This window comes from Mixta hanseatica (assembly GCF_023517775.1).
GTDB lineage: Bacteria > Pseudomonadota > Gammaproteobacteria > Enterobacterales > Enterobacteriaceae > Mixta > Mixta hanseatica.
The window spans coordinates 3259980-3315710 of sequence record NZ_CP082904.1; the positions used below are offsets into that span (position 1 = coordinate 3259980).

The window sequence follows — 55731 nt, forward strand, 5'->3', positions numbered from 1 at the left end:
GCTGCGCCCCAGCTTCGCCTGCTCTTTCAGGTAGGCGGCCAGCGCCGCGTTAGCAGCATCCAGACAGGGACCGGCCACCACGCCGTCATAAAGATGCAGCCTGGCTTCCACGCTGTAGGGGAATATTTCAGCCCCCTGCACCGTCACGCGGTCCGCCACCGGGCGCACGCTTTCGTCATTCAGCGCGCTGTCCACGACAGTCAGCAGGTCAGCCGGTGCCGTGCCGTCCCCTTCCCGGCTCAGTACGGTAATTAACACCTCCGCCGGTGCCGGGCTGGTTGCCGATACGTCCGCCACCCGCCCGTCCGCACTCTTGGCGTAAAACTCATAGGCCGCTTTCGGTCCGGCCACGCTCAGCCCTTCAAACGCATCCGGTACGCGCAGGCGCAGGTCATCGTCCGTTTCCATCTCCGCTTCAACCGGCGGGATGGCCTCCGGGTCCGCCGGGGTAATGGTCAGGCGCTTCAGGTTGTAATTCGCTGCCAGCTGGTCCAGATCGCTGCCGAGCGCGTAGGCCACCATCACTGCCTGCGCGGCTTCGTTGATGCGCTGGCGCAACAGGATTTCCCGGTAGGCATTTTCCTGCAGCAGCTTAACCACCGGTTCAGACTCCAGCGCCAGCGTGCGGCGCACCGCCTCCTGCTCATCGGCCGGATGCAGCGCGATAAACGCCGCCCTGCGCTCCGCCAGCAGCGTTTCAAAGTCCGGCACCTCCACCACTTCCGGCGCGGGCAGTTGTGAAAGGTCAATTACCGCCACGGTTTCCTCCCATTGAGACGTTCATGGCCAGCGGCGAACCGTCCGCACGCTGCCCGGTTAACTCCACCTGCAGGGAGCCGTCATAGTTGCGGCTTATTTGCAGGGCACTGAGCCTGATACGCGGCTCCCAGCGGCTCAGCGCGGCGTAGATGGCGGCCATCAGCTGCAGGTTCAGCGCATCGTTCTGCGGCTGGTCCATCAGGGCAAACAGCATCGAGCCGTATTCACGCCGGGCAATACGGCTGCCCTGCGGGGTCATCAGGATGTCCCGGACCGACTGGCGAATATGATCGGTGTCCGTCAGCGCCCTGCCGGTCTGCCGGTTCATGCCGAGATACATCACTGCGGACCGCCTGACGTATCGCCGCCGGACTTCACGCCGCCGTGTTTATGCGCATCCAGCACCACGCCGTTAGAACTCATTGCCCCGCCGCGCTGCGTCACGCCGCCGTTAATGGTCATTTCAGCGTTGATTTGTGCCTGGTCAGCGTTGAGCGCAAAGCGCTTCGTGTTCAGCTCCATATTTTCAGCCCCTTCGATCACCACGTTCTGCACGCCCTTAATCAGCCAGCGGTGTTTGGCCGGGTCATACTCAAACCAGCCGCCGTCCGGGTATTCGGTTACGCTGCCCTCCGCTGAATCGGACGGCGGCGGGAAGGTATCGGAATAAATGGCGGGCAGCGCAAAGGCGGTTTCCAGATGGCCGCCGAGGCTCAGCAGCACAACCTGCTCGCCCACGGTGGGTGCCCACCATGTGCGGGTGTTACCGGCGCGCAGGGTCAGCCAGCTAATCCAGTTGGTTTCAAGGTCGCCCGTTTTCACCCGGCACAGCCAGTTGTCCCGGTCCACGTCCGAGACAATGCCGGTGCGGATCAGGTTGGTGATAAGGCGCATGATTTCGGTGAGTTGTGCGTTCATGCCAGGAGATTGCCACAAACGAAGATTGACAGGCAGTGGTGGGCATTGTGTGAGATGTGGTACAAAGGTTTACTGAACTAACTCATTAGGCTAATTTTTTATTTGCTATGAGTTAAGTTTGAATGACATGCTGACTTGTGTCGGAAGCGAAGGTAATGACTCCAACTTATTGATAGTGTTTTATGTTCAGATAATGCCCGATGACTTTGTCATGCAGCTCCACCGATTTTGAGAACGACAGCGACTTCCGTCCCAGCCGTGCCAGGTGCTGCCTCAGATTCAGGTTATGCCGCTCAATTCGCTGCGTATATCGCTTGCTGATTACGTGCAGCTTTCCCTTCAGGCGGGATTCATACAGCGGCCAGCCATCCGTCATCCATATCACCACGTCAAAGGGTGACAGCAGGCTCATAAGACGCCCCAGCGTCGCCATAGTGCGTTCACCGAATACGTGCGCAACAACCGTCTTCCGGAGCCTGTCATACGCGTAAAACAGCCAGCGCTGGCGCGATTTAGCCCCGACATAGCCCCACTGTTCGTCCATTTCCGCGCAGACGATGACGTCACTGCCCGGCTGTATGCGCGAGGTTACCGACTGCGGCCTGAGTTTTTTAAGTGACGTAAAATCGTGTTGAGGCCAACGCCCATAATGCGGGCAGTTGCCCGGCATCCAACGCCATTCATGGCCATATCAATGATTTTCTGGTGCGTACCGGGTTGAGAAGCGGTGTAAGTGAACTGCAGTTGCCATGTTTTACGGCAGTGAGAGCAGAGATAGCGCTGATGTCCGGCGGTGCTTTTGCCGTTACGCACCACCCCGTCAGTAGCTGAACAGGAGGGACAGCTGATAGAAACAGAAGCCACTGGAGCACCTCAAAAACACCATCATACACTAAATCAGTAAGTTGGCAGCATCACCGGAAGCGAAAATTACTTGTATCGTGGTATATTTTTAACAGGGCGAATTTCTAAATAATTTTAGAAGTGAGGAGTTCTTCTAAACTCTTAGCAGCTAACATATTAGGACTAGCGTACCATTATAAATACCATTAAATCAAAGCTTTAGCTATTTTTGGCACAAACACCCCGGTAAATATAACAAAAAATTAGCGACCATGGCACCGGAAACCAAATGCTGAATTATGGCCGCAAAAAAAATACTAGTCACATCAAAATCAAGCAAAATATTCCGGGTGCAAATTCTTTAAGTACTGAAAAAAATTATTAATATCGTTCGGAATTTGCCCATCAGTCTCCCATTGAGTACATATGTCAGTTATAGATATTTTACACTGCCCTTTAGCAAGACTAGCATTTGTACCAGCACTTTTATCCATGGGATTGAAGTGTAAATCAGCTATAAAACATCTTACTTTAACAATTCCATCATTAGGCTTAACTGCTGTGAAATCAAAAAAATTAGAGTTGGTGGCAGGCACCATCGAATATGCAACAGGAGATAATTTGAAGCATTTATTACACTCATCTATTCTATCTTTGATTTTCGAATAATTTTGGTAATTCCCTGAAGATAGATAAGTATACCAATCTTTAAGGAAGGTCATAGCTCCGGGCTTTTGATGATAGATTAACAATCCAGCATATTGCTCTCTTTTTAGGTAACGTGTTATTAATTGTAACAATCCTTCAAATACTGAATTTAAATTATAGCCTCTTTTTGCTTCAGCCAACCATGTGAAACGGTTTTGGCCATCGCGGATAGTTAAATCAACAGTTCCATTTGAATTGGTTTGTTCAGTTGCATCATATCCTTTCATTCTCAAAGATAATGCTATCAAATTTGTAATCTTATCTTCATCATCACAATAATACTTGTTAGAAGACCTTTCTAAATCAGTCATTATGAAATCTATATCATCATATAACTTATTAATAAATTGCTCTTCATTAAATGGCGTTATAATACTTGTCAATGAAGCTAATAAATCGGGAGATAGATTAAGTTGAGTCATTCTTTCTCCCAATCCAAAATACAGTAAAATGATATATTTCTCACATCAAAATCGTCAATTTCACACCCTGAAGATAAACTTATTGGGGGTTTACCAAAAGTTAATGCATTATAGTAAGACTCTGCCTCAATAGCTACTGGGTCTGTGTCATCTTCATTATAATAACAATAAATTAAATCGAGAAAATTTGATCCTCCACCACAAAAATAAGAAACAACTTCAAATACCTCGTGATCATTTTCTGATCCTGAAGCTAAACGGATGCGATTAATATGATAGTAAGTTATATTTCTATTCTGATCGACATAATCTATGAAATTATTATATTTTATTATTATAGGTAGCTCAGGGAAAGCATCCCTGAGCTCATAAACTTTCTCGCGTTGAGATTTAATTCGCAACGACATTTTAATTTCACTTAGATTCGTTAATGACATGATTAATTATACTATTTAACGAGGCAGTATCTGCTGGGTTTTCAATAAAAAACTCAGGGCATATGGCGTCATCTAGCCATTGTTTTTTATTTGGTTCTAAACCAACCTCTGTCCTAACAATACCACTTGCATTTTGGCTATCTAAACGAACGGCTATAGCCCTGCATTCGAAGCTATCATTATTATTACTTTTATCATTTACTTCAAGCTCTCTTGCATTGTATGCAGGATTAGTCCGACATGTGAACTTAACATCAGATCCAGTATTAGTACCATTATAAACAATATGTACCGCTCTTCCATAAGTGCTATCAGCATGTAATTTCGAGATGGCCTTATAAAAATTTAGCGATGTCTTATTTAAATTAACTTGAGCCTGTTCAAAAATATAATTTAATGCATTCTTAACACCTAACATGGCTTTAGCCAAATGCCTTTTAGGGATTGTTTTAGGAACGCGAAACTCAATGCGACTATAATCATTAGGGATAAACGCTATTGTAAAAAACTGATACGAAAGCGTATGCGTTAAGGCAGTTCCTAGCATACGCGGCGCTTCATTATATATATAGGAAAAAATGAATGCTATTCCATCTCCCATAATTTTTGTTTGAGTAAGATAAGTACCGGGATAAACAGTAGACGTATTTACTTCACCGACATATTTCTTTTTAGGGTAAATATCCGCCAAGTTTTTTTCTGTAGGAGCACTTACCACAAGATGATCCAGAGCCCGCTTTTGAGGATCTGTTGGTGTAATTGAGTCTATTGAGTAGAAATGTGAAGCAGAAATGATTACTCTATTAACAAGAGAATCAAGGTTGTCTAAGTTTGCATTTGGTCTATCTTCAGATGGATTGAGAATACTATCCTCTATGACATCCAGGCACGCGCTCCAACCCTTACCGGAAACTGGGAAGCCGTATACAGGGCCTAACTGCGTTGTATAAGAAAACTGGTCAGTTTCTTGTAATCCTTTCAACAAGTTAGAAAGTCGTTCTCTATCAACATCGCTAACAACTGTTGTTTGCTGATTTAAATTTGCTTGTGCAGTCATAAGAATCAAATCCATAACGAAAATGCCAAACAGGCAAAACTTGATAAATTAAACTACTTACGCAAATATTCTGCAACAGAAAACAGTTTTTTAGCTGCTCACATTGGTTAACACACGCAAATAAGTTTACCCAGCAAGCCAGCGCAGCAACGCCTCCTGTACCGTGGTTTCCACCTCGCCGTTTATGCCCAGCAGGGGACGTGCGGCGTATTTCACTTCAGGGCCGCCCCGGCTCACCCGATCGCGCAGTCCGTAGTGATGCACGCGGGCAATACGCTGCGCCTGCCGGGTAAAGCTGACTTCCGCCTGGCTGGCATTTGCCGTCGCCTTCAGAAACTTCGCCGTTTTCAGCTTCGTGAACATCCTGCGCTTAACCCGCCCCTGTTTTGTCCGGGCGGACATCCGGCGCGGCTCCCATGCTGTCCCGTCCGGGGCCCTTTGCGCGGTGATGTTCTGCTGCTGAATGCGCCGCACGTCCCGCGCCACCTCACGCAGCATCCGGGTGCGCGCTGCCGGTTCCAGATTTGCCAGCAGCGCGGCCAGCCAGTCATCCACCTTCTGCATTTCATCCATCAGCGACCCGTCCAGAATTCTTCCGGCTCGTCCGGCTCCGGTACGGCTTCAATCTGCATCTGCCCGTTAACCTCACGCGCCAGCACCCGCTCCGTCAGCTTCAGGTTCAGGCTGAGGTCACAGGCACCGTTGCCCAGAATATCCACCTCAAAGGTAAACAGCTTTTCCCGCTCATCAGGGTTCTGCAGCGCATCGGGCTGATTATCCCGCAGCCAGTAGAGAATGGGCGCCATAAGCAGGTTCTGGTCGCCGGTAAAATCCGTTACCACCACGTTCAGGGTGTAGCGGTACTCCCATGAGATGGACGCGGCAGCAGTGGCAACCAGCGAACCGTTATCCACAAACAGGTGCAGCCGGTCCGGGTTCTCCCGCACGTAGGGCACCGCCTTATTCAGGGCGTGGCGTAAGGACTGCGGTTTGTTCATCGTCTTTTTCCTGATAGTTCACTATGGTGTCCACTTTGTCCGCGCAGTTCGCCCAAGCGGCTTCCGTCTCATCCAGCAGGCGCATCAGATCGCCGTTACTGCGCGGGGCGGCTTCCGGCAGGTGGCAGCGCGTTATTCTGGGACAGCCAGTCACGGTAAGACTGACCTCCTGTGATGGCCGGTCGCTGGCGCAGCCGGACAGCAACAGCAGGCAAAGGGGCAGCAGCCCAGCGGCGATACGCTTCATTTTCACGGGTCAGGTCCTCGATATGGCGCTGGCGCGTCTGCAGCAGCGCACGGGTTTCTTCGGCTGCCGCATAAAGCCGGGTCTGCTCCCGGCTGTTGGTCTGCGTCAGGATATTCAGGGCAATCAGCTGGCTGTTTTTCTGGTTCAGTTTCGCTTCCAGCGCAGTCAGCGCATTTTTCTGGTTGCGGCTTTGCTGCTCAGCCCTGTCCAGCCGCCACGTCTGAACGCATATCGCCGCAACGGCCATCAGCAGCACGGCCACCAGTGCGCGCATCACGCCGCCCCCTTCAGGCACCAGGCCATTTCCCGCCCACGGCGGTTATCCAGCCCCTGATTAAATACACCGTTCACGTAAACCCAGCGCGGCAGCTGACGGCAGGCAGCCGCCCAGCGGCGCTGATTCAGCAACTTCACCAGCGTGGAGCCGCAGGCGTTGCCGGTGCCCACGTTGAACGCAAACGACACCACCGCGTCATAGACGTGCTGCGGCAGCTGCGTGACGATGCACCGGCCCAGTGCCGCCTCCGTGCGCAGCACGTTGGTAATCAGGCTTTCCGCCGCCTGCCGCTCCGTGATGGCTTTGCCCGGCACCACACCGTGGGTGTTGCCGATCCCGTCCGTCCATTTTCCGGCGCTGCACTGGTACGGCTGCAGCCTGCAGCCCTCAAAACCGGCAATCAGCTTCAGCCCCTCCACCGAGGTGTTCAGCTGCTGAAAGCCCGGCAGCGTGGCGGCAATCGCCAGCACCACGCCCACCGTACAGCGCCTAACGGTTTGCAGATTCATAGTCGCTCCGGCTGATGCGTCCGCTTTCCAGCAGCTGGTAGGTTTTGCGCTTGTAGTACCAGCTGATAAGCGTCATCAGTACGCCCAGCGCCAGCCCCACAATCGTGGAAATATCTTTCAGCGACATCTCACCCAGCCAGGCCATCGCCACCGCGATGCACCAGGTGATAAACGCGCTGATGCGTTCTGTTGTCATGGTTTCAGTCCCAAAGCTGCACGGTCTGCGCGGTGGCTGCAGGCGTAACGTCCGGCAGCTCCACTTCCAGTCCGTGGGGTAAAAGGGGCCCGTGTGACGCCAGCCCCGGATTCGCCTGCAGCACCTGCTCTGTCAGCCCCTGCGTGCGCCCGTAGTGACGCCAGCAAAGCGCATCCACCGAGTCATACTGCTGCGCACGCACTTTCATCAGATAAGCTCCACGATGCTGTGCGGCCGGTCCTGCACGCGACTGATGGCCCAGCGCGCATCCCGCCACAGATCGCCCGTGGCATCCTCCAGCGCCTCCCCGCGCTTTACACCTGCCGCCGTGGCGTCATAGTCCTGATAACGCTCGTTCAGCACCGCCCGCGTCCAGCACCACACCGCGTTTCGGTAGTGGTGAATGCGCTGGCTCTGCCCGGCCAGCTTTTCTGCCGGTACGTCTGCCAGTGCCGCATAGCCCAGCTGCTGCTGACGGGCGCGGTAGTCGTACAGCTCCGCATTCACTTCAGAAATGGCGGTCAGCACCACCTGACGCAGACGGGGCGCGGTTACGGTGCCGTCCGTTCGCATGGCGCTGCGAAAATCCGCCAGGTTAAGGTCCGGCCAGAACGGCGTGTTTTCGATAATTTCCGGCGTGTCCGGTGCCTGCTCCGGCGCTACAAAGTTCATTGCCGTGGTTCTCCTGAATTAGTTGGGCGGTGGACGGGGTTTTGATAAGGCCATGCCTGTCGCCACCCCGTGCCGCCCCGCGCGTGGGCACGTCCGGTTATCAGCTGGCGTTGCGCAGTCGGCGCTCCAGCTGTTCAATGTCTTTTTTCACTCCGCAGCGCTCGTCCAGCTGCAGGGCGGTTTTTAAGTGGTTAAGGGCAGTAGCGGGATCGCTTTCACGCAGCAGCCAGCCCAGCGACTTGTGCAGGCGGGCGCGGGACTGGTCCGGCATATCCAACGTGCCCACGGCGTCCAGCGTCTGCAGCAGCAGCCCGGCATCAAACGGAGTGTCAGCCAGCAGCGCCGCCTTTGCCGCGTCGGCCATTTCCTCTGCCAGCAGCGTCTGCACGTTGCGGTTAAAGCCCTGCGGCATCACCCAGCCGTGCTTCAGCGCATGGCGGCCAATCAGCAGCGCCCCGGCATAGTCCCCGGCATCGATGCGCCAGAGCATCACGTACATCAGCACGTCATCCTGCTGTGCGCCGTTGGCGGCCAGCACGCCATCCACCCAGTGGGCGTATTTGGGCAGCACTTCCTGCTTGATTTCGGCTTTCTTGACCGTGGACTGGACGCCCTTGAGGCGGCGGCGGTCCTCACCCAGCTGCATCAGCATCAGGTCATAGCCTTTTGCATGGCGAACGCTGCCGCCCTGACGGGCGGCCTGTTCGGCCTGAATGCGCAGGCGGTGCTGCCGTGCGGGACTCAGGCTCATGCGTTACGCTCCAGCATCAGCGGGCGCGCTGAAGTCGCCGAGGGTGATGTTTTCAACCAGCGCCGCGCAGCGGTAATCCTCCACCACATACGCTTCGTTAACCGACTCAAAGTTTTCGATGCGATCGCGCTTCGGATTGTCGATAACCGAGCGGCGGCGGGTTTCCTCCTGCCAGTAGATTGACAGGTTATCCAGACGGGTAATCAGCACGGCATTTGCCGGGAAGAACGGCGCGCGCACGGCCTGCAGTCCTCCCATGCGTTTCTGGCTGATAATCAGGTCGGCGGCCAGTGCCTCCGTGTTCGGCTGCTGCTGGTTAACCAGCGGGAAATACTTATCGGACAGCAGCTCACGCCCGCAGACCACCACCAGTCCGTCATCGTCCTGGAAAATTGGGTCAATCAGTTCGTTCACCGCATCCATCACCAGCGCGTCCAGGTTGGCGTAGGTGCCGCCCTTGCCCACTTTCACCGGGTCCGCCGTGGTCACGCCGTCCTGGGTGCTGCTGCCCATGACGTTATCCGGCGCATCCTCACGGATTTTCTGCAGCCAGCCCTTGTTAACGTCCTGCAGCAGCGGGTTTGCGGCACGGTCAGAGGTTTTGGCGCGCTTCACGCCGTTAAAGCCGATCATGATGCGGTCCAGCGCCTGGCGCTTCACGATGGCGTCACGGATACGCACCTGGAAGTCCTGAAACTTGGCCCACAGATCCAGCTTCGCGTAGGTCAGCACGGTGTCGAAGTTGGTCTGCTCACATTTGTATTCCACGCCCGCCATCAGCGTGGGGTCGGTCGGCTCACGCTCTTTGGTGGTGGTATCGGTGGTGCCTGCAATGGTGCTGCCGATGCCGAGGCCCAGCAACTGGCCGGACTGCTCCGCCACGCCCATCACGTTAATCAGGGTCAGGAACGCGGTGGACTGCTGGATCTGGTCTTCCAGCGTCTGCGCCACGGACGGCACCACGCTGAACTTACTGGAGAGTTCTTCAATCTCCACGCCGTTCAGGCGGGCCAGCTGCTGCAGGTAGGCGTTAAAGGCAAAGCGGGTATTCTTTTTCATTGGATCTGTTGCTCCATCAGCAATTGGTCAGGGTGCCTGCCGGTGCGTCGCCGCCCGGTGCGCGCTGGCGATAGTCGTTGCGGCTGTCCTGACGGCTCAGCTGTTCCTGCAACGCATCAAAAGCGGCTTTGTATTCATTCAGTTCGGCTTCCAGCTCGCCGGTGCGTGCTGCCTGCTCCTGCAGGGCGGCATCGGTGCGGGCGCTGAAATCCTGGTGTTCGGTGGCGATCAGCTCCACCGCCTGATGCACATCCGAAAAGCGGGCATCGTCGGACTGCTGCTTTTTACGGAACAGCGCGGTGACGCTGGCGAACAGACCTGGCTTTTCATCCGGCACCTCTTCCAGCTCGATGACGGTTTCAACGGCGGCAGTAAACAGGTTGTCCGGATGCTTTTTGCGGTTCGCCAGCGGGTTCTGCGCGGCGCTGGCGCTGAAGGCCAGCATTTCGGTGCCGAGGCTCGCCGGGTCGTCGGTCACCGCCAGGCCAATCAGGTAGGCTTTGCCGGTGTCAGCAAACTTCGGCGCGACTTCCATTGAGGTAAACAGCTTCTGCATTTTCCCGGTCATGGTGACCAGCTCGTCGGTAGGGGAAATGGTGGCAAACAGCCCCAGCTTGCCGTCCAGCAGGCCACCCTGGATTTCTTCCGTGTCCAGCGCATCCACCACGCCAAAGCGGCGGAACGGGCTGTCAGGCGTGTAACCCTTGATGTGTTCCATGTTGATCACGGCGGTGTAAACCTTCGGGTCATAGTTCGCCGCCATCTCTTCCAGCCAGTCGCGCTGGATTTCGCGTCCGTCCGTGGTGGCACCTTCCACCCCGATCCGGAAACGCTTTGCTTTCACTGCCATAGGTCAGGCTCCGTTGAGGAAAAACTCGTGAGGCCCTATGTTTGCGGCGGAAGGGGGTCTGAAACAACGCGGGAACATTGTGTGAAAAACCACACAAAGCACGGCGGCAGAAAAGCGCACGGCAGGGCCGTATTTTGTGCCCATGACCACGATAATGACGCCCGACGACCTCGATCCCCGCAGGCAGGCCATGCTCCTGTACTTTCAGGGATACCGTATCGCCCGCATTGCTGAAATGCTGGGAGAGAAGCCTGCGACCGTTCACAGCTGGAAGAAGCGCGACAAGTGGGGCGGCTATGGCCCGCTTGACCAGATGCAGCTCACCACCGCTGCGCGTTACTGCCAGCTCATCATGAAAGAGCAAAAAGAAGGGAAAGACTTCAAGGAAATTGACCTGCTGGCGCGCCAGTCCGAGCGCCATGCCCGCATCGGCAAATTCAGCAACGGCGGGAACGAAGCGGACCTTAACCCGAAGGTGGCGAACCGCAACAGCGGACCGCGTAAACCGCCGGAGAAGAATGTGTTTTCAGACGAACAGATCGAGAAGCTACAGGAGATTTTTCACGGCTCGATGTTCGGCTATCAGCGCCAGTGGTGGGACGCGGGAAACAAGCACCGTATCCGCAATGTGCTGAAGTCGCGCCAGATTGGCGCCACCTTCTACTTTGCCCGCGAAGCGCTGATGGATGCGCTGACCACCGGGCGTAACCAGATTTTCCTGTCGGCCAGTAAGGCGCAGGCACACGTCTTTAAGCAGTACATCATTGAGTTTGCCAAAGAAGTGGACGTGGAACTGAAAGGCGACCCGATGACGCTGAGTAACGGCGCGTGCCTGTACTTTCTTGGCACCAACGCCCGCACCGCGCAGAGCTACCACGGCAACCTGTATCTGGATGAATATTTCTGGATACCGAAATTCCAGGAGCTGCGCAAGGTGGCGTCCGGCATGGCGCTGCACAAGAAATGGCGACAGACCTACTTTTCCACGCCGTCCAGCCTGACCCACAGCGCCTATCCGTTCTGGTCCGGCGCCCTGTTCAACCGGGGCCGCGCCAAAGCGGATCGCGTGGACATCGACCTGACACACCCCAACCTGTCGCCGGGCCGCTTCTGCGATGACGGCCAGTTCCGCCAGATTGTCACGGTGGAAGATGCGGTGCGCGGCGGCTGTAACCTGTTTGACCTTGACCAGCTGCGCCTGGAGTACAGCCCGCCGGAATACCAGAACCTGCTGATGTGTGAGTTTGTGGACGACCTGGCGTCCGTGTTCCCGCTCACGCTGCTGCAGGCGTGCATGGTGGACAGCTGGGAGGTCTGGACCGATTTTGAGGCGCTGGCCCTGCGCCCGTTCGGCTTCCGGGAGGTCTGGATAGGCTACGACCCGGCCAAAGGCACGCAGAACGGCGACAGCGCCGGGTGCGTGGTGATCGCCCCGCCTGCCGTACCGGGCGGCAAGTTTCGCATTCTGGAGCGCCACCAGTGGCGTGGCATGGACTTCCGCGCCCAGGCGGAAGCCATCAGAAAGCTGACGCAGCAGTACAACGTGACCTATATCGGCATCGACTCGACCGGCGTCGGCCTGGGCGTGTATGAAAACGTGAAGATGTTTTTCCCGGCGGTGAAGGAGTTCGTCTACAACCCGAACGTGAAAAACGCCCTGGTGCTGAAGGCGTACGACATTATCAGCCATCAGCGGCTGGAGTTTGACGCCGGGCACCTCGACATCGCGCAGTCATTCATGGCGATCCGCAAAGCCGTCACGGCCAGCGGCAACCGCCCCACCTATGAAGCCAGCCGCAGCGAGGAAGCCAGCCACGCGGACCTTGCCTGGGCAACCATGCACGCGCTGGCAAACGAACCCCTGCAGGGCGAAGCGGCCCACACCCGCAACATTATGGAGATCTGTTAAATGAGCAAACGAAAAAGCCGCGCCCGCACGCAGCCGGTAAGCCAGCCGGAAAACATGACCGGCGCACCGGCGGCGGAAGCGTTCACGTTTGGCGACCCGGTGCCGGTTCTCGATCGCCGTGAACTGCTGGACTACGTGGAATGCGTGGTGATGGACCGCTGGTATGAACCACCGGTAAGTTTTGACGGCCTGGCGCGCACGTTCCGCGCCGCCGTGCATCACAGCTCACCGATTAACGTGAAGCGTAACATTCTGACCAGCACCTTTATCCCGCATCCGCTACTCAGTCAGCAGGCTTTCAGCCGCTTCGTGCAGGATTATCTGGTGTTTGGTAATGCCTATCTGGAGAAGCGTACCAATCGTCTCGGCGGTCTGTTGTCGCTGGAGCCTGCGCTGGCAAAATATACCCGGCGCGGCATTGATTTAGACACCTACTGGTTTGTGCAATATGGCCTGACCACGCAGCCCTACCAGTTCACGCCGGGCAGCGTTTTTCACCTGATGGAGCCGGATTTAAACCAGGAGATTTACGGCCTGCCGGAATACCTGTCTGCGATCCCCTCTACCCTGCTGAACGAGTCGGCCACCCTGTTCCGCCGGAAATATTACCTTAACGGCAGCCATGCGGGCTTCATCATGTACGTAACCGATCCGGCGCAGAGCCAAGAGGACGTGGACAGTATGCGCAAGGCGATGCGAAGCGCGAAAGGGCCAGGCAATTTCCGTAACCTGTTTATGTACTCGCCGAGCGGAAAGAAGGATGGCATCCAGATTATCCCGCTATCAGAAGTCGCGGCAAAGGATGAGTTTCTGAATATCAAGAACGTGTCACGTGATGACATGATGGCCGCGCACCGCGTACCGCCGCAGATGATGGGAATTATCCCGAACAACACCGGCGGATTTGGCGACGTGGAGAAGGCCAGCCGCGTGTTTGTGCGTAACGAACTTATACCTCTGCAGAAGAGACTGGAAGAGTTAAATGAGTGGCTTGATGATGAAGTGATAAAATTCCGGGAGTATGACCTTTAGCATAAAAAGAGGCCAGAGGCCTCTTTTTCCCGTTTCATTCAAGATCAACGTCAAATTTCTCAACTCTTAACTTATTTATGGCGCTTTCATAAGAAATTATAGTTAAAGCCCACTTTGCTTTATAAGCGATGATCTCGTGTCTATTGTCAGCTCCACCAAATTTCCCAAATTGTAACGCAGCTTCTACTACTCCATGAACGCCTTGCCCTTTAGAGGCTTTAAAAGTTGAATAAAAATCTTCGATGCTTGCTTTAGAAAGTATCTCAATGTCTTTGTCTGACCAGCCATTGGTTTGACTCAGCCTTATCAAAATATCCAATAATGATTCGGTTTTTACTTTTGGCGAAGAAGAATAAAAATCATTGAATGCATCTATTAACTCCCCATCCTTTAAGGCCCTAATCAATTCTCGGCTGTGTATATTGAACAGCTCTCGCTCATCTTTTCTTCCCTCGATATATTTCTTTATAAGAATTGAGGCTTCATTATTTCTATTTAGACATCTCATTAATTCAATGAGTCCATCAAGGTTTCCCGGCGATATGTTCCGGTAATTGCTTTCAAAACTTTGCATTAACCCATCAACAACTTCACTTTCATTATTCTCAAATGAATCATGATAAAGAGACCATGCCTGAAAAAAAGCATCTTTCGATAGCCCTGTTAAAACTTTATCATTTTTTTCCTTCACAGCCAATTCGAAACTTTCCGTAATTACATAACCATGCTTAACAAGATTTAAGAGACCTTCATCAACATTGTCCGTAGTTTTATAACCATATTCTGAAATTACTTTTTTCCATGCTAATTTCTTAGGGTCTTTTTCTTCTTTATTTATGAAACCATATAAATAGAATTCATTTGATGCAATGAATTCTAAAGGAGGTACTAACTCGTCGTTATTGAAGCTGTAATAACACCAAGTAAAAAGCACTACTGAATTGATTGCATCTTTTATGAGCGATGGATGAGTCTTTTCAAAAAAATGTTCTATTGAATTAACGCTCTTCTCAATTTTTTTTAATACTCTTATATTGATAATCCCTAGTCTTTCTGTATATTCAGTGAAAATGTGATGATACTTACCAGAGCCATCATAAGCAATCTTAGCGCTTTCAGATGGAGAGGGATTAAATGTTAGGTCAATATCTAATACTTTTTCTTTATAGGTGTTAAACTCATGCGTTTCTTGAGTACCGTCATTTAGCAAAAGAACCACTTTACATTTTTTATGCTCCTTAAGTAACGAAACCAATCCCATTACGTCTTTTAAATCAAGATTTTTCCCTTTTCGCTCTAGATCATCAATGCATACGATGGTTTCCCTGAAATTAATAAAGGCCAAACTTTCTAATACAGGAGTAACATTCTTTGCAAGTGGAGTATTTTTGAAAATCCCGCCTGCTAATTTACCATATCCACTTAATACACTGGCAGTATTTTCTTTAAGGGTTGACAATGAAGGCTCTCTACCAATCATTTTAATCGGTATAGTATTTTCAAATAAAGAGTACTTTAATGTTTCAAGATTGTTAATTCCAAATAATGAAACGTAGCAATATTTATTCAGCTTAATTGCGTTGTCTTCTTTGGCTTTGTTTAAAAATCTGTTCCAGCTGTATGTCTTTCCTATACCCCACGCCCCTTTTATAGCCATAACATCGGGGCTATCAGATTTCAAAAAATTTCTTATTTGTTCTTCTATGACCATTGTAGACATGAAATATTCCTTACCTGTCAATTTGCATACAGTACATTTTGCATTCGACTTGATTTTTTGTCACTACAACCATCAGCGCGCGCTCGTACCCCCGCCACGCCTGCCCGCTTTATGTAGCGATTTTCATGCACCTGCATGACATAAGCAAAAGCCCGCCAGTTCTGGCGGGCCTCAGCAAAAACGATCCTCAAACGATCATGCGTTTTCATGCAGCATAGTCATGCACTACTCTCGCAAGGCAGAGGTTGAAAGATTTCCTGTGTTGCCAGGTTAACCCGCTGCTCTTTATTGATCATTATTTCAATGAGCATGCAGGTTCCTTAACTGGTCACATCCATCGATCGGCTGTATTCGTGAATACGAATTTTCGCCATTAACTCGTCGGTCAATTCAGACACCCATTGGATAGCTAACCGCTTTTCTTCGTCGCTGCACTCACTAGCCGCTACAAGCTTGATGAAAAAATCAATGCGCTGAAGCTTCAACGACTCCAAAAGATAATCCTGCATTTTTCCTCCTGTCACTATCCCGGACACCAAAAAACTGTACATACATACACTGTATATAAATACAGTATAATACAGATTTTCAAATGTAAATGCCTTTTTTATCCGTCAATTAGATTGTTCTGACACGGATCAAGGACAGGAAAATTGCTGAAACAGTGATATCAATACCATTGCCGCCATTTGTCATCCTCCTGCAGTCGGCAGTTCCGGTAAAAAATCCGCAGCCCTGCGCCAGACGGTATGCTGCCGCCACGTAAAAGCAGGTCAATTTCTTTTTCACTCCCGTCAAATCCCCTGATTTTCAGCTCTGCTTCCAGTTGCAGCCGCTGAGTGTCAGTAATTTCCTGTTTGTAGTCCTTTCTCCGCTTCGGTTTCACCTGCTGCATCCTTGCCCGCAGTTCACGCAGTTCTTTCTTGCTCATGGTCAGGAAGTCCGGGCACGGCTCCGGCCCTTCTCTACCGGGCAGTTCGCCCCCTGTAATGTTTAAATTTTCTACAGGGGGACAGTTATTGCCACGAGTCCAAGGGGCGCAAGCGCCCTGGTCGGCTGAAGCCTCCTGAAGGTCAACGGCTTTACGAACCATTTTCCACTTGACCGCGTGCGTGCAGATTTTGCCTTCAATAAGTGGTGACCAGATACCATAAATGCGGATGCCGTGATCGCCGTAGGCGCTCGGCTCCTCGTTACGCTCATAGGCCGTTCGGATAAGGTGATGTTTACGGGGAACCAGCACGCCGCCCTGTTTCATAATGTAGGTGGCAAAGCAGCCCACATCAGCAGCGGCCAGCACCGCGTCCAGACTGGCATTTTCAAGCACCGGCGTGCCCGGCTTTTTATCACCGGCCATGCGGTTCGTCTGACTTGCCAGCAGACGCAGCTCCCGGTAAGCCTGACGCCCCGGAATACCAAAGAAACGGAACTGCTGCACGCGGTGCAGCGATGCCCATGCGTTTACATTTTCCGCATTGTCACGCAGTGATTTACCGGTTTCTTTGCTGATTTCGCCAGCCAGTCCGCGACCGTCAATATTCTTACTCACGTATTTAGAGATATAACTGGTCGGCGTACCCTCACGCGGATCAATAAGCACTGCTTTGAAGCGCGGCTCGGTATTGTTGCCCAGCTCTTCGCGGTCTTCGCGGATGGCAAACTTCCGCAGCATTGCCGTAATTGAGCGGCGTTCTTTCTTGCGCATAAAGCACAGCAGATGCCAGTGAACGGTGCCGTCATGGTGCGGTTCAGCAACGCGGACGCCGTACCAGCGCAGCCCGGCTTTGTGCATGGCCTTGCGGAATGCAGCAAACGTATTCACCAGATAATCACTGCTCTGCCGGACCGTTTCACTGGTCCACTTCGGATTGGGCCTGCCGTTGCTCAGGGTGGCGTGGAAGCGTGACGGGCAGGTGATGGTATAAAACACGGCGCAGTCACCGCGCATCTCTGCGATAAGCTCCAGCCCCTTAACGCAGGCCATCATTTCATTACGGCGGTGTGCCGGGTTACTGCTGCTGGCATTCACCACGTCTTCCATATCCAGCGTGTCACCGCTCTCATTGACCAGCTCATGCGAACGGAAAAACTCGAGCGATTTGCGGCGCTGCTCGCGTTTGTGGATCACGGCTTCATAGCTGACATACGGGGAGGCTTTTTTGTTGACCAGACAAACGGCGCGCAGCTGTTCCTCCCGCCACTCACAGCGCATCTGCCACAGCTTGCGATACCACCAGTCCGCGCACAGCATACGGGCCAGCGACGGCGGAATAAGGTCATATGGAACGGGCTTACGGCGGCGCCTTTTGCGGCGCAGCTGGTCCCAGGCGGGCGGGATGACGTCCAGCCGCATGGCTTCAGCGGCCACCCTTTCCCATGCCTGCCTGATTTGTTCCGGCTTAACCTCATCGGCAACAAACAGATCGCCGCTGGCCGCATCCAGACACATGCTCATGTGTGCCGCAACCAGCGTGGACAGGCGCTTGACCTGATGCTGGTTCATTTCAGGCAGCGCCAGCAGCCCTTCCAGACCATCATGACTTGCCATAAACCGGAACGAGGCAGACACCTGACTGTCACGCACGCGGGACAGCCTTTCCAGGCATGGCATGATGGTTTCATTCAGATAACGGGAATAGGCTTTGGGCTTGTCCAGGCGCTGGAAATATTTAATGCGCTCCATCAGCGGCTTGCTGATGTGGGCAGGTTCGGCGTTTACATTAGCCAGAATAACCAGATCGGGGTTAAAGCGCTGCTGTTCGTGGGCCATTCTGGCGCGGCTGACCAGATTATCCTGCGCCATTTCACGTAAGACGGGATCGCGGGACTCGTTATAAAAAAAGCGATTCCATGCCTCATCACTCTGTGCTTCGCGGCGCAGCTGTTCGTGCTTTCCGTCAGCGGCGTAAAGAGTGATAAGGGTTGAAAGCGCTGATGCCGGTACAGGCTCAGTTGTTTCAAGGCGCGGGTTAACCGCTTCCCGTGGAGCATTCCACGGGTAAGCGTATTCTTTCTGCATCAGAGACCGCCCCGGTAGTGGCGACTTTTCAGCTCTGCGATTTCCTGACAGGTGACACAACACTGCACGCCCTGAATTGCGCGGCGGCGCGCTTCCGGGATCGCGGCATCACATTCTTCGCAAAAAAACTGGCTGGCCTGTACCGACCGACCGGTTACCAGAGCCACCTGCCGTGCCAGTTCTTCCTGCACGCGTTCCTGTACGCGGTCCATTGAGTCGCTCATTAGTGCAGCTCCTGTGATTCGCTTTCATAACGTGCAGCTTCCTGGCGGATAAGCTCTGCCGCTTCAATGCCGTTCAGCTCCTTCTGATGAATATGCAGGGCAAGCGCAACAAGACGCTCAGAAACGCGCAGCGCACGCTCTTTGCGTTCCTCGTTGCGTGCCTTATTGAGCAGTGCCACCATTGCGTCTGTATCAGCTTCAAAACTACGGGTTTCAATATTTCGCATATTTCTTTCTCCAGAATTTGGGCAAAAGAATGCCCGGCGGGTTTACGCCATTTAATTTCGTTGGATTAATTAATTAGGTAACGTCAGTTTTTTGGGAAATAAACTCACGACTGCACGTATATGATTCATTGCACTTATCAGCGCGTATTTTTCATCACTCGTCAGTTCATCAAATTCAACGTCATGACGTTCTGACCGGATATTTGCCAAAAAGAAAATTGCGCCTAATGCCCTTTTGTTCTGCTCGTACTGCGTATCGCGCTTGTCTCGCATATCAGCTATAAAACGCTTCAGCTCATTACCGCAGCTATCACCCCACAACTTCGTGCGGATAGCCGCAATGTGATTCAGGCCGTTAACACGCTGACCCGCGCTTAACTGAACAGCAATGTCTTCACCTTCAATTGCCATTTTTTCTTTCTCCCGTTTCCGGTTAAACCTGCCAGCAGTTCCGCCTGATTATTTGACGGGTGCCAGCGCCTGCCGTCCTGCCCCATTATCCAGCCATGACCATAAGAGGATGACGGGCTTTGCTGCTTCAGCAGAGGGGCCACTGAAAATGCCATGCTTACCTCAGCTGATACCGATCGAGGCGCCAAGACCGCTGATAGCGTCCACGGTGCTGGCAAGCGTCGGGTTCGAATGAATGCGCGTCTGTACGGCCATTGCGGCCAGCGTCAGATAGCGAATGCCGCTGTTTACGTTCTGAATTAAGTTACGGCAGCAGGACGTTGTGATTTTGTCCTGAACAACTGCAGTGGCGGCCAGCTGCCCTACTTCTGCCGTGGCCTTGAGGACATACGAGGATAACTTTTCCTGCGCCACCTCATTCACTGGTACACAAGGCAGGCACTGCAGTTGCGCCAGCATTCCGTCAACCAGCGTGGCATCTTCAGTCAGGTCAGTAAGGATAAGCATTTCCCGAACCGTAAGCTGATGCACCTGTTCCGGGTTCAGCTTGTTCCTGATGGTTTGAGGGTTAAGGCCCGCTTTTTTAGCCAGCTGGATAATGTTGTGCTTTGCCGCAAATGCCCGGCAGGCTTCATCAAAGTGGCTATGTGTGGAAACACGAAAATCAAACATGCAACTTCCTTCCAAAGTTCTCATAATCGAACTTACTGACCAACAATGACGCGGAAGTTGGAATGACCCAAGGACTCACGTACCTGGTCAGTCTTGTACATCAGATAGCGCAGGCTCACGCGGCCTTTGTTTTTATCTTTTTTAACCATGTACTTAGCAAGCTGACCATGGTGGATTTTCTGGTAGACAGAGCCACGGGAAATGCCTTCCCATTCTGCAAACTCCGCAGGAGTAGCTAGCTCCTTTGGTACACGAATTGAAATATCGATGCTCATAGTGCAGTATCTCTCGATTAAGATTTGGTTTACGTCGTTTTATCTTGTTTTATTTGGTTCAATTTTTGATACATCGAGATATTACGATCCAATATTTGATACGCCAATAGGATTGAAAAATGATACATGTGAAAGCGGGCGAGAATACTGGGGGTAGAGAGGCCATTCATAGGCTAATGGCTGCCTATGATTTTAAGTCCAGGCAACAGCTTTGTGATCATTTAGGTGCTTCAAAAAGCACTATGGCAAACAGGTACTTAAGGGATAGTTTCCCAGCAGAATGGGTAATTCAGTGCGCTCTTGAAACCGGGGTTTCATTGCTTTGGCTGACCACTGGACAAGGAGAACCAAGTGCAAATATTGGTTCAAAAAAACATATCAATTTAGTGAACTCTAACAAAGTTAAACACCTTTCTGACCTTGTTTCTCCCGAAATAGACAGGGCAACTCTCACTGGTGGCTCTTTGGTTGATACGGGAAAAGCAATTGTTGATAACAGCCTGCTTCCCTCAGATAGCAGCAATCTGCTACTGGTAAATACCGATGGAGACTCTTACTTAGTTGACCGTAGCCAAACGCCACCGGTAAACGGAATGTGGCTGATTGATATTGATGGGATTAAAAGCATCGTTAAGCTTACTCGCCTCCCGGGGAACAGATTGGTCGTACATCAAGATGACTCTTCATTTGAATGCGCTCTGGATGACCTTGAGATACTTGGCAGAGCCTTAAAAATCATTAAGAGCCTTTGATATGACGATAAGGAAGCAGCCGAACGGAAAATGGTTGTGTGAGTGCTACCCGAACGGGCGCGACGGTAAGCGCGTGCGCAAACAATTTGCGACAAAAGGCGAGGCCATAGCATTCGAAAATTTCACCATGGACGAGGTGAACAAAAAGCCGTGGCTGGGTGAAAAGGAAGATCGGCGGCGTTTGTCAGAATTGATTGAGCAGTGGCACTCCCTTTACGGCCAGACGCTCGCAGACCCTAAGCGCCTAATGGCAAAACTGAATATTATCTGCAATGGGCTGGGCGATCCCGTCGCCTCTGAGTTAACCGCCGGTGACTTTACCAAATATCGTGAAGCACGATTAAAAGGTGAGGTACGTAACGAAGACGGCGCGCTAATGTCGCCAGTAAAGCCCCGCACGGTAAACTTGGAACAGCGTAACTTATCATCCGTTTTTGGCACCCTAAAAAAGCTGGGCCACTGGTCAGCGCCTAACCCGCTCGCCGGGCTACCAACATTCAAAATCGCAGAGGGGGAACTGGCGTTCCTGGCCCCGGACGAAATCAAACGCCTGCTTGATGCCTGCGCTGATTCTCAAAGCCCCAGCCTGTTGATGATCGCAAAAGTATGCCTAGCCACCGGCGCACGATGGAGTGAAGCCGAAAACCTGCAAGGCCACCAGTTATCTAAATACCGGATCACCTATACCAAAACCAAAGGCAAGAAAAACCGAACCGTACCGATATCTCAGGATCTGTACGACGAACTCCCCAAAAACAGAGGGAAGCTATTCACGCCATGCAGAAAAGCTTTTGAGCGTGCAGTAAAAAGAGCCGGTATCGACTTGCCTGAGGGCCAATGCACGCACGTGCTGCGCCATACATTCGCCAGTCACTTTATGATGAACGGCGGAAACATACTGGTACTGCGCGATATTCTGGGACATGCCGATATAAAAATGACGATGGTTTACGCACATTTTGCGCCCGACCACCTGGAAGATGCCGTGACCAAAAACCCGCTTCACAATCTCAATTGGAACCGCTAATTTATGGCGGCACTTTGGCGGCAGAACATTAAAAACGCATAAAACGGACAAATATCAAATAACACTAACGATCTGTTTTTAAACGCAAATCACTGTTTTCATTATAGTAAAAATGGTATGTAGGAATTTCGGACGCGGGTTCAACTCCCGCCAGCTCCACCAAATGTTGATCCGGATACGTCCGGTGAAGTACGGAAAGCCCGCATGGCATAAGCCTTCGCGGGCTTTTTTGTATCTGTAACAGTCCGTATCGTTCCGGCTAAATCCAGTGATTATTGGTATACGTATTGGTATACGGTAAGATGTATCCTAAAAACGTATACCAATTCACGCAGGAAAGCCCCGTATGGCAAGGACTACGCGCCCTCTTACCAATACAGAAGTTCTCCGTTCTAAGGCCATTGATAAAGATTTGACGCTACATGATGGCGACGGACTTTTTATGGTGGTTAAAACCACCGGAAAGAAGCTCTGGCGTTTTCGTTATCAGCGGCCAGCGACAAAGCAGCGCACCATGATGGGCCTGGGTGCTTTCCCTGCTCTCTCGCTGGCAGATGCCAGACGCCTGCGTGCTGATTACCTCTCCTTACTCGCTAATGGTATTGACCCCCAAACGCAGGCCGAACAGGTAACAGAACAACAGCAGATCGCGTTAGACAGCATTTTCTCAACCGTGGCCGCTAACTGGTTTGCTTTGAAGCAAGCCAGCGTTACGCCGGATTACGCGAAGGATATCTGGCGTTCTCTGGAGAAAGATGTTTTTCCTGCTATTGGTGGGATTCCTGTTCAGGAAATCAAAGCACGCAAGCTGGTTGAGGCGTTAGAACCCATTAAGGCCCGTGGCGCTCTTGAAACCGTTCGTCGTCTGGTTCAGCGTATCAATGAGATTATGATTTATGCGGTTAATACCGGGCTGATTGATGCTAACCCTGCATCTGGTATCGGAATGGCGTTTGAGAAGCCCAAAAAGCAGCATATGCCGACACTACGGCCGGAAGAGCTGCCAAAATTGATGCAATCACTTGGAATGTCGAATCTTACTATACCAACGCGGTGCCTCATTGAGTGGCAGCTACTGACACTTGCCCGACCTTCTGAAGCTGCCGGCTCTAGGTGGATAGAAATTGATTTAGATGCAAAATTATGGACTATACCTGCGGAGCGTATGAAAGCTAAACGTGAACATATTGTTCCCCTTTCAAGTCAGGCTATTGAATTGTTAATGACGTTATCTCCTATTAGCCGTCACCGAGAGTATATATTCCCCAGCAGGAATGACCCAAAAAAACCTATGAATAGCCAAACTGCGAATGCAGCCTTAAAAAGGATTGGTTATAGTAAAAGGTTAGTAGCTCATGGATTACGCTCTATCGCCAGCACAGCGATGAATGAAATGGGATTCAATGCCGATGTTATTGAAGCAGCCTTATCGCACGTTGATAAAAACGAAGTAAGGAGAGCATACAACCGCTCTCTTTACTTGGAAAAAAGGGCTGAGCTTATGCAGTGGTGGGGGGATTTTATTTACCACTCTAAATAAGAAATTAAAAAAAACTAAGAGATGCGTGCCTCACCCCATGCATCTATTTTATCACACCCTTCATATATTCCAGTATGTGTGCCAGCCTCAATATCATTTAGACTATTTCGTAAAGCACGATACTTTTCATTTTCATAATAATCCTCAGCAGATAAATGGCAAAATATATTATATGGCTTATCTTTTTTGGGCTTTTCTTTTAGATAGTGCCCTTCAAAGTCAGGGAGGTGTGCAACAGTTATGACATTCCCATAGGAAAGATCGGCCGCCTCCCTGATCTTTTTGTTGATTGTCCACATAGCATTAATCTTCCCACCATCTATAAATTTATTATCTAGATCATGGATTGCAACGGCTTTACTTCCAAACTGATTTAATATTTTTATAAATGTTGGGATATTAGCTTTACCTCTGCAATTAATAACGCAGTATTCATGCTCTTTGCTATTAGTATGTATAATGTGATTGTAAGCCAAAAACTCAGTATCACCTTCAACCAAAATTGACTTCTCATAAAAGAAGAACTCATTGACAGTTGGACAACACCTATTCAATGTTTTTAAATTTTCTTTCTCGTTATCAGTAAATGCCACCTTCTCTGTTTGATAATATCTTACACTCTTTTTGACGTTAGAAACTTTGATTAGAGTTGTATGAGCCCTCGTGAGATCTATAAAAACAGGTGAGTGAGTAGTACATATCACTTGCCACCCCTCTAACCCAGCAAGAGTATAAATAGCATCTCGTACAGAACGTACGACAGAAGGATGCATGTTTATTTCTGGTTCATCAACGAGTAGTATTTTCGCTTTTTGATTATTTATTATTTTTCGACCTTTTTTTAAAAGCCCTGCATTGCATAAAGTTTTAATGGCTGCCCATAAGAATGCTCGCTGCACACCAGAACCTTGGTGTGAAAGTGGAGAGCTACAGCCGTTTGTATCAAATATGAAGCGGCTGCCTTCCTTGATAGCTTTTTCAGGTTCAAATTTACCAACTCCTGTCTCAAACCTTACCTTCACACCCTTAAACATAGCATCTACGTTTTCTTCGATTCCAGAACTTATATCTTGTATGCTTTCTAGCAGTTCACCTTCAATCTCTTTTGCTAAAGATTGGATTTCCGATATAATTCCAGCTGCTTTTGATTTATCAGATTTTATTTTTTCAACAGCATTACTTGCTATCAAATCTTTAACTATTGCCTCTAAAGTCACATGAGAGTCATTGGGATTAATTCTTATGGGCGTCGGCAACCTGCTTGAAAGTATTGAGTTCCATCCCCCAGCCCCACCATCTTTCCAGTCATTAGTTTCATTACTAAAGCTGAGTTTCCTTCCGTCATTGTCAGCATTATCCCAAATTATTTTAAATTTAGAGCATTTTTTAAAACCATCAAGTTCTTCATGAAACCACTCTTGCCCTATCTGCTTAATATCGTGATCATTTACATCGGTAAACAACCCAGTTATTTCAATTGGTAAAGAATCATCGCGATTATGAAAATCATCTAAACTTCGACTTCCTGTGCCTAGAGTACAATATGCTTCATATGCATCTAAGACTGTAGATTTACAGCTGTTATTTTTCCCAATCAACACAACGACATTATCTATCAGTATTCTTATTTCCTCGTTGACACCTTTGAAATTTTTAATGTACAGCGCTGCAAGTTTCATAAAAACTCCCTTTTAGGATTTTTCCTAAAAACATAAGAGCACTTAATTAATCACAACCTAAAAGAAAATAAAAGATGGTTTTTTAAACAGTAGGCCGCATTCGATAGCAAATGAATTATTAGCTTTAAAATAATCATTGCAAAAAACATTTATGATGAATAATACCTTTGCGCGCACTCATACCCCCGCCTCGCCTGCCCGCTTTATGCATCGTTTTTTATGCAACTGCATGGACTGGGCAAAGCCGCGCCGGGCTTAGGCTGACAGGATATCTGGGGCGCTGCATTCTGCATGCAAATCCATGCACCTTATGCATGCATCGTTCTTTACAAACCGGGCTGGCCAGAAAAAGGCGTTGAGAGGACGAAAGGCGGAAACAATAAAGCCGCTGATTTCAGCGGCCGATGTGATTAATGGAGGGTGCGGAAGGATGAACCGTAGCGCCCGATAGTCTGGCGTTCTTTAATCAGCTCCGGGATAACTGCGGGGGCCGGTTCGGGCTGCGGCGGCGCGGTTATCACTTTCGTAATGCTCTCATTCGTTTTGAAGGTGCAGGAGCAGTCAAGGTTTGTGCACTGGTGATAACGTTCCTTCACCTGTTCAGACATATACCGGCTTGAACGGGTATGGGCCGGGCTTTTGCAGTACGGACAGTGCATCATTTGGCATTGCCCTCTTTCAGACGTTCGCGTTTTTCCTTCAGCGTTACAGCCAGTCTTTGCCTGGCCGCCGGACTCTGATACAGCTTCATATCCACGCCAGTCAGCGCCGGACGCCACAGGCCGATATTTTCTAGTACGGGGGCTTCAGTCAGCGCCTTCTCAGGCAGCGCGGCCGCCGCACGGGTCAGCGCATCACCAATCAGCTCCGCCACGACCTGCATATCGCTGCGCGTGTCGTCGTCACGGGGATTGACCTTCTCACGCTGAAGGCGCAGGCGGATGGCCCAAAGAAGTGAAGGGCTGATATTGCGCAGCGCCGAATGCCATGTAGCATCGGCAAACTCATTAAAGGCTGCCCGGTGTGAATTGATGTACGACAGGCCGGTATTGCATCCGCTAATCATTGTAAACTGCTTATCAATCTCCAGCTCGTCAATTAGCCCGGTGAACTCGTCCGCCAGTTCACGGCTGGCAATGCGCTGGCTGTGTTCCGCCTTCAGCTCGTCGGTCAGGTTGCCGCGCAGGGTGCGAAAACGCATACGCCAGTTCGTTTCGGCTTCCTTACCTGCCTCAATGGCCGCTTCACGCTCTTTCATGCAGCGGGTAATGTCGGCGCAGATGGCGTTGTACTCTTTCATCTTTTCAAGGTGTGCGGTTCGGGCCTGCTCAAAGGCTGCCAGGGTGCCGCTCTTTTCCGGGGTGCTCATAGCTTTTCTCTCTCTGTAAAGGTTGTCGCTATTCTGTCGTTCACCACCGGACAAATCATTTCATTGCTGTCTGCCTGTCGCTCAGCAAACACGGTTACTTTTCGACCTCCCCCCCCTCTGCTGAGCTTTTAGTTTTATATAAAACTGTTCACTACTCTTCACCTCAAGAAAAAAGATAATAAATACAGTAAGTAAAGGGGTGAACACTTCAGAATTAACTGTTCACCGGGTGTTCACCACTGTTCACCCTCTTTTAAATCAGCCTTTTTCTGGCGAGCATTTTTTTAGAGTTTTTAGCTATTAATGAATCTGAATTTCCCGTCAATTTTTTATAAATGACAATCTCTGACAATCGTTGATAAACAGGGTGCAACAGGATAGAACAAAAAGCGATTTTGCTCATTTATCACACAGCATCGGCTTGTTTACACAGGCAAAAATATTCTCACAATAGGGGGTTACCAGCACAACACAACCGGAACCGGCCAGCGCCGCCCGGATACAAAATGAGGTAACACCATGCTTTCCACCGCTCCACAATCCGCCCCGGCGACGCCGTCCGTGAACGACCTGCAGTACCCCCGTGACCGCTTTATGCGCCTGCCGGAAGTTATCAGCATCTGTGGTCTGTCCCGATCCACCATTTACGACCTGATTTGCCGTGAGCAGTTTCCGTCACAGATTTCTCTTGGCGGCAAGAATGTCGCCTGGCTGGCGTCGGAAATTGACGACTGGATGCAGGCCCGCATCGCGCAACGTGCCGGAGGTGCGGCATGATTAAACTCAACTTCAGCACCCGCAGCTACCCACTGAGCCAGGAAGAAGCTGTATACGTGGCCGAAAGCCTGCTCTCTGCCGTTGGCGGCAAAAATGCCACGCTGCCCGCATTTAACAGTGGCCGTCACGGTCATATTTCCGTGCTTACCGAACAGTCGAAGCCTGCAAAGGGAAGTAAGGGTGAGCAAAGCGAGAACTTCCGATCAAATCCGCCGCAATCCGATCACGTCCTGACCGATTGCTGAGGAAAAAGCCCCGATGTGTGAAAAAAGGCTTTTTTCTGGCGAGCCGCCGGTATACAGTTTCTCCGCTGCCGCAAAATCGGCAGCCGGGCGTAGGAACCCGAGCTTAACCTTGGCGACACAGCACGCGCCACGCGTGTTTTTTTACGTCGTTGCCTCAGTGCGCCATTTTTTAGCGCAGCGGTTCTTATGCCGTTGCGCCTGTAAAACAATGGTGGCTCAGGCGGGGCAGCCTTCGGGCTGGCCGGTTCCCAAGGTTGCCGGTATTCCTACCCCCGTCTGGGCTACCACCCCCGAGTGTAGGAACTCTGGTGGTAGCTTTCTTAAGCTAACCCTGGAGAAAGCCATCATGGCCGCAACCCTCATTTCTGCACGCATACAGTTCACTTTTCTTTTTGCCGCCGTGCGCCGTGCTGATACCGCCGCCCGTCCCTGCATGCTGCGTACCACCGCCGAAACCGAATCCGCTGCCCGCCGTCTGCTGGCCCGCGATTATGTACTGTCCTTTGCCGGTCGCCTGCCGCTCTGTGAGGTGGCCGCATGAATACCCTGTCCGCCCGACTTAACAACCACGACAGCTACCCCATTCCGCACGCCGATTTCCTGCGCCTTCAGCATGCCCACAGCGTGGGCGTGACCGTGCTCGATATGCTGGACGTTATTGAATGCTCCGGCAACCGTAAGAACGGCCCCGACGGTAATGCGCTGGCATCCGTGGTGGCGCTGCTTACCGACCAGCTGGGGAAAGTGGTCAGCACCTGTGAATCCGTCATGCTTAACGATATGGAGGTCTCCCGTGACAACTAATCAATCCTGCCTGCCCGTTGAGGTGCGCACCGCCGTTTACCGCCGCGCCGTTGCCCAGGGCTACCTTTCCGCCTGCGAACATTACGGTCTCGACGTATCCGCCTCGCTGGACGAGGTGCAGATGACAATCGCGCTGGAGCTTGAGGGCTATTACGTGCGCAAGTACGGCCCGGAAAACGGCATGGACATGGCCTGCACCATGCTCAGCGAAATGGTACAGCCCGACGTGCTGGTCGCCGCGCCGCGGCTGACGCGCATGGGGGAAACCATGATGGATGAACTGCTGTGCGGCCGCCTGGCCGCGTCCAAAGCCACGCTGCATTAAGGAGACCGCATGAAACATATCGTCACCGATACCGTGCGCGCCGCCGCCGGTCACTGGCCCCAGCTGCTGCCCGCGCTGGGTATCAGCATCAACGCCGCCGGACAGCACTCACCGTGTCCGGTCTGCGGCGGCAAAGACCGCTTCCGCTTTGACAATCAGGCCGGGCGCGGGACGTGGGTCTGTAACCAGTGTGGCGCGGGCGACGGTCTGGCGCTGGTTGAAAAGGCGCTGGATGTGAACACAAAGGAAGCGGCCTGCCGGGTGGCCGACCTGATTGGCACGCTGCCGGTTAAGCCGGTTCAGGCACCCACGGAGAAAACGGACGAGGAGAAATCGCAGGTACGCCTCAAGGCGTCAGAGGAAGCTGCCCGACTTGTCGCCGGGGCGAAAGCGCAGGCCGGTAATGCTTACCTGACCGGCAAGGGGCTGGCTGACGTCAGCGCCCTGACGCTGACCACCGCAAAGCGCATCAGCGACACCACCTACCTGCCCGGCGACCTGCTCGTGCCGCTGACCGGTATTTCCGGCGATACGGTCAACGCCCAGCTGATTAACGCTGACGGCACCAAACGCATGCTGGCGGGCGGTCAGGTGAAAGAGGCTTTCCACCGCCTGGGCGAACACGGCGACATCCTCTGGCTGACCGAAGGCTATGCCACCGGCCTGACCGTGCACCGGCTTACCGGCCAGGCGGTTTACGTCGCCCTGAGCGCCAACAACCTGCCCGCGCTGGCGGAGCGCCTGCACGCGGAATACCCGGAGGCGCTGATACTGATTGCCGCCGATAATGACGAGAACGGCACCGGCCAGCTGCGCGCCGAATCGGCCGCGAAGCGCTGCAACGGCAAACCGGCCCTGCCCCCCGAGACCGGCGACTGGAACGACGTGTTTCAGGCGGAGGGCGAAATAGCTGCTCAGGCCATGCTGACCGCCTTCACGCAGCCAAAAGCGCTCAGTCCGTTTGAGTCAGTCAGCGAGGCCGACCTGAAGGCCATGAGCGCCAGCCAGAAGGCGGAGCTGCTGGCCGCGCACTACCTCAACACGCTGGCCGTGCCGGTTGTCGGTGAAGACCTGTGCCGCTACGAGGGTGGCGCATGGCAGGTGCTGCCGTACCGGGTACTGAGTCGCGAAATCGCCGCGTTGTTTCAGAAGGTGCGCGCGCCGTTCTCAGCCACCGGTATCGGCGGCATCGTGGACACGCTCAAGCTGATGGTGCCGCAGATGGGCGCACCGGCCCGGCGGCTGATTGGCTTTCGTAACGGCGTGTTCGATACCGTGACCGGCACCTTCGGCCCGCATAAAAAAGAAAACTGGCTCCGCACCATTAACAGCGTCAACTACACGACGCCAAAGGCGGGCGAGAACCTGGCGGACGACGCCCCGTACTTCTGGCAGTGGCTGACGCGGGCGGCAGGGCGTAATGAGGTGAAGCAGGAGCGTATCCTCGCAGCGTTATTTATGGTGCTGGCAAACCGCTATGACTGGCAGCTGTTCCTTGAGGTCACCGGCCCCGGCGGAAGCGGGAAAAGCGTGATGGCCTCGATTGCCCGCCTGCTGGCCGGAGAGGACAACACCACGGCCGCCACCATCGACACGCTGGAATCGTCACGGGAACGCGCAAGCGTGGTCGGCTATTCGCTGATTATTCTGCCGGATCAGGAGAAGTGGAGCGGCGACGGCGCGGGCATCAAGGCGATTACCGGCGGCGACGCCGTGGCAATTGACCCGAAGTACCGTGACGCCTATTCAACCCACATCCCGGCGGTGATACTGGCGGTGAACAATAACCCGATGCGCTTCAGCGACCGCAGCGGCGGCGTGTCGCGTCGCCGGGTTATCCTGCCGTTCCCGGAAGTGATACCGGCAAACGAACGTGACCCGCAGCTGCTGGAAAAGATTGCCGGTGAGCTGGCGGTTATTGTACGCCACCTGATGCAGCGCTTCACCCGCCCTGACAACGCCCGCGAGCTGTTACAGGCTCAGCAGTCGTCAGAGGAGGCGCTGGAAATCAAGCGCAGCGCCGACCCGCTGGTTGATTTCTGTGGCTACCTGACACCGCTGAGTACGCCGACCGGGCTGTTTATCGGCAACGCTAATATCCGGCCGGTGAATCCGCGCCGCTACCTCTATCACGCCTACCTTTCATTTATGGAGGCCAGAGGCCATCAGCACCCCATGAGCCTGACGGCGTTCGGCCAGGCTGTGCCGCAGACGCTGAAGGAGTATGAAATAGAGCTGCTGAAGCGCAAAACGAAGAACGGTATCCAGACCAGCCTGGAGCTGAGTGAAGAGTGCGAGGCCGACTGGCTGCCGCGCTGCGATGCATAAATAATCCAATGAATACTAAACCGGCCCCGGCCGGTTTTTTGCATTAAATTGAAAGAGTTAGTCAAAATTATATGAAGATATTTGGTCATTGATTAACTTATAAAGTTAAGTAATGATTTTATTGAAATAAAGTCACAATGCAGTTAAGTTAGTATTGTTAATGAAGTTGCAAATTCGCTGATTCACAAGCTAAAATCTTTGAGGGCTTTTAATATAATCAGGGGTTGTTATGAGCGTAAAGTCACAGCATGTAGTTAGTAATTCTAAAGGCGGATGGGATGTCAAAAAGAGTGGTGCCGATCGGGCCTCTAAGCATTTCGACACTCAGGCAGAAGCCATAAAATGGGCCACAGAACTAGCTAAAAATCAAAAATCCGAACTTTATGTACATGGTAGAGATGGAAAGATAAGGGAAAAAAATAGTTACGGCAAAGATCGTTTCCCACCTAAAGGATAAACTTAAATAAAATGGATAACTTTGAAAAAAACGTCTTTGTAAATTGCCCATTTGATGATGATTATAGGCAAACACTACTTTCAATCGTATTTACAATTAAATATCTCGGGTATATCCCGCGTCTTTCACTTGAAAGAGCTGATTCTTCTGAGTCAAGAATTTCAAAAATTGTTGAAATCATTTTAGAATCAAAATTTGGGATACATGATCTTTCAAGAATAATTTCATCTGAGAAAGATGAACATTTTAGGATGAACATGCCTTTCGAATTAGGAATTGATTATGGCTCTAAGATCTTAAAAGGAAATAAGTGGTCAAAGAAACAGTTACTAATTCTGGAAAAGGAACGTTATCGTTTTCAAAAGGCATTATCTGACCTATCAGGTTCAGACATCAAAAACCATGATAATGAACCTTCCAAAGCTATAATAGTTGTTCGTGATTGGTTTGTTGTAACAGAGAATATTGCGGCAGATAGTGGTAACAAGATATGGGCAGGATTTAATGAGTTCAATGCTTATCTATATGATAAAGCCGTTGAAGAAGAAGGGCATGGTTCAGTTGATGACCTTCAAATAATTGAGGTCATCAGGTATATTGATCTTTGGTTAACCACTCAAAGATAGTAGACTAAATAACCTAGACATCACGAGCGGCTTAGTAGCTTGACGTATAACTTCATTTTATCCTCTACTCAAACTAACCGGAAAATTGCGTATTGGGCCAATTTCCTGCTCGTAATAAAAATTAGCTTTGGCAAGATAAGATATAATACGGGCAACTGATCAATAGTCTGGATTCTATTGCAATTATTCTAATAATATGAATCTAAATTATAACAAGCCGATAAAAGATTTTCATGTGGGCTTTTTAATTTTTGAGAGAAAATAAAGATGGACTATGAATTGGGAAAGTTTTTAACAGCTAATGCTAGTGCTCTTTTCGCATTGGTTGGTGCGCTGGGAGGGGGTATACTATCGTTCTGTAGTGCTTTAATATTAAAAAAAAGAGAATTCAATCTCACTATTTCTGGGAAGCTACTAGATAGACGTATTGTGTCACACGAAAACGTAATTTCTCTTGCGATTAAATTACGCGTTATGATTGCTTTAGGCGGCGAATCCACGTCTGGAGAAGCTCGACGCGCCCCCCAAATTATGACTTCCCGCAACGTTTTTGAGGACTGGCTTACTCACTTTACACAGTTGGGCCTTACCGGCACCACTTGGCTCTCTAATGATGCAAAAAAGGAAATTAATTTTGTTCAAGACTACTTTGTAACATTGCATATGTACCTTGATAGCGTTCCCTCAGATAAGTTTTTAGGTTTGGGCGAATTAATTCGGCAAGACTTTATTAGCTTGTCATCTTCACTAGAAAAGAAGGCCTTTGCTTTCTTTCAAAGCGGTGTTCGTAAGCTACAACCAGATAGTCTTGATGAATGGCATAAATATCAGCTTTCGGAAACACAAGCACGCCTGAGATCGACAGCCTTGGTTAAGAATTATTCGGCATTCCTGCAAGCACGGGATGAAGAATAATAGCTAAATATTTAATAGATTACTTGTCCGTTTTTCACTCATGGCTGTATAAATAGCCAGTAGAAGGCTGCTTAGTAATAAGAATGGACGTAACAAAAAATTTTGCAGTTTAATTGACGTAGCCAGGTTGCACTGCGATGTATGCGCTAAATGACAAAACCAAACCGGCCAGAGTCGGATTCCTTACGCCTAAAGGTGAATAGTGTTCACTCAGGGTGAAGAGTGGTGAATAGTGCCCACTTGAGTAATCACCAATCAACTCACTGATAATAAAGAATTAAAATCAAAGGTGAACAGGGTGAACACTTTTCCGTAAAATCTTTTTTTTTCTAAGAATCCTCAAAGAATTAGTTTAACAATTTCTCTTTCATACCAAAGCATCACGTCACCATCTTTGATAACTTCAACCTGCTATAGTGAACGGCAACCTGTGCAACTATCGATGCATGGTCGCTAACTATTAACCTGTTGAAAGAGCACAGACGAAACGGCATTGGTATACGCTTAGGTATATCAACCAAAGTTGAACTCAAATAAATTATATAAAAACATGAGGTTATCTTTAAAATTCAGATTCCGCCAGCAAAGATGGTTCCAGAGCCATCCGTAAAAGTCCTGGAAGCCCGCATGGCGTAAGCCCTGCGGGCTTTTTTGTGTCCTCAATTTGTCCCGCGAAGTCTGATGCCAACTAATTAAATCCGAACCTTTTAGGCGCTGTAGTGGTTTACTGGATTTGGCGACGTAGAGAAGGCCAGCCGGGTTTTTGTGAGGAATGAACTTATTCCTCTGCAGAAGCGACTGGAAGAATTGAACCGCTGGCTGGGTGAAGAAGTGATCCACTTTGCTCCATACAACCTGGAAACGGAAAAAGAGTGTTTATCCCGGCGCCTGCACAAGCAGGCGTTTTTCATGCATCAAGCCAGCGACCTGCCTTGGCTGATTCAATCAGTAAAGCTATTGTCAGTGGCGTATGCGGCTCTCCTTCATTCAAAGGAAAATACCTGCTGAATTCGATCTCCTGTGGGTCTATATTGAACATATCAACATAAGATTCCATAAGTTCATAGGCATCCTCTGGCAACATCCTGAAATCGCCATTCAGATCGGTTTGCGGTTTCAGTTGATAGCGGCGAAACGTCAGTAAACTTCTGCCGTTGTACTTCTCCACAAGCTCAAAAACTGCCTTTCCAATTTCATCGCTACTGCTCACCATATCTTATCCTCCGGGCTCACGATGCGATTGTAACGATTGGTAGCTTCCCAGCCAATTAAGGCTATATCGCTCGCCAGTATGACCCATCCCAAGACCGGCACAGCACGCCCAGCAATGGCAGCAAGCTTATTTGTCATTCTTACCTTAACTTTCATAGGGCCGCCCACCAGTGTTGGTACCCGGAAGGGAAGTTGTGTCTGCTTAAGCATTTTACGCGCTAGTTTAGAAGCGTGGGAAGTATCCGGCGTGGCTCCTCTAAACTTCCCTCTTACCGGCACGTTATTCTGTCCTACATAAACTGCTGCGGCGCCAATAACATCTTTCGCACCAGTGAAATGTTCAGCAGTAACATCAATCATGATCCAGAAGAAAAGCTCACCGGCTGACAAATTAGTCAATCCGCCATAGAAGTAAGTTCCGCCAAGTTGCTCTGTAGTATCCACTCTCAATCCCTCGAATTAAGCCCAGCGGTAACCATAGCAACGCGTTTGACGCTGAAGCAAGGGTAATGCGTACTATTCTGGTACGTCGTCTCAAGGTATTGCCTACGGCCCAGAAAGGAATCACTAAGCCTGCTGGCGTGCGCTCGTAGCCCCGCCACGCCTGCCCGCTTTATGCAGTGGTTTTTATGCACCTGCATGACATACGAAAAAGCCCGCCATTACTGGCGGGGCGGACGGTAAATACCCTCTGAGAGGACATGCGATTTCATGCAGCATATGTAAGTATCCCGCATAATCGTGCCATTCATATTTAGAGATCATCCGGCATAATCAATCTGCCAACGAAGGAGATCGCTATGCGTAAAGCTCGTTTTACTGAGCATCAGAACATCGCTGTGATTAAGTCGGTTGAAGCCGGACGAACTGTTAGAGATGTCTGCCGGGAGGCCGGTATTTCTGAAGCCACCTGGGACAACTGGAAGTCCAGATACGGTGGCATGGAGGCTACTGATATTAAAAAGATCAAGGATCTTGAGGACGAGCACCGACGTCTCAAACAGATGAACCTGAGCAGAACGGTTTACCATTACCGCCCGGATACCACACGTGACGAACCCGTTATTGTCGCGTTGCAGGTAGTGGCCGGGCGATACCCACGATACGGTTTTCCGAAACTTTTTCAGGTTCTGCGACGGCAGGGGTACCCGTGGAATCACAAAAGGCTCCACCGTATTTACTGTCTGCTGAAGCTGAATTTTCGTCGTAAGGGCAAACAACGGTTGCCGTTGCGTAATCCTTCGCCACTGGCCACGCCGGAAGCGCTGAACCAGAGCTGGTCTGCTGATTTTATGCATGATGCACTGGTCTGTGGCCGTCGTTTTCGCACGTTCAATGTCGTTGATGACTTTAACCGTGAGGCGTTGTCGATTGAAATCGATCTGAATCTGCCAGCTCTGCGAGTGGTCCGTGTACTCGACAGGATCGCGGCAAACCGTGGCTATCCGGTCATGCTGCGCATGGATAATGGTCCGGAATTTATCTCTCTGGCACTGGCTTAATGGGCTGAGAAACATGCAGTAAAACTGGAGTTTATCCAGCCGGGTAAGCCGACGCAGAACGCTTTCATTGAGCGCTTTAACCGGACATACCGTACAGAAATGCTCGATTTTTATCTGTTCAGAACGCTGAATGAAGTGCGGGAAATCACGGAAAAATGGTTGTCAGAATATAACAGTGAACGCCCGCATGAATCACTGAACAATATGACACCGGAGGAATACCGCCTACAACATCACAAGGTCGGTATCTCCAAAAGTGCATGGAACTAAAACGGGTCTATTTACATATCAACTAAAAGGTAGCCGCTCAACCAGTGGAAAATTGTTATTTTCTATTAATTGTCCTTCCTCTTTCGCTTTAAAGCTTTTCAAGAATCAGACACGCCTCGCGATTTAGCGTAATAAACTCCTGCCAGCTATAATGCTGCTGGTAGTTAAGCTGATACTGCTTCTCAACCTGGCAAATCAGCGGACGCGTTTCATAAACTGCGCACAGCTTTGTCTCCATCTGATAGTGCCGACAAATACCATCACCTCGATCAAGGAACTGTGTTTCACTGGCGCGATCGACGTGACGGCAGCAGGCTCCGCACTGGTTGCAGGGAAATTCTGGCGTGAGCGTCATAGCTTGCTTAACCAACTACGCACGGAGCGGGTATTCCCGGCCTCAAACGGCAACGCGATATTCCGGCGCTCGACCTCGTCTCGCAGCAACAAGCCGCGCTTAATTTCATTATTTATTACGTTCAGATGCAGGGTAAAGCGCGCCAGCTCTGAAGTATCTATCGCGAACTCCAGCGCCGAAAGCTTCAGTAGGTAATGATCGAGTTCTGCATTAACCTGTTGATAGTACTCAAGCGCTTTTTGGTACTTATCTTTAAAGGTATCCAGAAACGCCCAGACCTTTTTCATCAACGCGCTGTGTTCGAGAAAATAATTCATTACCAGCGTCAGAATACCGGTCGCCAGCGCACTGCAAAAAGCGGCCAATTCCGGGCCAAAGGGAAAGACGAGAATTTTTGCTAATGCTTCGTTAATCACCACACCCGCTGCGACAGCCACCCCAGCGGCCACCAGCTTACTGACTGCTTTCGCTAACTGCCCCGGCGCTAAACCCTCTGGATTAAAGATCATCAATTTGAAGGCCTGAACCAGGTTGTTCCACATCTCGCGAATCAGCTTCACCATCATTTTCTTAGTGGTAAAGAAGAGATTAAAGAGCGTAGTGGTAATGCTGGACAGCATGCCGCCAATCGCACCGTCTTTAAAAGAAGTCAGGAAGGTACTAAATTTAAACTGCACGCGTAGCCAGACGGCGCGTAATGCTTCAGTAGCATCCTGAAGAAAATCTCCGGCATTAAATGCACGATGATGTTTCTCGTACATCACTGGAATACGTTCACGGAATTCAAACCAGGTTTCCGCCAAAATCAGCCCAAGCATTTGTCGTGTTCCCATGCGGAAGGCATTGTTCAGCGTGGCGCTGGCGACATTCATCGCAAACTTGCTGCTGGTGTAATATTCTTGGTTGATAGTGCCGTTGTATTTTGCCCGCGCCTGCTTATCGGCTTCTTTCATGCGTTTAAAATCGGCGGCAGCTTTATTTTCCAGCTTATTCAGCTGCTTCTGTTCTTGCTCGGAGAGCGCTGGCTGGCTGCGTAATCGGGCAATTTCCTGCGTCGTGGCGGCATGCTGTTCTTGCAGTGTTTGCACGAAGGCTTCCATTGTTTTTGCCTTCTTGGCCTTATTCAGCGACTCGTTCGTGAAAGTAAGATTTGATGAGTCATTAGCCAGATCGGCACCATTACACTCGGCAAGAACGCGTCCGGGATCGTTGTGAATCTCATGGGCAGAAATAATGTGGTCGAGATTCTTTTTATCGTTGGCCGCAAAATGTTTACCAGTATAGGTATCAGTTAGCGTACCGGCTTCATGCGCCTTTTTTCCTTCCCGGTTGGTGGCTTTGTAGTTTTTGTGACTGTGGTAATGATGTGAATCATACGCTTCGCGCTGCTCATAGCGTTGACGCTCGGCATCAGTGGCATACACCCCCTGACGTACATTGTGAATGGTATTCACATCGCCGCCGTGCTTATCCTCCAGTGTAGTGGTTTACTGAATTTGGCCACCTGAACAGAGGTGATATGCTCACCTCAGAACATTACAGGTGCCTCAATGAAAAAAAGAAATTTCAGCGCAGAGTTTAAACGCGAATCCGCTCAACTGGTCCTTGATCAGAACTACACCGTTGCAGCTGCGGCCAGTGCTATGGATGTGGGTCTTTCTACCATGACGCGATGGGTAAAGCAGTTGCGGGATGAACGACAGGGCAAAATACCTAAAGCTTCCCCTGTAACCCCGGAACAGATTGAAATACGTGAGCTGAAGAAAAAGCTACAACGCATTGAAATGGAAAACGACATATTAAAAAAGGCTACCGCGCTCTTGATGTCAGACTCCCTGAACAGTTCTCGTTAATCGGGAAACTCAGAGCGCAGTATCCTGTGGTCACACTTTGCCACGTGTTCGGGGTTCATCGCAGCAGCTACAAATACTGGGAAAAAAGCCCCGAAAAGCCAGACGGCAGGCGAGCTGTGTTACGCAGTCAGGTTCTGGAGCTGCATAACATCAGCCATGGTTCTGCTGGCGCAAGAAGTATCGCGATTATGGCAACCCTGAGAGGCTTCAAAATGGGACGCTGGCTTGCCGGAAGGCTCATGAAAGAACTGGGTCTGGTGAGTTGTCAGCAGCCTACCCACCGATATAAACGTGGTGGTCCTGAACACATCGTTATCCCGAATCGCCTTGAGCGACAGTTCGCAGTGACAGAACCGAATCAGGTGTGGTGCGGCGATGTGACGTATATCTGGACAGGCAAGCGTTGGGCTTACCTTGCTGTTGTTCTCGATCTGTTCGCAAGGAAACCGGTAGGTTGGGCAATGTCATTCTCACCGGACAGCAAGCTGACCATCAAAGCGCTGGAAATGGCGTGGGAAGCTCGCGGTAAACCAGCCGGAGTGATGTTCCACAGTGACCAGGGTAGCCACTATACAAGCAGGCAGTTCCGGCAACTACTGTGGCGTTGCCGGATCAGGCAAAGTATGAGCCGACGTGGAAACTGTTGGGACAACAGCCCGATGGAACGCTTCTTCCGGAGTCTGAAAAACGAGTGGGTGCCAGTGACAGGTTATATAAACTTTAGCGAAGCTGCTCATGCGATCACAGACTATATCGTCGGGTATTACAGCTCGCTAAGGCCGCATGATTATAACGGTGGGTTGCCCCCAAACGAATCGGAAAAGCGATACTGGAAAAACTCTAAATCGGTGGCCAGTTTTAGTTGACCACTACAGGTCGATAAGCATCATGATCTCTTCCGACTCATCAATCTCAGTGGTGATATTTTTTTGATGACGTTCGACGATGACCGCGTGCATCGCTTTCAGCGGCTCAAAGTAGTGCTGAACAAAGACGGCATGCATACGGGTGATCGAGTCATAAATGCTGTTTATATACTGCTGCACCTTCGTCAGATGCGCTTCAGCCGCATTCATTTTCTCTACCGCCGCGGTCACTTCACGGGAACTTTGATAGGCGTTGTTGAGTGCTTTTTCCGCATGGTTATCGTAGGCCCAACCCGCAATCGCAATCAGCGGAGCCACTACCGCACCGCCGAGCACCATCGCGCCGCCAGCCATCCCCCAGCCGCCTGCTGCCAGAGAACCGCCGCCAATCGCCGCCATTGTAGCGTTATAAGCCGCCGCACCGGACAGTGCTGCAATAGGCGTACCAGTAGAGGCGGCCGCAAAAGCCATCACACCGCTGTATACGGCAAAGCCAGCTGCGGCACCAGAAATGCCAGCGCCGACTACCGTAGTCAGGTATTCCGTCGCAGAAATAGCCAAGCTCTGAATTTTATTAATGCTGTGCTTTGGTACCGTCAGCTTGAGATCCTTATGCCCATCCTTTGCCATACGATCAAGAAGATCAACAGCGATCGTGTTAAACTCATTGAAATTTTGACCGATTTTCAGCTCCACTTCGCCCAATTCTGCCAGCTTTTTCGACGTTTTCTTGTTGGCCGCCTCAAAACTCTCTTTATGTTTATTAAAGCGACGCTGCGCGCGATCCAATACGTCGTCAGCTTCCGATTTTTTTTGGTAGCCGTCATACGCTTTTTTGCCACCAAATGCCGTTGCCGCTGCCGCGACGCCCAGAATAATGAAAGGTAATGCCATAGATGATTATCTCCTGTGCAATAAGTTGTTGTTACCAGCTATCCATCTCATTCCGTAACAGGAACTGAGTTGCAATCGCCAGCGATATAGTTATGCAGCATGTTGATGACGCTTGTTTTTAACCATTCTGGTTCCAGGATTTCAATATTGGGTAACCAGAATAAAATTAATGGAATAATTTGATTCTGGTGCGCGGCCTGGCAGAGCAACGTCACTCCATCGTCCCCTTCACAAAATAATTCTTGCTGGGGCAGCAAATCACGTCTGCTGAAATAGCCAGCAATGCTGTGGTTAATACGCACCCGAACCTCAAATGTCTCTTCGCTTACCCAAGGATCGCAATGCTCATCAATTAATGAAAGAATGGACTTATCAACCACAAAGTGTTCTTTCTTTATATCCAGCCAATGAATTTTTCTTAACGAGAATGACTTTAATTTCTCGTCCTCTGTTGCCTGCAAGTACCAAATATTTTTCTGGTTAATCAGCTTGTAAGGATGAACAGCGCGCGTTTTGTTTTTATATAAAATATGACAAACGTTTTTTTTCTGAATCGCTTTCTCTAATAAATTAAAGTGTTTTCGCAAAACATTTCTTACCGAATATTCAGGGCTGTTTAACTGAACTCTAATATGCTGTTCTGCCACCCGTTTTTCCAGGCAGCTCCAGAAGGTCTCATCTCTGTCGGGAAACACCGCGTCGGCATCCAGCAGCTTAGCCAGTGGGTTATGCAGAGCCTCATGACTATTCGTCTGAGCTAATGACGAAATTAGTCGATACTCCCCACCACCACAGCCCTCAACGAACGAGGAAAGCATGTTTAGATCGCGGTAAGCTGTCCTTTCAGTGATATTAAATTTTTTCATCAACCGATGGCGACTAACCACACCATAGGTTTGTAACTCCCTCAGAATATCCACTAAACGTTCTGCTGAGCGACTCCTTGCTGAATCAGCCATAAGCTCCTACCAGTCTGTTTGTCTAACGCGAATTATATATAACGACCTGACACACCCTGTCAGTACATCGGCAGATGCGCGTTTTTTTTTAGAGCTCCTGGTAAGTTATTTGATTAACATCAAACTTCCCGTACAGCAGACAAACAACTGATGCGCGGGAAAATCATCGCAGTGCAACTCCCTGTTTGCAGGAAGAGGTTTAAAACTGAATGACAGCCTTATGCGGGATGGTTACACCTGAACTCTTCTTCCAGATCCAGGCCCAGCGCCTCTTTCATATAGGCGTGACGGGTCCACTCCATATAAAACGGATAATAAAGACCATCGACCACGCCCTGGAAGTCAATATGGCTGTTCTCCACGTCATAAATTTTAAAAAACATCTCTGCTCCTTGTTAGTGGGGGCTGAAGCCCCCCAGTTATGACTTAGCGGGTGGGGGCAGGTGCTGCGTTTATTTTTACTCGCAAGAGCGCATAGGGCTGGTGGCGCAGGTCTTTACCACCGTGAAACCCGGGCTGACGGTTTAGCTGGTTAGTCGTAAAGTAAAGATATCCATCTGGCCCGACCGACAGCGTATCCGGCCAGAGTATTTCCGGACCGTGGGCAACAGTAGACCATTGTCCGCCAACGGGGAGCTTACGGATGGCATTGCGCTCATAGTCGCCCGCATAGACAGCACCCGCAGCATCGCTTTCCAGTCCGTCAGATGCGCCCTTCTCACCTAAATCTTTCACAGCAGCGGAAAGCTGTGACTCAGAAATGTCCGGGTCGCGTAAAAGATTGGTCGAAACAGAATACAGATGCCGGCCAGATAACGGACTGTAATAAAGCGTTTTACCATCGGGAGAAAGCGCGATACCGTCAGACGCTACGCTGAACGGCGCGGTGGTGCCGTCGGCGTGGCGCTGCAGCAGCGTCTCCCCTTCAACGACAGGTGAGAATCCAGGCTCCGGTGAGGTCGAACGATCCCCTTCCAGCCTGCGTACTGCTTTTCCGCTGTCGAGATCAATGACGATGATAGCCCCGGTACCTGACAGCGATGAGTCAGTCACATAGGCTACGCCTGCCTTACCGATGCGGAAATCAAAGCGCATATCATTGACGTACGTAGCAGGCCTAATCACGCTCGCCGGGAAAACAAGGGTTTTCTCAATACGGTTAGTTTGCAGGTTTACCGCGACAAGCTTGGCTCCGCCCGTAACAGGCCGGGAGAATCCTGGGGCGGCCGTGTCCAGTATCCACACGCGGCCCTGACCATCTGCAACCACGCTCTGCACGCTAAGCAAATGAGTAGCCGGATGGGCGTTATCTGCATGATTAACTTCGGCATCCGGCCAGGGCACCACGCGATCGCCCTTCACTTCACCAACCGTAAAAGGGACATCGTCACCCCAGCGTGGAAAATTCACAAAAATTCGACCGTTTTCCGCCACGGTTACGCCGGTAGGCATGGCGCCGGTAAAGGTAACCACAACTTCCGGATGACCGATGCTGCGATCCTGAGCCAGCTGGCTCAGCGTTGTATGGCTGGCAGGCGCGGCCAGCGTACTGGTACTGATACCGCCTGCAGCCAGCGCAACGGCCACTGCAATGGCGGTTTTAATGGTGTTTAATCTATTCATTTTTACTTTCCTTAACATGCGTAAACCAGCCGGCACCGCCGATTCGTTAAGAGAAGACTACGTGGTCAGCGCAGGTAGAAAAACAGGGGAAGCACATCAGCACTTTCACTCCGGCAGTGAAAATCAGCGTGGAATAGGTTCATCAGAGGAAAAGTAACGGCGGAGCCTGGCAGGTACGTCATGGCTGAACAGACGTTTTTTATTGGGGTGAATGTATGAAGTGTAAAAGAGATAAAAATAGAAAAGGCCATTGCGTAAATGGCCTTTTCTGGCGAAATTAAAATTTATTTAATTAGTTTTGCCGTCATGTGGACCTGATTGCCCGCATAGCTTTCAGTGATCTTATAAGCGGCGCCAGATTTTTTCGCCTGCTGGGCAATTTGTGATTCAGCTTCATCCAGCGTTGAACCCGTTGCGGTAATACTTTGAGCAAAGCTGCCAAACGAAATGGCGGACAGGGCGGCGATAAGGTTAGCGTTCTGCTAGTTACACTGATGGGCTTTTGCAACGGATAACACACCGCACGATGCGGTGGAACTTACCTCTCTCCTGCGGACAGACTTATGCCCGAAATCTTGCTGTATCGTCCTTCGCCAGTACTTCTACCCGTCGACGATACTCACCCGGTGTGCAGCCGAACTCCCGCATAAAAGCTTTATGAAACGATGACTCGCTGGCATAACCCACGGCCAGCGCAATGTTAATCACCGGTACGGGTTCGCGTTCCAGCTGCTGCGCGGCCAGTTGCAAACGAATCGAGGTTAGCGCTGCAAGCGGTGTGGTTGCGCTCAGCTGACGGAACAGTTGCGCGAAGGAAGCGCGCGACATGAAGACGCTCTGCGCCATCTCTGCCACGGTCCATTGCCGGTCGGGCTCCGCGCACAGTTGCGCAACCAACGCACCGATCCGCGGATGCAGCGCCAGCGTCAGCAGGCTTTTATTCTGCAACGTAACGGAGAGCCCGTTGCGAACGGCCAGGGTAAACATTGCGCTGATTTGATGGCTGCGCAACGCTTCATCACCCGGTGCACTTACGGTATTACTCTGGGTAAGTAAAGGCAGTGTGGCGGCCAGCCAGCGCGCTTCCGGGCTTTCAATGGTCGGCGTCAGCATCAATATTTCCGGCAGGGCCGTGAGAAAAGCATGTGCCGATGCGGGTAACTGCAGCAACCCGCATACCAGTTGCGTTGGCTGCGCATGCTGCTGATAAATACGATGCGCGTTATTCTGCGGCAAAAACACCACGCTCCCCGAAGGCAGCTCGACTTTGGCCGTGCCGGGCATATCCAGCATCACCGGGCCGCCCGCCACCATATGCCAGCGCACCGCACACAGATGGCCCGCACGGTGCGGCAACTGCCATTCTCCGCTCAGTACGCAGTTTTTGTCGATGCTGCCCTGTGGATTATGCAGCAACAGCAAATGACTTAGTGGATCCATACTCGTCCTCTGTTTTCCATTCCTCACCTCCAGGGATTCAGACGCAAAGACAAAAAAGCCAGCGTTACGGCGTAAAAGCGTGCCGCCGTCAATCGTAAGCTGATGGCGATGACTATTTTTACAGCCTTTCACAGCGGAGAACATCATGAACCATTATCAGGCAGCGATTATCGGATTTGGTAAAGCAGGAAAAACGTTGGCGGCCGCACTGGGGCGTGCCGGCTGGCGTGTAGCGATCATTGAAAAATCTAAAGCCATGTACGGCGGTACCTGCATTAACATTGGTTGTATTCCCACCAAGGCGCTGGTGCATGATGCGCAAACCGCAACCGATTTCAGTGAAGCGATGCAACGCAAAGCTTCAGTGGTCGAACTCCTGCGTGAAAAAAACTATCTAAACCTGGCGAACCTTGAACAGGTTGAAGTGATTGATGGTCATGCGGAATTTATTGATGCGCACACGTTGAAAATCATCGCAGAGCAAGGGACCAGTCAGCTTAGCGCAGACCGCATTTTCATCAATACTGGCGCCGAAGCTATATTTCCTCAGATCAATGGCCTAAGCGCCGGACCCCGCATTGTTGACAGTAGCGGCATGTTGAATTTATCCAGCTTGCCAAAACGACTGGGCATTCTCGGCGGTGGCTATATTGGCGTCGAGTTCGCCTCCATGTTTGCCAGCTTCGGCAGCGACGTCACATTATTTGATACTGCGCCGCAATTTCTGGCGCGGGAAGATGCCGATATCAGCGCGGCGATAAGGACTATCCTGCAGGAACAGGGCGTAAAGATTGAGCTAAATACCACAGTGCAGTCTGTTACCAGCGGCAGCGACAGCGTTACGCTGCACACCGCTCAGGGCGATCGCCAGGTGGATGTGCTGCTGGTGGCAACCGGACGCCGTCCGGCCACTCAGGCGCTGAAACTAGAAAATGCCGGCGTGGCAACAGATGCGCGCGGTGCCATCCGCGTCGATAATCAGCTGAAAACTTCAGTAGATCACATCTGGGCGCTGGGCGATGTCACCGGCGGACCCCAGTTTACCTACATCTCGCTTGATGATTTTCGCATCGTATACGACCAGCTACTGGGTAAAGGTAGGCGTACCACAGACGATCGCATTAATATTCCTTATTCAGTATTTATGACGCCCACGCTGTCGCGCATTGGTTTAACAGAAGCGCAGGCTCGTGAACAGGGCAGGAACATCCAGGTGGTTTCCCTGCCCGTAACAGCGATTCCGCGTGCGCGAGTCATAAACGATACGCGCGGTATGCTCAAGGCGGTGGTGGATAATCACACCCAGCAGATCCTCGGTGTGGCATTACTGGCGGCAGATTCTCATGAGGTGATTAATATAGTGAAAACGGTAATGGATGCGGGCTTGCCCTACACGGTGCTGCGGGATCAGATCTTCACCCACCCCACCATGAGTGAGTCGCTTAATGACCTGTTCGCACAGGTGAAGAGCCAGAGGCGACCATCAGAAGGTTGATGGCGTTGTCACATCATGGCGCATTATCCGCTCCAGCCATAAGCGCTACCGGTAATGCAGGCTCAACATAACCCACCGTAAGGGGCAGATTGTGCGCTTATTTATTAACGCGTTGACTTTATAGCGACTGCCGTTGCTTAAAAAAAATACAGGAGTAGACTGGGGTTTCCATTGAACATGCCAGGTGCTCCTACCACCCGGCAAGTGGGAAGAGGCCCTCACCTTGTGAGGGCTTTTTTTCGTCTTAACCGAGCATAAAACCTGACGCCATAAGGCGTTGCGTCTGGCAAACCAGGCTTTCGTTATCCTTTACCTCATTGAGAGCTCTGTTAAGCCCCGGTAGGTGCTCTAAAAAGCATTTTAATCTGTGAAGGAGTAAGAATATTACCGCGCATATATTTATTCTTCGTGGCAATGTTAATTACCACTAAAAAACACTTACAACTTCGTTCTTCCGAAAATTAATATAAAAATTAAAATCGCCAAAAAAAAGCCCTCAACATACGGAAATAAATACCTCACTATGGGCCCATTTTACAATGGCGAATCCTTACATCCTCGCGGTTATATACAGATTAATCTTATCTCTTTCCCTACAGATAAAATTGAGAATCAAATTCATGCTTTCATGTAACAAAACTACATGTGACATGGATTACAAATTTAATCGCCTCTGCCACATATAATTACATCACAGTCAGAACAACACATCACCATGGAACAAAATAACGATGTAACAAAAACAGTAACCTTGCCCCATCGTGAGTTTCGCGTAACGCCGGGCATAGTGGAATACATCATCCTCTTTTTACTTCATTAGCATCGGCCGTAACGGTTCATGCTTTGTACTGATGATCGCGCAATAAGTGAGGGATCTATGTCTGATAGCGCAATAAAAAAGCAAAGCGCTTATGAAAAGCTAAGCCTGAAAGAAAAGGTAGGCTATGGCATGGGCGATGCCGGCTCCTGCATGATCTGGAGCGTACTGGCACTGTACCTGACGTGGTTTTACACTGATGTTTACGGCCTGGATCCCGGCATCGTCGGTACGTTATTTTTAGTTATTCGTATCTTTGATGCGTTTAGCGATCCGGTAATGGGCGCGGTGTGCGATCGCACTAAAAGCCGCTGGGGTAAATTTCGTCCGTGGCTGCTGTGGATGGCTCTGCCGTTCGGCCTGGGGGCGATCGCCATGTTCACTACGCCCGATCTGAGCATGAACGGAAAAATCGTTTATGCCTGGGTAACCTATCTGATTATGTCACTGATCTATACGGCAATAAATATTCCCTATTGCTCGGTAGCCGGCGTGATTACGCTGAATCAGAAAGAACGTATGGGATGCCTGTCATGGCGCTTTTTCCTTAACGGGCTGGCGACGCTGATCGTCTCTTCAACCATCCTGCCGTTAACCGACTGGCTGGGGAACGGCAACCGTGCCCCCGGTTTTCAGATGACGATGATCATCATGGGCACTGCCGCTACCTTTATGTTCCTGTTCTGCTTCTCCAGTATTAAAGAACGCGTGGTTGCCGTGAAGGAAAACGACTCATTAAGGCGCGATCTGAAAGACATCGTTAAAAATGATCAATGGCTGCTGATGATCACTATCACCTTTCTTAACGTCTTCCCGGCCTTTATTCGTGGGGCGGTCACCATCTATTACGCCAGCTATGTGATGCAGGCCTCCGTCGGGTTTATTACCTTTTTTATGGCGCTGGGCGTCGCCTGTAACATGCTGGGCAGCGTCATAGCTAAACCGCTTACCGACCGCTTTGATAAAGTGAAACTGTTTCGCATTATCAACGTGATCCTCGGTATCCTCTCGTTCGCGCTGTGGTTTGTGGACCCGGCTTCGCTAACGCCGCTGTTAACGCTGTTTATTATCATTAATATCCTACACTTAATTCAGTCGGGTCCGATCCTATGGGCCATGATGTCCGATGTTGATGACTACGGCGACTGGAAATTCGGCAAACGCCTGACCGGCATCTCCTTCGCGGGCAACCTGTTTATGCTGAAAATGGGGTTGGCAGTCGCCGGGGCTATTGTCGCCTGGGTGCTCTCCTGGACTGGCTATATCGCAAATAAGCCGGAGCAGAATCCGCAAACCATTGAGGGCATTATTATCATGTTCTCGCTCATGCCGATGGTGAGCTATTTTATCAGCGCGTTTATTGCCCGCTATTTCAAGCTCAATAATACCTTTCTGGAGAAAATTAAAGTCGACCTGGCAAAACGTGGTTTGGAAAACAGAAATATGACATCACAGGAGTGTCATGATATTCCTGCATCTCAATCGATGCATTAATTTATCAAGTCACAAGAAGCGCGGCCTGTATTAACAGGCTGCAGCTCAACTGCACACTATTTTTAAAGGAGCGTTTATTAATGTCTGATGAAAATTATTATGATGTAACCGCGTGGCATATCGGCAATGCGTATCAAGATATTGGTGAAGTGATTAATAGCATTATTGCCGATATAAAAAGCCGACAAACGCAAACCGATAGCAACGAAGGCGGAAAACCAGGCGCGGTAATTTATATTCCGCCGGGTGACTACCACTTAACTACGCAGGTGGTTATCGATATCAGCTATCTTAAAATTATGGGTTCCGGCCACGGCTTCACCTCTTCAAGCATTCGCTTTAATACACCGCAGAATGAATGGGCAAACTGGCATGAAGTGTGGCCGGGTGGCAGCCGTATCCTGGTCGAGCTTACTCCGCAGGCGGGCGATGAGGAACATAGCGCAGCCGCATTCTACGTGAAGCGAGAGGGTAATCCACGTATCAGTTCCGTCGAGTTTGCTGACTTCTGCATTGACGGCTTACATTTTGTCGGCGATAGCGATGCGGAAAATAGCTATGTCAACGGCAAAACCGGTATTTATATCGCCAGCGCACAGGACTCATTCCGTATTACCGGCATGGGGATGGTCTACTTAGAACATGGCGTGGTGATCTATAGCGCAGATGCGCTGTCAGTACATAATAACTTTATCGCCGAATGCGGTAATTGCATAGAGCTGCGAGGTTCAGGGCAGGCATCGAAAATCACTGATAACCTGATCGGCGCCGGTTATAACGGCTATTCCATTTATGCTGAAAACTTTGGCGGCCTGTTAGTGGCAGCGAATAATGTTTTCCCGCGTGGGTCCAGCAGCGTTCATTTTTCCGGCGTGGTGCGTTCCACGGTTACCAGTAACAGGCTCCACTCGTTTTATCCAGGCATGCTGGTTCTGGGAAATAACTGCGCAGAAAATCTGGTTTCCGCCAATCATTTCTTTCGCGAACGTGAGCCCTGGGGTCCGATGCAGAAATATGATAATGGTTTAGATGATTTATATGGACTGCTGTATATCAGCGGTAATAATAACTCTATTATTGCCAACCATATTTCGGAAACCATAGAGGCCCAATATATTAAGCCGTCTGGCGCTAAGCCGGTGGTCATACGTCTGGTTTCCGGCAGCGGAAATTATCTCTCCGATAACCATATTGTCGCCACAACCGAAGCTGCAGAAGCCCAGGCCACAGCGAAGCAATCGTGCTTTGATACCCAGGTACACGCGTTACTGACCGTTGATACCTTGAAACCGCTTAACGTCACCATGGTACAGGTAGAAAAGGAAGCGCTGCACAACACAATTTTAGATTCGGGAAGCGACGCCCAGGTGGTGGTAGATAAGAGGGTAAACGCCTTCAGAGCCACGCCAACGCCGAGCATATAACCCCCTTAGTTCTCAAGCTCCAATCAAAAGCGGGGGCATCTGCCCCCTTTTTGCGTTTTCAATGCAGGGATAAAACAATGAAAATAAAATATGTGGCGCTGGCTATCAGCACGCTGTTTTCCTCTGGCCTGATAGCAGCGCAAAATTATACTTCCGTTGACATCAACCAGCGTCTTATCCAACTGGAACAGCGATTAATTAGTGCTGAACGACGAGCAAAAGAGGCCGAAACTGAGATTCAGGCGCTGAAACAACAACAGTTCGTCAGCTCGCAAAGCATGCCGACGCTAAAAGTCGACTCTGCCAAACCGGTCACATCCGCTACCGAGCCGGTGAAGCTGATGCTTTCAGGCAATAGCGATCTCAAACTTTATGGCGACGTTGAATTTAATATGGATGCCGCCAGCAGCACCGGCAGCCTGACATCAGTAAAAACCACGTCGAAAAACGGGGCCAGGGGCCATAAAGAACGTTGGGATATCAATGGTCGTATTCTGCTGGGGTTTGATGGCACGCGCAGAACCGATAACGGCCACTTTGCGGGTTTTTCCGCGCAGCCGCTTGCCTATATGACCGGAAAAATGGATGTCGATGATGCGGTATTCTTCTTTGGCCGCGAGGATGACTGGAGGGTAAAAGTAGGACGTTTCGAAGCATACGATATGTTCCCTCTTAACCAGGATACCTTTATTGAATATTCCGGCAATACCGCCAACGATCTCTACAGCGATGGCTACGGCTATATCTACATGATGAAAGAGGGACGCGGCCGCAGCCGCAGCGGCGGCAATTTTCTGCTCAGCAAAACGCTGGATAACTGGTATTTTGAGCTGAATAGCCTGCTGGAAAACGGAAGCACCCTGTTCCAGGATGCGGGTTATCACGGCAACACGCTGGAGAACAAAAAAAATGTCGCCTACCTGCGTCCGGTGATTGCCTGGAGCAGCGGCCAATTCTCTACCGCAGTGGCGATGGAAAAGAACATCGTAAATAACGCCTACGGTTATTACGCGAATAGCAGCAACTGGGTCGATCAGTCAGACCGTACCGGATATGGCTGGACGATGGCCTGGAACGGGCAAAAAACCGATCCTGACGATGGCGTCATAACCAATCTGAGCGTGGCCTATATGGATGCTTCAGATGAGAAAGATTTCACCGCAGGCATAAATTCACTGTGGCACCGTTTTGAGCTGGGCTATATCTATGCGCATAACAAAATTGATAAGTTTAGCGCCGCCAATTACGCCGCCATCTGTGACGATAACTGCTGGATCGCTAACGTGGGTGATTACGATATCCACACGCTTCACGCTTCCTGGCTGCTTCCAAATATCATGGATATGAAGAATTTCAATATCTACCTCGGAGCTTACGCTTCCTGGATCGAAGCGAATCCGGCACAGGGCGACAAGCATGAAGACGCCCGCTACGGCGGTCGCTTGCGGTTTAAATACTTTTTCTGATATTAACAAGGCCCGCATTGCGCGGGCCTTGTCGTAGTTGAGTTAACTTTCCTGCAAGGCTTTATTCTGTCAGTTCAGCCAGCGTTGGAATCGCATCGATAGCGCCAAAGCGCGTACAGGTTAATGCTCCAACTTTGTTGGCCCACGCGACGTCCATAACGAAATCGTTATAGCTTATTGGTGATCTATCCCGCTGCGTAAAACGTAACAGCAGCGCGCCGATAAAGGCGTCTCCGGCGCCCGTCGAATCCACTGACTTAACCGCTATGGAAGGTACCCGCTCTTGTCCGCCATCCCGATGGCTGGCCCAAGTGCCGCGGCTGCCGAGCGTCACGTTAACGAGGGTTGCTCCCCGGTCATGTAAATAGCGACAACCCGCTGCTAAATCGGCGAGGCCGGTGATCAACATCAGCTCTTCTTCGCTCATTTTTATCACGTCGGCTATTGCCAGCAACGGCTCACAGCGGCGGATAAATTCAGCCTCATTGCCGCCCCACAGGCCGCTGCGGAAGTTGGGGTCAAAGGAAAGCATTTTGCCCTGCTCTTTAGCACGTTGCGCGACAGCGAGGTAAGTTTGATGCAGTTCGCCGCCCAGTAAGCCGGTGGCCGCGCCCAGGTGTACGATTTTGCTGTCGTGCAGAAAGTCCACGGGCAGGCTCTGCTGCGTCAGAAAGCCATCGGCCCCGCGGCAGAACACAAAATCACGTTCGCCGTCATGCTGAATGCCGACAAAAGCCAGCGTGGTTGGCGCGTGAGGATCGCGCACAATTAATGAGGTATCCAGCGATTCGCGACGCAGCGTCTGGATAAGAAACTCGCCGAAGGGATCGTCTCCTACCTGCGCGGCCAGCCGGGCGTGGCCGCCCAGCCGGGCAATGGTGACGGCGACATTTGCCGGCGCGCCGCCCGCTTTTTTGAGGAATTTCTTCCCCTCAACCAATCCCTGAGCAATATCGATACAGACAAAATCAATCATCAGTTCGCCCAGACAGATAATGCTCTGCTCTTTGGATCTTATATCCATGGTTATTGTCCCCAAACGCTACGGTATTGTGTCAGTTGTACCGCTGTTATCCGCGCCGATGCGTTGTATGCCAGCGTGATCTCCCGACAGCAGCTGATGTGGAAATAGCGCCGTGTGCCGCACAGGCTTCCTTGATTGGCAAAAACCTCGACAATACCGGCGTCAAAAAACAGCTCAAGCGCCTCCAGCTTTTCAAGATCAGCACTATACTGCCCATCATCATGTTCTGCGGCTCGCAGCGTAAGCCTGTTTTCGGCGTAATTAAGTTCCATCTGCCCGCCCTCTTCCTCGCGCAATGTCAAAAGCAGCCGGGAAACGCCCTCGCCGTTCAGCTTCAGGGAAAACGACCGCGCATCGACGGGCAGCTGCAGCTGTCCATGTTGGCATGCCTCACGATGGTCGGTTTGCTGTATTACGCACGCTTCGGGCGGCAGCACCGGCTGCATGCACAGCGCCCCCTGGCTATTGAGCATAAAACGGCGCGGCAGAGACATTTCGCCGCTGTAGACCGAGGCGGCGCTTTTTTTACTGGCCCAGTTATAGAGCCAGGCAAAGCCCAGCGTCTCATGGCCGTCGCGGAAGGTCTGCAGGGCATAAAAATCAGTGCCGAAATCCAGCGTCTGCAAGGGTTTATCATCCGGCGTAAAACGGCCGTGGCTAAAGTCGCCGGTCTGCGCATACAGCAGGTTATGTCGTCCGGTTTGCGGCTCGGTATAGCCGACGATACCGATGATTAACACCCATTTCTCGCCGATAGAGAAAAAGTCCGGACACTCGACGCAGCGCCCGCCGTGCTGCCTGAAATGCTTATCCGCACGCCAGAGCACATGGTCGAATGCCCACGCATCGCTGTCTATTGAAGTGAACAGCAGGGCTGCCGGATCGCCATCCACTGACGCGCCAAGTAGCATAAAGTAGTGCTTTCTTTCGCTATCAAACCAGACTTTCGGATCACGAAAATCACAGTTTACGCCCGCAGGCAGCTCGCTCAGCACCTGTTTAACTGATTCAACCTTATCCAGCCAGCGGCCTGGCGTGGCGCACTTTTGCACTTCCCGATAGCCCGCATAGAGGTCGTAAGCCGGCAAACGCTCGGTAAACCAGAATCGGGTACTGCCATCGCTCTCCTGGAAGGCGGTGCCGGAAAACGCGCCGCCGGTTGCGCCCAGCGCCTCAAGATTTTGCTCGGGCTGTAAAAAAATCGGGTAGTGTCGCCAGTGGTAGAGATCTTCGCTGGTGGCATGTCCCCAGTGCATTGGCCCCCATTCGGTGCTGTGCGGATGATATTGATAAAAAAGATGGTAGGTCTCGCCAATTTTGCTCAGGCCGTTAGGGTCGTTCATCCAGTTAATAAACGGGGAAAAATGCAGCGCCGGACGCAGCGTCTCCTTCGCATACCACTCCGCCATCTCGCTACGTCCCACCGGGCGCAGCGCATGCAAATCACCGACCAAAAAGGTTACGCCTTCCTGCGCTAGTGTTTCCGGCAGCCAGTAATAAAATAGTGAGATCGCCGCTGCGTCTTCATCCCACTCAATGGTTAGCGGCCGATCGGAATAATGGGTATAGGTGAAGTATTGATAATAGTCAGCGGCCTTTTTTATCGCATAGATAACTGCCCCCTCGGCTGAGAACTGTAACAAGGGCGATGTTTGTTCGCGACTTCGCTTTAACCAAATATCAAACCGCATGCCTGAGATAACAGGCAAAATTAATTTTCTCATGTAAATTCTCTTTCCGGTCGTAATAATAAACTTCGTTTTTTGCAACAGGCTTTCCCTCCATGGCTTGCCATAGAGTTAATTACCCCGCAGAGATTGAATTAACCGCACCGCAAAAATTATATTTTTGTCACGGTCATGCCCAGGCTGCTCTCACGAATAATTAGCTTGGTGGTTAACGCGATAGAATCGATATGCTCTTTCTCTTCCGTACTGTTAATCAGTTCAAAGGCCAGCTTGCCCATTTCATTTATCGGCTGGGCAATACTGGTGATATTCATCATTTGCGCAATGATAGTATTATCAAAGCTGGCGACGGCGATATCGCCAGGAATATTAACGCCGCGACGACGGAGGCGTTCAATAACATAGCTTGCCGCTACGTCGTTATAAATAAACAGGCCGTTGAGTTTATTTTCTTGTTTCAGGATGTTATCAACGATATTATCCAGCGAATGTATATGACCGCGGTTATTCTCACCGTCGCCTTTGGGGATCCAGTAACTTTGTTGTTTCTCAACCTGATAGCCGTGGCTGCGGACCTTCTTACAAAAGGCGGACATTTTGCGGTTATCCACGCCATCCTGGCCGATAAAACCAAAGCGGGTATGACCGGTATCAATAAAGTGCTCGGCTATCGTCTCTGCCCCGTGCTCCTGGTTGTTGAATACTGAATTAAAGAAGCGGGAAGTTTGCGTGACTACGGCAGTATTAATGCCCGTCGCCAGCAGCCATGCGGAGAGTGACGATTCCGCCTCGGTGGGCACCCAAATCAACGCTTCAATGCCCATCCCGGCCAGCGCTCTTACCATCTGCCGATCCTGAAACGGCTGATTCTGATGAGTCTTAACCAGAATAGTTTTTCCGGTGTAACGTGCCTCTTCTTCAAGGGAGGCAAGCAGTTCGCAGAAATGCGGATTAACCAGGTTGGGCACCACAACGCCAATCAGCCCAGAACATTTGCCGCTCAGCTGCACGGCATTTCTGTTAGGGACATAGCAAAGAAAGTTCATCGCCTCATGTACTACTCGGCGAGTTTGTGCGGTGACGCTGGGATGATTATTAATCACCCGCGATACGGTGGCGGTGGAAACGCCCGCTCTGGTTGCTACATCTCTGATGGAAGCCATGGTAAATGTCATCGGTTACATATGTTACATGAATGACAACCAGTGTAAAAACCACGGCTATAAAAAAATGTTGGGTAGATCCCATGTTGTAATGTTACATAGAATTTAGATCTGCATCACAGATTCAGCCATAGCGCCAGGGGCCCGCTAATGGCGCTACGTCAGGCGTCAGCCCAACTCCAGCAGCACCATGCCTGCGGTGATCATCAGCAGGCCAATGCATCCTTTGCCGTCAATGGGCTGTTTAAAAATAATCCAGCCGGTCAAGGCGGTCAGTAAAATGCCGCAGCCGCCCCATATCGCGTAAGCAGTGGCCATCTCCAGCCCCTTCAGGGCCTGCGACAGCGCGGTGAATGAAGCAAAAATAAACAGTAATCCCACTGCGCCCGGAAGCTTTTTAGCCATGCCTTCGGAACGCTGCAGAAAGGCGTTGGCCGTTACCTCCAGCACAATAGCGATGGCAAGATAGAAATAAGGAACCAACATTACGACTCTCTGTGTTCGTTTTCAGCGATATTGACCAGCATCACGCCACCCAGTAACAGGAAAATGGCAATAAACTGCATGACGCTAAGATGCTCTTTGAAAAAGAGACTGCCGATAGCCGCTACCGCTAACAGCCCCAACGATTCCCAGGTGGCATAGGCAACCGCCAGGGCGATTTTTTTCAGGGCCAGCGCCATAAAAGTAAAAGAGAGGCCGATGGTAAAATACATCAGCAGCATGCCCGCCCAGTGAGCTTCTCTGGAAAGTAACTTCATCACTACTACGCTGCTTACTTCTGCCACAATCGCCAGAAAAAGATAACACCAGGCTCTGGACACCCTTCCTCCACATTCCATTAATATTTTCAGCCGGGCATTCTACATCGGGACGGTGACAGGAAGGCAAAAGGAAAAGAGGAGAAGAGGCTAAAAGCCTTAACCCTGCGTGCTTTTTACTGCCCAGGCGCGATGCCGCGGGCAGTATCAGGCAAGGAAAGCTTAGCGATCGTCAGTGGGTTTAACCTTCTGCTGCTGATGCGTGGATCGATGGCTGGTCAGGTAACGTTTCACCAGCACGAAAAACAGCGGCACAAAAAACAGCGCCAGCACCGTGCCCGCCAGCGTACCGCCGATAATCCCGGTACCAATCGCAATGCGGCTGTTAG

General features: G+C 50.8%; 64 protein-coding genes and 4 pseudogenes (2 of these 68 running past the window's edge). 21 read left to right on the forward strand and 47 right to left on the reverse strand.

Annotation, left to right across the window (positions count from 1 at the left end; translation table 11 throughout):
* From K6958_RS15475 to K6958_RS15560, 18 genes are all read right to left on the reverse strand, one after another.
* Positions 1–759, reverse strand: the 5' portion of a protein-coding gene (locus K6958_RS15475) for a baseplate J/gp47 family protein (RefSeq protein WP_249891960.1). The gene continues 162 nt to the left of window position 1, outside the view; only the first 759 of its 921 coding nucleotides appear in the window; its start codon is at positions 757–759; the stop codon falls past the left edge of the window.
* Entirely contained in the window at positions 746–1099 is a 354-nt protein-coding gene (locus tag K6958_RS15480; RefSeq protein ID WP_249894708.1) for a GPW/gp25 family protein, read from the reverse strand. Before K6958_RS15480 ends, K6958_RS15475 begins: the two co-directional genes overlap by 14 nt.
* The gene (locus tag K6958_RS15485; RefSeq protein ID WP_249891961.1) at positions 1099–1677 is read right to left on the reverse strand and encodes a phage baseplate assembly protein V; all 579 of its coding nucleotides are present in this window, start codon (positions 1675–1677) and stop codon (positions 1099–1101) included. Before K6958_RS15485 ends, K6958_RS15480 begins: the two co-directional genes overlap by 1 nt.
* A 166-nt stretch (positions 1678–1843) precedes the next feature.
* Positions 1844–2541, reverse strand: a protein-coding gene (locus K6958_RS15490) for an IS1-like element IS1A family transposase (protein ID WP_103215986.1) whose coding sequence is annotated in 2 segments (ribosomal slippage) — positions 1844–2292 and positions 2292–2541 — 699 coding nt in all. Because the reading frame shifts where the segments join, the coding sequence is not laid out codon by codon here.
* A 311-nt stretch (positions 2542–2852) separates the two neighbouring features.
* Positions 2853–3650, reverse strand: coding sequence for a hypothetical protein (locus K6958_RS15495; RefSeq protein ID WP_249891962.1), 798 nt, complete (start codon positions 3648–3650; stop codon positions 2853–2855).
* Positions 3647–4057, reverse strand: coding sequence for a hypothetical protein (locus K6958_RS15500; RefSeq protein ID WP_249891963.1), 411 nt, complete (start codon positions 4055–4057; stop codon positions 3647–3649). The genes K6958_RS15495 and K6958_RS15500 overlap by 4 nt, the downstream gene beginning before the upstream one ends.
* Positions 4058–4064: 7 nt before the next feature.
* Positions 4065–5144, reverse strand: coding sequence for a hypothetical protein (locus K6958_RS15505; protein ID WP_249891964.1), 1080 nt, complete (start codon positions 5142–5144; stop codon positions 4065–4067).
* Between the two features lie 126 nt (positions 5145–5270).
* Entirely contained in the window at positions 5271–5717 is a 447-nt protein-coding gene (locus K6958_RS15510; RefSeq protein ID WP_249891965.1) for a phage virion morphogenesis protein, read from the reverse strand.
* On the reverse strand, positions 5717–6142 hold the full coding sequence (locus K6958_RS15515; RefSeq protein ID WP_249891966.1) for a phage tail protein: 426 nt from the start codon (positions 6140–6142) through the stop codon (positions 5717–5719). The genes K6958_RS15510 and K6958_RS15515 overlap by 1 nt, the downstream gene beginning before the upstream one ends.
* Positions 6105–6347, reverse strand: coding sequence for an Rz1-like lysis system protein LysC (gene lysC, locus K6958_RS15520; RefSeq protein WP_249891967.1), 243 nt, complete (start codon positions 6345–6347; stop codon positions 6105–6107). The genes K6958_RS15515 and lysC overlap by 38 nt, the downstream gene beginning before the upstream one ends.
* Entirely contained in the window at positions 6238–6663 is a 426-nt protein-coding gene (gene lysB, locus K6958_RS15525; protein WP_249891968.1) for an Rz-like lysis system protein LysB, read from the reverse strand. The genes lysC and lysB overlap by 110 nt, the downstream gene beginning before the upstream one ends.
* On the reverse strand, positions 6663–7175 hold the full coding sequence (locus K6958_RS15530; protein WP_249891969.1) for a lysozyme: 513 nt from the start codon (positions 7173–7175) through the stop codon (positions 6663–6665). The genes lysB and K6958_RS15530 overlap by 1 nt, the downstream gene beginning before the upstream one ends.
* Positions 7156–7371: an HP1 family phage holin gene (locus K6958_RS15535; RefSeq protein WP_241700233.1), complete on the reverse strand. Its 216-nt coding sequence runs from the start codon at positions 7369–7371 to the stop codon at positions 7156–7158. The genes K6958_RS15530 and K6958_RS15535 overlap by 20 nt, the downstream gene beginning before the upstream one ends.
* Positions 7372–7375: 4 nt before the next feature.
* Positions 7376–7579, reverse strand: coding sequence for a tail protein X (locus K6958_RS15540; RefSeq protein WP_249891970.1), 204 nt, complete (start codon positions 7577–7579; stop codon positions 7376–7378).
* A complete protein-coding gene (locus tag K6958_RS15545) occupies positions 7579–8043 on the reverse strand; it encodes a head completion/stabilization protein (protein WP_241700231.1) in 465 nt (154 codons plus the stop codon). The genes K6958_RS15540 and K6958_RS15545 overlap by 1 nt, the downstream gene beginning before the upstream one ends.
* 100 nt (positions 8044–8143) lie before the next feature.
* Positions 8144–8794 carry a phage terminase small subunit gene (locus K6958_RS15550; protein ID WP_249891971.1) on the reverse strand — a complete coding sequence of 217 codons (651 nt, stop codon included), beginning with the start codon at positions 8792–8794 and terminating at the stop codon, positions 8144–8146.
* A 3-nt stretch (positions 8795–8797) separates the two neighbouring features.
* Positions 8798–9853, reverse strand: coding sequence for a phage major capsid protein, P2 family (locus tag K6958_RS15555; RefSeq protein WP_249891972.1), 1056 nt, complete (start codon positions 9851–9853; stop codon positions 8798–8800).
* 16 nt (positions 9854–9869) lie between these two features.
* Entirely contained in the window at positions 9870–10703 is an 834-nt protein-coding gene (locus K6958_RS15560) for a GPO family capsid scaffolding protein (protein WP_249891973.1), read from the reverse strand.
* A gap of 142 nt (positions 10704–10845) precedes the next feature.
* On the opposite strand from K6958_RS15560, the gene K6958_RS15565 reads away from it, so the two are divergent.
* Complete coding sequence (locus tag K6958_RS15565) at positions 10846–12612, forward strand: terminase ATPase subunit family protein (RefSeq protein WP_249894709.1); 1767 nt, start codon at positions 10846–10848, stop codon at positions 12610–12612.
* Between the two features lie 54 nt (positions 12613–12666).
* Positions 12667–13644: a phage portal protein gene (locus K6958_RS15570; protein ID WP_434085222.1), complete on the forward strand. Its 978-nt coding sequence runs from the start codon at positions 12667–12669 to the stop codon at positions 13642–13644.
* Positions 13645–13678: 34 nt separating this feature from the next.
* Here K6958_RS15570 and K6958_RS15575 read toward each other — a convergent pair whose 3' ends face one another.
* The 10 genes from K6958_RS15575 to K6958_RS15620 form a co-directional block, all read right to left on the reverse strand.
* Complete coding sequence (locus K6958_RS15575) at positions 13679–15364, reverse strand: hypothetical protein (RefSeq protein ID WP_249891975.1); 1686 nt, start codon at positions 15362–15364, stop codon at positions 13679–13681.
* A 17-nt stretch (positions 15365–15381) separates the two neighbouring features.
* Entirely contained in the window at positions 15382–15573 is a 192-nt protein-coding gene (locus K6958_RS15580) for a hypothetical protein (protein WP_249891976.1), read from the reverse strand.
* Positions 15574–15684: 111 nt separating this feature from the next.
* Positions 15685–15873, reverse strand: a complete 189-nt coding sequence (locus K6958_RS15585) for a hypothetical protein (RefSeq protein ID WP_241700221.1) — start codon at positions 15871–15873, stop codon at positions 15685–15687.
* 161 nt (positions 15874–16034) lie between these two features.
* Positions 16035–18383 carry a replication endonuclease gene (locus K6958_RS15590; RefSeq protein WP_249891977.1) on the reverse strand — a complete coding sequence of 783 codons (2349 nt, stop codon included), beginning with the start codon at positions 18381–18383 and terminating at the stop codon, positions 16035–16037.
* The gene (locus K6958_RS15595; RefSeq protein ID WP_249891978.1) at positions 18383–18607 is read right to left on the reverse strand and encodes a TraR/DksA family transcriptional regulator; all 225 of its coding nucleotides are present in this window, start codon (positions 18605–18607) and stop codon (positions 18383–18385) included. Before K6958_RS15595 ends, K6958_RS15590 begins: the two co-directional genes overlap by 1 nt.
* Positions 18607–18834 (reverse strand): DUF2732 family protein, encoded by a 228-nt coding sequence (locus K6958_RS15600; protein ID WP_241700218.1) that lies wholly within the window; start codon positions 18832–18834, stop codon positions 18607–18609. The genes K6958_RS15595 and K6958_RS15600 overlap by 1 nt, the downstream gene beginning before the upstream one ends.
* Positions 18835–18903: 69 nt before the next feature.
* Positions 18904–19245: a DUF5347 domain-containing protein gene (locus tag K6958_RS15605; RefSeq protein WP_241700217.1), complete on the reverse strand. Its 342-nt coding sequence runs from the start codon at positions 19243–19245 to the stop codon at positions 18904–18906.
* On the reverse strand, positions 19209–19400 hold the full coding sequence (locus K6958_RS15610) for a phage filamentation protein Fil family protein (RefSeq protein WP_241700216.1): 192 nt from the start codon (positions 19398–19400) through the stop codon (positions 19209–19211). The genes K6958_RS15605 and K6958_RS15610 overlap by 37 nt, the downstream gene beginning before the upstream one ends.
* A gap of 7 nt (positions 19401–19407) precedes the next feature.
* Entirely contained in the window at positions 19408–19917 is a 510-nt protein-coding gene (locus K6958_RS15615; RefSeq protein ID WP_249891979.1) for a phage regulatory CII family protein, read from the reverse strand.
* Between the two features lie 32 nt (positions 19918–19949).
* A complete protein-coding gene (locus tag K6958_RS15620; RefSeq protein WP_241700214.1) occupies positions 19950–20192 on the reverse strand; it encodes a Rha family transcriptional regulator in 243 nt (80 codons plus the stop codon).
* A 119-nt stretch (positions 20193–20311) separates the two neighbouring features.
* Between K6958_RS15620 and K6958_RS15625 the strand changes: the two genes are divergently transcribed.
* From K6958_RS15625 to K6958_RS15635, 3 genes are all read left to right on the forward strand, one after another.
* Positions 20312–20944: a phage repressor protein CI gene (locus tag K6958_RS15625; RefSeq protein WP_241700213.1), complete on the forward strand. Its 633-nt coding sequence runs from the start codon at positions 20312–20314 to the stop codon at positions 20942–20944.
* 1 nt (position 20945) lies between these two features.
* Positions 20946–21971, forward strand: coding sequence for a site-specific integrase (locus K6958_RS15630; RefSeq protein ID WP_241700212.1), 1026 nt, complete (start codon positions 20946–20948; stop codon positions 21969–21971).
* 346 nt (positions 21972–22317) lie between these two features.
* Positions 22318–23511 carry an integrase domain-containing protein gene (locus K6958_RS15635; RefSeq protein WP_249891980.1) on the forward strand — a complete coding sequence of 398 codons (1194 nt, stop codon included), beginning with the start codon at positions 22318–22320 and terminating at the stop codon, positions 23509–23511.
* 14 nt (positions 23512–23525) lie between these two features.
* Here K6958_RS15635 and K6958_RS15640 read toward each other — a convergent pair whose 3' ends face one another.
* The 3 genes from K6958_RS15640 to K6958_RS15650 form a co-directional block, all read right to left on the reverse strand.
* Complete coding sequence (locus tag K6958_RS15640; RefSeq protein WP_249891981.1) at positions 23526–25190, reverse strand: ATP-dependent nuclease; 1665 nt, start codon at positions 25188–25190, stop codon at positions 23526–23528.
* 410 nt (positions 25191–25600) lie between these two features.
* Positions 25601–25852, reverse strand: a complete 252-nt coding sequence (locus K6958_RS15645; protein ID WP_249891982.1) for an ogr/Delta-like zinc finger family protein — start codon at positions 25850–25852, stop codon at positions 25601–25603.
* The gene (locus tag K6958_RS15650; protein ID WP_249891983.1) at positions 25849–26613 is read right to left on the reverse strand and encodes a hypothetical protein; all 765 of its coding nucleotides are present in this window, start codon (positions 26611–26613) and stop codon (positions 25849–25851) included. Before K6958_RS15650 ends, K6958_RS15645 begins: the two co-directional genes overlap by 4 nt.
* A 465-nt stretch (positions 26614–27078) precedes the next feature.
* Between K6958_RS15650 and K6958_RS15655 the strand changes: the two genes are divergently transcribed.
* From K6958_RS15655 to K6958_RS15700, 10 genes and pseudogenes are all read left to right on the forward strand, one after another.
* Positions 27079–27336 carry a helix-turn-helix transcriptional regulator gene (locus tag K6958_RS15655; RefSeq protein WP_249891984.1) on the forward strand — a complete coding sequence of 86 codons (258 nt, stop codon included), beginning with the start codon at positions 27079–27081 and terminating at the stop codon, positions 27334–27336.
* A complete protein-coding gene (locus K6958_RS15660; RefSeq protein ID WP_249891985.1) occupies positions 27333–27581 on the forward strand; it encodes a hypothetical protein in 249 nt (82 codons plus the stop codon). The genes K6958_RS15655 and K6958_RS15660 overlap by 4 nt, the downstream gene beginning before the upstream one ends.
* A 13-nt stretch (positions 27582–27594) precedes the next feature.
* Positions 27595–28122: a host cell division inhibitor Icd-like protein gene (locus tag K6958_RS15665; RefSeq protein WP_249891986.1), complete on the forward strand. Its 528-nt coding sequence runs from the start codon at positions 27595–27597 to the stop codon at positions 28120–28122.
* Positions 28119–28385, forward strand: a complete 267-nt coding sequence (locus tag K6958_RS15670; RefSeq protein ID WP_249891987.1) for a hypothetical protein — start codon at positions 28119–28121, stop codon at positions 28383–28385. Before K6958_RS15665 ends, K6958_RS15670 begins: the two co-directional genes overlap by 4 nt.
* Positions 28375–28710, forward strand: a complete 336-nt coding sequence (locus K6958_RS15675; RefSeq protein WP_125289134.1) for a DUF5375 family protein — start codon at positions 28375–28377, stop codon at positions 28708–28710. The genes K6958_RS15670 and K6958_RS15675 overlap by 11 nt, the downstream gene beginning before the upstream one ends.
* Positions 28711–28719: 9 nt before the next feature.
* The gene (locus K6958_RS15680) at positions 28720–31038 is read left to right on the forward strand and encodes a primase-helicase zinc-binding domain-containing protein (RefSeq protein WP_249891988.1); all 2319 of its coding nucleotides are present in this window, start codon (positions 28720–28722) and stop codon (positions 31036–31038) included.
* Positions 31039–31267: 229 nt separating this feature from the next.
* Complete coding sequence (locus K6958_RS15685; RefSeq protein WP_249891989.1) at positions 31268–31495, forward strand: DUF2188 domain-containing protein; 228 nt, start codon at positions 31268–31270, stop codon at positions 31493–31495.
* An 11-nt stretch (positions 31496–31506) separates the two neighbouring features.
* Positions 31507–32121, forward strand: coding sequence for a hypothetical protein (locus K6958_RS15690; RefSeq protein ID WP_249891990.1), 615 nt, complete (start codon positions 31507–31509; stop codon positions 32119–32121).
* A gap of 267 nt (positions 32122–32388) precedes the next feature.
* Complete coding sequence (locus K6958_RS15695) at positions 32389–33036, forward strand: hypothetical protein (protein ID WP_249891991.1); 648 nt, start codon at positions 32389–32391, stop codon at positions 33034–33036.
* A gap of 729 nt (positions 33037–33765) precedes the next feature.
* Positions 33766–33909, forward strand: a pseudogene (locus K6958_RS15700) (phage portal protein); the annotation flags it as partial.
* Positions 33910–33943: 34 nt separating this feature from the next.
* Here the strand turns inward: K6958_RS15700 and K6958_RS15705 are convergent.
* Positions 33944–34249, reverse strand: coding sequence for a DUF1493 family protein (locus K6958_RS15705; RefSeq protein ID WP_249891992.1), 306 nt, complete (start codon positions 34247–34249; stop codon positions 33944–33946).
* Positions 34243–34692 carry an STM2901 family protein gene (locus K6958_RS15710; protein WP_249891993.1) on the reverse strand — a complete coding sequence of 150 codons (450 nt, stop codon included), beginning with the start codon at positions 34690–34692 and terminating at the stop codon, positions 34243–34245. Before K6958_RS15710 ends, K6958_RS15705 begins: the two co-directional genes overlap by 7 nt.
* A gap of 356 nt (positions 34693–35048) precedes the next feature.
* Between K6958_RS15710 and K6958_RS15715 the strand changes: the two are divergent.
* A pseudogene (locus K6958_RS15715) lies at positions 35049–36020 on the forward strand (IS3 family transposase).
* An 88-nt stretch (positions 36021–36108) separates the two neighbouring features.
* Here the strand turns inward: K6958_RS15715 and K6958_RS15720 are convergent.
* Complete coding sequence (locus tag K6958_RS15720) at positions 36109–36375, reverse strand: YkgJ family cysteine cluster protein (RefSeq protein ID WP_249891994.1); 267 nt, start codon at positions 36373–36375, stop codon at positions 36109–36111.
* Positions 36372–37829 carry a cobalamin adenosyltransferase gene (locus K6958_RS15725; RefSeq protein ID WP_249891995.1) on the reverse strand — a complete coding sequence of 486 codons (1458 nt, stop codon included), beginning with the start codon at positions 37827–37829 and terminating at the stop codon, positions 36372–36374. The genes K6958_RS15720 and K6958_RS15725 overlap by 4 nt, the downstream gene beginning before the upstream one ends.
* A 96-nt stretch (positions 37830–37925) precedes the next feature.
* Between K6958_RS15725 and K6958_RS15730 the strand changes: the two genes are divergently transcribed.
* Positions 37926–39094 (forward strand): IS3 family transposase gene (locus K6958_RS15730; protein ID WP_249891801.1). Its coding sequence is split into 2 segments (ribosomal slippage): positions 37926–38175 and positions 38175–39094, totalling 1170 coding nucleotides; the frame shifts between segments, so codons are not numbered across the junction.
* 9 nt (positions 39095–39103) lie between these two features.
* Here K6958_RS15730 and K6958_RS15735 read toward each other — a convergent pair.
* The 6 genes and pseudogenes from K6958_RS15735 to K6958_RS15760 form a co-directional block, all read right to left on the reverse strand.
* Positions 39104–39988 (reverse strand): annotated as a pseudogene (locus tag K6958_RS15735) (chemotaxis protein); the annotation flags it as partial.
* Between the two features lie 47 nt (positions 39989–40035).
* A complete protein-coding gene (locus tag K6958_RS15740) occupies positions 40036–40947 on the reverse strand; it encodes a helix-turn-helix transcriptional regulator (RefSeq protein ID WP_249891996.1) in 912 nt (303 codons plus the stop codon).
* A 236-nt stretch (positions 40948–41183) separates the two neighbouring features.
* Positions 41184–41330, reverse strand: a pseudogene (locus K6958_RS15745) (acyl-CoA thioesterase); the annotation flags it as partial.
* A 43-nt stretch (positions 41331–41373) separates the two neighbouring features.
* A complete protein-coding gene (locus tag K6958_RS15750) occupies positions 41374–42570 on the reverse strand; it encodes an L-dopachrome tautomerase-related protein (RefSeq protein ID WP_249891997.1) in 1197 nt (398 codons plus the stop codon).
* A gap of 284 nt (positions 42571–42854) precedes the next feature.
* A complete protein-coding gene (locus K6958_RS15755) occupies positions 42855–43037 on the reverse strand; it encodes a YdgH/BhsA/McbA-like domain containing protein (protein ID WP_249894710.1) in 183 nt (60 codons plus the stop codon).
* Positions 43038–43131: 94 nt separating this feature from the next.
* Positions 43132–44010, reverse strand: coding sequence for a helix-turn-helix domain-containing protein (locus tag K6958_RS15760; protein WP_249891998.1), 879 nt, complete (start codon positions 44008–44010; stop codon positions 43132–43134).
* A 145-nt stretch (positions 44011–44155) separates the two neighbouring features.
* On the opposite strand from K6958_RS15760, the gene rclA reads away from it, so the two are divergent.
* The 4 genes from rclA (at position 44156) to K6958_RS15780 (ending at position 50706) form a co-directional block, all read left to right on the forward strand.
* On the forward strand, positions 44156–45505 hold the full coding sequence (gene rclA / locus K6958_RS15765; RefSeq protein ID WP_249891999.1) for a reactive chlorine resistance oxidoreductase RclA: 1350 nt from the start codon (positions 44156–44158) through the stop codon (positions 45503–45505).
* An 877-nt stretch (positions 45506–46382) separates the two neighbouring features.
* Positions 46383–47816 carry a glycoside-pentoside-hexuronide (GPH):cation symporter gene (locus tag K6958_RS15770; protein ID WP_249892000.1) on the forward strand — a complete coding sequence of 478 codons (1434 nt, stop codon included), beginning with the start codon at positions 46383–46385 and terminating at the stop codon, positions 47814–47816.
* A gap of 80 nt (positions 47817–47896) precedes the next feature.
* Positions 47897–49240 (forward strand): NosD domain-containing protein, encoded by a 1344-nt coding sequence (locus K6958_RS15775; protein WP_249892001.1) that lies wholly within the window; start codon positions 47897–47899, stop codon positions 49238–49240.
* A 77-nt stretch (positions 49241–49317) separates the two neighbouring features.
* Positions 49318–50706, forward strand: coding sequence for a carbohydrate porin (locus tag K6958_RS15780; RefSeq protein ID WP_249892002.1), 1389 nt, complete (start codon positions 49318–49320; stop codon positions 50704–50706).
* Positions 50707–50767: 61 nt separating this feature from the next.
* Here the strand turns inward: K6958_RS15780 and K6958_RS15785 are convergent, their stop codons facing one another.
* From K6958_RS15785 to K6958_RS15810, 6 genes are all read right to left on the reverse strand, one after another.
* Positions 50768–51730, reverse strand: coding sequence for a carbohydrate kinase family protein (locus K6958_RS15785; RefSeq protein ID WP_249892003.1), 963 nt, complete (start codon positions 51728–51730; stop codon positions 50768–50770).
* A gap of 2 nt (positions 51731–51732) precedes the next feature.
* A complete protein-coding gene (locus tag K6958_RS15790; RefSeq protein WP_249892004.1) occupies positions 51733–53373 on the reverse strand; it encodes a GH32 C-terminal domain-containing protein in 1641 nt (546 codons plus the stop codon).
* A 197-nt stretch (positions 53374–53570) separates the two neighbouring features.
* On the reverse strand, positions 53571–54581 hold the full coding sequence (locus K6958_RS15795) for a LacI family DNA-binding transcriptional regulator (protein ID WP_249892005.1): 1011 nt from the start codon (positions 54579–54581) through the stop codon (positions 53571–53573).
* A gap of 168 nt (positions 54582–54749) precedes the next feature.
* Entirely contained in the window at positions 54750–55067 is a 318-nt protein-coding gene (gene mdtI / locus K6958_RS15800) for a multidrug/spermidine efflux SMR transporter subunit MdtI (RefSeq protein WP_249892006.1), read from the reverse strand.
* On the reverse strand, positions 55067–55405 hold the full coding sequence (locus tag K6958_RS15805) for a DMT family transporter (protein WP_249892007.1): 339 nt from the start codon (positions 55403–55405) through the stop codon (positions 55067–55069). Before K6958_RS15805 ends, mdtI begins: the two co-directional genes overlap by 1 nt.
* Before the next feature lie 159 nt (positions 55406–55564).
* Positions 55565–55731, reverse strand: partial view of an efflux RND transporter permease subunit gene (locus K6958_RS15810; protein WP_249892008.1) — the final stretch only. The gene runs 2971 nt beyond the window's last position; 167 of the gene's 3138 nt are visible here — the last part of the coding sequence; the start codon falls outside the window, past its right edge; its stop codon occupies positions 55565–55567.

Bases quoted from the DNA above. Each gene is read 5' to 3' on its own strand.
- K6958_RS15480 (WP_249894708.1), bottom strand. From the start codon at position 1,099: ATGTATCTCGGCATGAACCGGCAGACCGGCAGGGCGCTGACGGACACC.
- K6958_RS15485 (WP_249891961.1), bottom strand. From the start codon at position 1,677: ATGAACGCACAACTCACCGAAATCATGCGCCTTATCACCAACCTGATC.
- K6958_RS15495 (WP_249891962.1), bottom strand. From the start codon at position 3,650: ATGACTCAACTTAATCTATCTCCCGATTTATTAGCTTCATTGACAAGT.
- K6958_RS15500 (WP_249891963.1), bottom strand. From the start codon at position 4,057: ATGTCGTTGCGAATTAAATCTCAACGCGAGAAAGTTTATGAGCTCAGG.
- K6958_RS15505 (WP_249891964.1), bottom strand. From the start codon at position 5,144: ATGACTGCACAAGCAAATTTAAATCAGCAAACAACAGTTGTTAGCGAT.
- K6958_RS15510 (WP_249891965.1), bottom strand. From the start codon at position 5,717: ATGGATGAAATGCAGAAGGTGGATGACTGGCTGGCCGCGCTGCTGGCA.
- K6958_RS15515 (WP_249891966.1), bottom strand. From the start codon at position 6,142: ATGAACAAACCGCAGTCCTTACGCCACGCCCTGAATAAGGCGGTGCCC.
- lysB (WP_249891968.1), bottom strand. From the start codon at position 6,663: ATGCGCGCACTGGTGGCCGTGCTGCTGATGGCCGTTGCGGCGATATGC.
- K6958_RS15530 (WP_249891969.1), bottom strand. From the start codon at position 7,175: ATGAATCTGCAAACCGTTAGGCGCTGTACGGTGGGCGTGGTGCTGGCG.
- K6958_RS15535 (WP_241700233.1), bottom strand. From the start codon at position 7,371: ATGACAACAGAACGCATCAGCGCGTTTATCACCTGGTGCATCGCGGTG.
- K6958_RS15540 (WP_249891970.1), bottom strand. From the start codon at position 7,579: ATGAAAGTGCGTGCGCAGCAGTATGACTCGGTGGATGCGCTTTGCTGG.
- K6958_RS15545 (WP_241700231.1), bottom strand. From the start codon at position 8,043: ATGAACTTTGTAGCGCCGGAGCAGGCACCGGACACGCCGGAAATTATC.
- K6958_RS15550 (WP_249891971.1), bottom strand. From the start codon at position 8,794: ATGAGCCTGAGTCCCGCACGGCAGCACCGCCTGCGCATTCAGGCCGAA.
- K6958_RS15555 (WP_249891972.1), bottom strand. From the start codon at position 9,853: ATGAAAAAGAATACCCGCTTTGCCTTTAACGCCTACCTGCAGCAGCTG.
- K6958_RS15560 (WP_249891973.1), bottom strand. From the start codon at position 10,703: ATGGCAGTGAAAGCAAAGCGTTTCCGGATCGGGGTGGAAGGTGCCACC.
- K6958_RS15565 (WP_249894709.1), top strand. From the start codon at position 10,846: ATGACCACGATAATGACGCCCGACGACCTCGATCCCCGCAGGCAGGCC.
- K6958_RS15570 (WP_434085222.1), top strand. From the start codon at position 12,667: ATGACCGGCGCACCGGCGGCGGAAGCGTTCACGTTTGGCGACCCGGTG.
- K6958_RS15575 (WP_249891975.1), bottom strand. From the start codon at position 15,364: ATGTCTACAATGGTCATAGAAGAACAAATAAGAAATTTTTTGAAATCT.
- K6958_RS15580 (WP_249891976.1), bottom strand. From the start codon at position 15,573: ATGAAAACGCATGATCGTTTGAGGATCGTTTTTGCTGAGGCCCGCCAG.
- K6958_RS15585 (WP_241700221.1), bottom strand. From the start codon at position 15,873: ATGCAGGATTATCTTTTGGAGTCGTTGAAGCTTCAGCGCATTGATTTT.
- K6958_RS15590 (WP_249891977.1), bottom strand. From the start codon at position 18,383: ATGCAGAAAGAATACGCTTACCCGTGGAATGCTCCACGGGAAGCGGTT.
- K6958_RS15595 (WP_249891978.1), bottom strand. From the start codon at position 18,607: ATGAGCGACTCAATGGACCGCGTACAGGAACGCGTGCAGGAAGAACTG.
- K6958_RS15600 (WP_241700218.1), bottom strand. From the start codon at position 18,834: ATGCGAAATATTGAAACCCGTAGTTTTGAAGCTGATACAGACGCAATG.
- K6958_RS15605 (WP_241700217.1), bottom strand. From the start codon at position 19,245: ATGGCAATTGAAGGTGAAGACATTGCTGTTCAGTTAAGCGCGGGTCAG.
- K6958_RS15610 (WP_241700216.1), bottom strand. From the start codon at position 19,400: ATGGCATTTTCAGTGGCCCCTCTGCTGAAGCAGCAAAGCCCGTCATCC.
- K6958_RS15615 (WP_249891979.1), bottom strand. From the start codon at position 19,917: ATGTTTGATTTTCGTGTTTCCACACATAGCCACTTTGATGAAGCCTGC.
- K6958_RS15620 (WP_241700214.1), bottom strand. From the start codon at position 20,192: ATGAGCATCGATATTTCAATTCGTGTACCAAAGGAGCTAGCTACTCCT.
- K6958_RS15625 (WP_241700213.1), top strand. From the start codon at position 20,312: ATGATACATGTGAAAGCGGGCGAGAATACTGGGGGTAGAGAGGCCATT.
- K6958_RS15630 (WP_241700212.1), top strand. From the start codon at position 20,946: ATGACGATAAGGAAGCAGCCGAACGGAAAATGGTTGTGTGAGTGCTAC.
- K6958_RS15635 (WP_249891980.1), top strand. From the start codon at position 22,318: ATGGCAAGGACTACGCGCCCTCTTACCAATACAGAAGTTCTCCGTTCT.
- K6958_RS15640 (WP_249891981.1), bottom strand. From the start codon at position 25,190: ATGAAACTTGCAGCGCTGTACATTAAAAATTTCAAAGGTGTCAACGAG.
- K6958_RS15645 (WP_249891982.1), bottom strand. From the start codon at position 25,852: ATGATGCACTGTCCGTACTGCAAAAGCCCGGCCCATACCCGTTCAAGC.
- K6958_RS15655 (WP_249891984.1), top strand. From the start codon at position 27,079: ATGCTTTCCACCGCTCCACAATCCGCCCCGGCGACGCCGTCCGTGAAC.
- K6958_RS15660 (WP_249891985.1), top strand. From the start codon at position 27,333: ATGATTAAACTCAACTTCAGCACCCGCAGCTACCCACTGAGCCAGGAA.
- K6958_RS15665 (WP_249891986.1), top strand. From the start codon at position 27,595: ATGTGTGAAAAAAGGCTTTTTTCTGGCGAGCCGCCGGTATACAGTTTC.
- K6958_RS15670 (WP_249891987.1), top strand. From the start codon at position 28,119: ATGAATACCCTGTCCGCCCGACTTAACAACCACGACAGCTACCCCATT.
- K6958_RS15680 (WP_249891988.1), top strand. From the start codon at position 28,720: ATGAAACATATCGTCACCGATACCGTGCGCGCCGCCGCCGGTCACTGG.
- K6958_RS15685 (WP_249891989.1), top strand. From the start codon at position 31,268: ATGAGCGTAAAGTCACAGCATGTAGTTAGTAATTCTAAAGGCGGATGG.
- K6958_RS15690 (WP_249891990.1), top strand. From the start codon at position 31,507: ATGGATAACTTTGAAAAAAACGTCTTTGTAAATTGCCCATTTGATGAT.
- K6958_RS15695 (WP_249891991.1), top strand. From the start codon at position 32,389: ATGGACTATGAATTGGGAAAGTTTTTAACAGCTAATGCTAGTGCTCTT.
- K6958_RS15705 (WP_249891992.1), bottom strand. From the start codon at position 34,249: ATGGTGAGCAGTAGCGATGAAATTGGAAAGGCAGTTTTTGAGCTTGTG.
- K6958_RS15720 (WP_249891994.1), bottom strand. From the start codon at position 36,375: ATGACGCTCACGCCAGAATTTCCCTGCAACCAGTGCGGAGCCTGCTGC.
- K6958_RS15740 (WP_249891996.1), bottom strand. From the start codon at position 40,947: ATGGCTGATTCAGCAAGGAGTCGCTCAGCAGAACGTTTAGTGGATATT.
- K6958_RS15750 (WP_249891997.1), bottom strand. From the start codon at position 42,570: ATGAATAGATTAAACACCATTAAAACCGCCATTGCAGTGGCCGTTGCG.
- K6958_RS15760 (WP_249891998.1), bottom strand. From the start codon at position 44,010: ATGGATCCACTAAGTCATTTGCTGTTGCTGCATAATCCACAGGGCAGC.
- rclA (WP_249891999.1), top strand. From the start codon at position 44,156: ATGAACCATTATCAGGCAGCGATTATCGGATTTGGTAAAGCAGGAAAA.
- K6958_RS15770 (WP_249892000.1), top strand. From the start codon at position 46,383: ATGTCTGATAGCGCAATAAAAAAGCAAAGCGCTTATGAAAAGCTAAGC.
- K6958_RS15775 (WP_249892001.1), top strand. From the start codon at position 47,897: ATGTCTGATGAAAATTATTATGATGTAACCGCGTGGCATATCGGCAAT.
- K6958_RS15780 (WP_249892002.1), top strand. From the start codon at position 49,318: ATGAAAATAAAATATGTGGCGCTGGCTATCAGCACGCTGTTTTCCTCT.
- K6958_RS15785 (WP_249892003.1), bottom strand. From the start codon at position 51,730: ATGGATATAAGATCCAAAGAGCAGAGCATTATCTGTCTGGGCGAACTG.
- K6958_RS15795 (WP_249892005.1), bottom strand. From the start codon at position 54,581: ATGGCTTCCATCAGAGATGTAGCAACCAGAGCGGGCGTTTCCACCGCC.
- mdtI (WP_249892006.1), bottom strand. From the start codon at position 55,067: ATGTTGGTTCCTTATTTCTATCTTGCCATCGCTATTGTGCTGGAGGTA.